General features: G+C 72.3%; 54 protein-coding genes, 1 tRNA gene, 1 pseudogene and 1 riboswitch (1 of these 57 cut by a window edge). Of the genes and pseudogenes, 22 read left to right on the top strand and 34 right to left on the bottom strand.

Annotation, left to right across the window (positions count from 1 at the left end):
- A protein-coding gene (locus tag ACZ7GJ_RS02470) for a LysR family transcriptional regulator ArgP (protein WP_470748594.1) crosses the window boundary here: on the bottom strand, positions 1-448 show its 5' portion. It extends 449 nt beyond the left edge of the window; the window shows 448 of its 897 coding nt (coding positions 1-448); its start codon is at positions 446-448; its stop codon lies beyond the left edge, outside the window.
- 69 nt (positions 449-517) lie between these two features.
- On the opposite strand from ACZ7GJ_RS02470, the gene ACZ7GJ_RS02465 reads away from it, so the two are divergent.
- Positions 518-1,141 carry a LysE/ArgO family amino acid transporter gene (locus tag ACZ7GJ_RS02465; protein ID WP_470748592.1) on the top strand — a complete coding sequence of 208 codons (624 nt, stop codon included), beginning with the start codon at positions 518-520 and terminating at the stop codon, positions 1,139-1,141.
- 77 nt (positions 1,142-1,218) lie between these two features.
- A complete protein-coding gene (locus ACZ7GJ_RS02460; RefSeq protein WP_470748591.1) occupies positions 1,219-2,265 on the top strand; it encodes an NUDIX domain-containing protein in 1,047 nt (348 codons plus the stop codon).
- 79 nt (positions 2,266-2,344) lie between these two features.
- On the opposite strand, the gene ACZ7GJ_RS02455 is transcribed toward ACZ7GJ_RS02460, so the two are convergent.
- Positions 2,345-3,790 (bottom strand): glyceraldehyde-3-phosphate dehydrogenase, encoded by a 1,446-nt coding sequence (locus ACZ7GJ_RS02455; protein ID WP_470748589.1) that lies wholly within the window; start codon positions 3,788-3,790, stop codon positions 2,345-2,347.
- Between the two features lie 166 nt (positions 3,791-3,956).
- On the opposite strand from ACZ7GJ_RS02455, the gene ACZ7GJ_RS02450 reads away from it, so the two are divergent.
- On the top strand, positions 3,957-4,292 hold the full coding sequence (locus ACZ7GJ_RS02450) for an ArsR/SmtB family transcription factor (protein WP_470748587.1): 336 nt from the start codon (positions 3,957-3,959) through the stop codon (positions 4,290-4,292).
- 184 nt (positions 4,293-4,476) lie between these two features.
- Here ACZ7GJ_RS02450 and ACZ7GJ_RS02445 read toward each other — a convergent pair whose 3' ends face one another.
- From ACZ7GJ_RS02445 to ACZ7GJ_RS02435, 3 genes are all read right to left on the bottom strand, one after another.
- On the bottom strand, positions 4,477-4,836 hold the full coding sequence (locus tag ACZ7GJ_RS02445; RefSeq protein ID WP_470748585.1) for a zinc ribbon domain-containing protein YjdM: 360 nt from the start codon (positions 4,834-4,836) through the stop codon (positions 4,477-4,479).
- 284 nt (positions 4,837-5,120) lie between these two features.
- Entirely contained in the window at positions 5,121-5,933 is an 813-nt protein-coding gene (locus ACZ7GJ_RS02440; RefSeq protein ID WP_470748583.1) for an aquaporin, read from the bottom strand.
- A 46-nt stretch (positions 5,934-5,979) separates the two neighbouring features.
- Positions 5,980-6,294 carry an ArsR/SmtB family transcription factor gene (locus tag ACZ7GJ_RS02435; protein WP_470748581.1) on the bottom strand — a complete coding sequence of 105 codons (315 nt, stop codon included), beginning with the start codon at positions 6,292-6,294 and terminating at the stop codon, positions 5,980-5,982.
- Between the two features lie 83 nt (positions 6,295-6,377).
- On the opposite strand from ACZ7GJ_RS02435, the gene ACZ7GJ_RS02430 reads away from it, so the two are divergent.
- From ACZ7GJ_RS02430 to ACZ7GJ_RS02390, 9 genes are all read left to right on the top strand, one after another.
- A complete protein-coding gene (locus tag ACZ7GJ_RS02430) occupies positions 6,378-6,779 on the top strand; it encodes an arsenate reductase ArsC (RefSeq protein WP_470748579.1) in 402 nt (133 codons plus the stop codon).
- Positions 6,780-6,857: 78 nt separating this feature from the next.
- Complete coding sequence (gene rpmF / locus ACZ7GJ_RS02425; protein WP_470748577.1) at positions 6,858-7,028, top strand: 50S ribosomal protein L32; 171 nt, start codon at positions 6,858-6,860, stop codon at positions 7,026-7,028.
- Positions 7,029-7,035: 7 nt separating this feature from the next.
- The gene (locus tag ACZ7GJ_RS02420) at positions 7,036-8,217 is read left to right on the top strand and encodes a GTP-binding protein (RefSeq protein WP_470748576.1); all 1,182 of its coding nucleotides are present in this window, start codon (positions 7,036-7,038) and stop codon (positions 8,215-8,217) included.
- A gap of 176 nt (positions 8,218-8,393) precedes the next feature.
- Positions 8,394-9,683, top strand: coding sequence for a molybdopterin-dependent oxidoreductase (locus ACZ7GJ_RS02415; RefSeq protein WP_470748574.1), 1,290 nt, complete (start codon positions 8,394-8,396; stop codon positions 9,681-9,683).
- Complete coding sequence (locus ACZ7GJ_RS02410; RefSeq protein ID WP_470748572.1) at positions 9,680-10,195, top strand: hypothetical protein; 516 nt, start codon at positions 9,680-9,682, stop codon at positions 10,193-10,195. The genes ACZ7GJ_RS02415 and ACZ7GJ_RS02410 overlap by 4 nt, the downstream gene beginning before the upstream one ends.
- 90 nt (positions 10,196-10,285) lie before the next feature.
- Positions 10,286-11,350 carry an NAD-dependent epimerase/dehydratase family protein gene (locus ACZ7GJ_RS02405; RefSeq protein WP_470748570.1) on the top strand — a complete coding sequence of 355 codons (1,065 nt, stop codon included), beginning with the start codon at positions 10,286-10,288 and terminating at the stop codon, positions 11,348-11,350.
- A gap of 91 nt (positions 11,351-11,441) precedes the next feature.
- Complete coding sequence (locus ACZ7GJ_RS02400; protein WP_470748568.1) at positions 11,442-12,158, top strand: glycosyltransferase family 2 protein; 717 nt, start codon at positions 11,442-11,444, stop codon at positions 12,156-12,158.
- Positions 12,155-12,775, top strand: coding sequence for a TIGR04282 family arsenosugar biosynthesis glycosyltransferase (locus tag ACZ7GJ_RS02395; RefSeq protein ID WP_470748567.1), 621 nt, complete (start codon positions 12,155-12,157; stop codon positions 12,773-12,775). Before ACZ7GJ_RS02400 ends, ACZ7GJ_RS02395 begins: the two co-directional genes overlap by 4 nt.
- Positions 12,776-12,890: 115 nt before the next feature.
- Positions 12,891-14,276, top strand: a complete 1,386-nt coding sequence (locus ACZ7GJ_RS02390; protein WP_470748565.1) for a glycosyltransferase 87 family protein — start codon at positions 12,891-12,893, stop codon at positions 14,274-14,276.
- Positions 14,277-14,450: 174 nt separating this feature from the next.
- Here the strand turns inward: ACZ7GJ_RS02390 and ACZ7GJ_RS02385 are convergent, their stop codons facing one another.
- Positions 14,451-15,296, bottom strand: a complete 846-nt coding sequence (locus tag ACZ7GJ_RS02385) for a class I SAM-dependent methyltransferase (RefSeq protein ID WP_470748563.1) — start codon at positions 15,294-15,296, stop codon at positions 14,451-14,453.
- A 108-nt stretch (positions 15,297-15,404) separates the two neighbouring features.
- Between ACZ7GJ_RS02385 and ACZ7GJ_RS02380 the strand changes: the two genes are divergently transcribed.
- Complete coding sequence (locus tag ACZ7GJ_RS02380) at positions 15,405-15,995, top strand: TetR family transcriptional regulator (protein WP_470748561.1); 591 nt, start codon at positions 15,405-15,407, stop codon at positions 15,993-15,995.
- 193 nt (positions 15,996-16,188) lie between these two features.
- Here the strand turns inward: ACZ7GJ_RS02380 and ACZ7GJ_RS02375 are convergent, their stop codons facing one another.
- The 3 genes from ACZ7GJ_RS02375 to ACZ7GJ_RS02365 form a co-directional block, all read right to left on the bottom strand.
- A complete protein-coding gene (locus ACZ7GJ_RS02375) occupies positions 16,189-16,413 on the bottom strand; it encodes a response regulator transcription factor (RefSeq protein ID WP_470748745.1) in 225 nt (74 codons plus the stop codon).
- An 88-nt stretch (positions 16,414-16,501) separates the two neighbouring features.
- The gene (locus ACZ7GJ_RS02370; protein WP_470748560.1) at positions 16,502-17,224 is read right to left on the bottom strand and encodes a class I SAM-dependent methyltransferase; all 723 of its coding nucleotides are present in this window, start codon (positions 17,222-17,224) and stop codon (positions 16,502-16,504) included.
- A 697-nt stretch (positions 17,225-17,921) separates the two neighbouring features.
- A tRNA-Pro gene (locus ACZ7GJ_RS02365) sits at positions 17,922-17,995 on the bottom strand.
- A gap of 126 nt (positions 17,996-18,121) precedes the next feature.
- Between ACZ7GJ_RS02365 and ACZ7GJ_RS02360 the strand changes: the two genes are divergently transcribed.
- Together ACZ7GJ_RS02360 and ACZ7GJ_RS02355 are read left to right on the top strand one after the other, a co-directional pair.
- Entirely contained in the window at positions 18,122-18,823 is a 702-nt protein-coding gene (locus ACZ7GJ_RS02360; RefSeq protein ID WP_470748558.1) for a transketolase, read from the top strand.
- Positions 18,824-18,839: 16 nt separating this feature from the next.
- Positions 18,840-19,748, top strand: a complete 909-nt coding sequence (locus tag ACZ7GJ_RS02355; RefSeq protein ID WP_470748557.1) for a transketolase family protein — start codon at positions 18,840-18,842, stop codon at positions 19,746-19,748.
- 55 nt (positions 19,749-19,803) lie between these two features.
- Here the strand turns inward: ACZ7GJ_RS02355 and ACZ7GJ_RS02350 are convergent, their stop codons facing one another.
- From ACZ7GJ_RS02350 to ACZ7GJ_RS02325, 6 genes are all read right to left on the bottom strand, one after another.
- Positions 19,804-20,175: an MmcQ/YjbR family DNA-binding protein gene (locus ACZ7GJ_RS02350; protein ID WP_470748555.1), complete on the bottom strand. Its 372-nt coding sequence runs from the start codon at positions 20,173-20,175 to the stop codon at positions 19,804-19,806.
- Between the two features lie 84 nt (positions 20,176-20,259).
- On the bottom strand, positions 20,260-20,805 hold the full coding sequence (locus tag ACZ7GJ_RS02345; protein WP_470748553.1) for a GAF domain-containing protein: 546 nt from the start codon (positions 20,803-20,805) through the stop codon (positions 20,260-20,262).
- Positions 20,802-21,416 carry a GTP-binding protein gene (locus tag ACZ7GJ_RS02340; RefSeq protein WP_470748551.1) on the bottom strand — a complete coding sequence of 205 codons (615 nt, stop codon included), beginning with the start codon at positions 21,414-21,416 and terminating at the stop codon, positions 20,802-20,804. The genes ACZ7GJ_RS02345 and ACZ7GJ_RS02340 overlap by 4 nt, the downstream gene beginning before the upstream one ends.
- Positions 21,394-21,747 (bottom strand): DUF742 domain-containing protein, encoded by a 354-nt coding sequence (locus ACZ7GJ_RS02335; RefSeq protein WP_470748550.1) that lies wholly within the window; start codon positions 21,745-21,747, stop codon positions 21,394-21,396. The genes ACZ7GJ_RS02340 and ACZ7GJ_RS02335 overlap by 23 nt, the downstream gene beginning before the upstream one ends.
- 71 nt (positions 21,748-21,818) lie before the next feature.
- On the bottom strand, positions 21,819-22,250 hold the full coding sequence (locus ACZ7GJ_RS02330; RefSeq protein WP_365919224.1) for a roadblock/LC7 domain-containing protein: 432 nt from the start codon (positions 22,248-22,250) through the stop codon (positions 21,819-21,821).
- Between the two features lie 62 nt (positions 22,251-22,312).
- Positions 22,313-24,034 carry a sensor histidine kinase gene (locus tag ACZ7GJ_RS02325; protein ID WP_470748548.1) on the bottom strand — a complete coding sequence of 574 codons (1,722 nt, stop codon included), beginning with the start codon at positions 24,032-24,034 and terminating at the stop codon, positions 22,313-22,315.
- A gap of 505 nt (positions 24,035-24,539) precedes the next feature.
- Here ACZ7GJ_RS02325 and ACZ7GJ_RS02320 point away from each other — a divergent pair.
- The 3 genes from ACZ7GJ_RS02320 (at position 24,540) to ACZ7GJ_RS02310 (ending at position 29,962) form a co-directional block, all read left to right on the top strand.
- Entirely contained in the window at positions 24,540-28,454 is a 3,915-nt protein-coding gene (locus ACZ7GJ_RS02320; protein WP_470748546.1) for a polymorphic toxin-type HINT domain-containing protein, read from the top strand.
- 3 nt (positions 28,455-28,457) lie between these two features.
- Positions 28,458-28,715 carry a hypothetical protein gene (locus ACZ7GJ_RS02315; RefSeq protein WP_470748544.1) on the top strand — a complete coding sequence of 86 codons (258 nt, stop codon included), beginning with the start codon at positions 28,458-28,460 and terminating at the stop codon, positions 28,713-28,715.
- A 611-nt stretch (positions 28,716-29,326) separates the two neighbouring features.
- Complete coding sequence (locus tag ACZ7GJ_RS02310; protein WP_470748542.1) at positions 29,327-29,962, top strand: hypothetical protein; 636 nt, start codon at positions 29,327-29,329, stop codon at positions 29,960-29,962.
- A 149-nt stretch (positions 29,963-30,111) separates the two neighbouring features.
- On the opposite strand, the gene ACZ7GJ_RS02305 is transcribed toward ACZ7GJ_RS02310, so the two are convergent.
- The 3 genes from ACZ7GJ_RS02305 to ACZ7GJ_RS02295 form a co-directional block, all read right to left on the bottom strand.
- Positions 30,112-31,347: an MBL fold metallo-hydrolase gene (locus ACZ7GJ_RS02305; protein WP_470748540.1), complete on the bottom strand. Its 1,236-nt coding sequence runs from the start codon at positions 31,345-31,347 to the stop codon at positions 30,112-30,114.
- 115 nt (positions 31,348-31,462) lie between these two features.
- Positions 31,463-32,245 (bottom strand): SGNH/GDSL hydrolase family protein, encoded by a 783-nt coding sequence (locus tag ACZ7GJ_RS02300; protein ID WP_470748538.1) that lies wholly within the window; start codon positions 32,243-32,245, stop codon positions 31,463-31,465.
- A 174-nt stretch (positions 32,246-32,419) separates the two neighbouring features.
- Positions 32,420-33,427: a LysM peptidoglycan-binding domain-containing M23 family metallopeptidase gene (locus ACZ7GJ_RS02295; protein ID WP_470748536.1), complete on the bottom strand. Its 1,008-nt coding sequence runs from the start codon at positions 33,425-33,427 to the stop codon at positions 32,420-32,422.
- A gap of 2 nt (positions 33,428-33,429) precedes the next feature.
- A riboswitch (cyclic di-AMP (ydaO/yuaA leader) is annotated at positions 33,430-33,606 on the bottom strand.
- Positions 33,607-33,917: 311 nt separating this feature from the next.
- Between ACZ7GJ_RS02295 and ACZ7GJ_RS02290 the strand changes: the two genes are divergently transcribed.
- The gene (locus ACZ7GJ_RS02290) at positions 33,918-34,724 is read left to right on the top strand and encodes a tyrosine-protein phosphatase (protein ID WP_470748534.1); all 807 of its coding nucleotides are present in this window, start codon (positions 33,918-33,920) and stop codon (positions 34,722-34,724) included.
- A gap of 70 nt (positions 34,725-34,794) precedes the next feature.
- On the opposite strand, the gene ACZ7GJ_RS02285 is transcribed toward ACZ7GJ_RS02290, so the two are convergent.
- The 15 genes and pseudogenes from ACZ7GJ_RS02285 to ACZ7GJ_RS02215 form a co-directional block, all read right to left on the bottom strand.
- Positions 34,795-36,198, bottom strand: coding sequence for an aspartate aminotransferase family protein (locus tag ACZ7GJ_RS02285; protein ID WP_470748532.1), 1,404 nt, complete (start codon positions 36,196-36,198; stop codon positions 34,795-34,797).
- Entirely contained in the window at positions 36,195-37,226 is a 1,032-nt protein-coding gene (gene hpnH / locus ACZ7GJ_RS02280; protein WP_470748530.1) for an adenosyl-hopene transferase HpnH, read from the bottom strand. The genes ACZ7GJ_RS02285 and hpnH overlap by 4 nt, the downstream gene beginning before the upstream one ends.
- 5 nt (positions 37,227-37,231) lie before the next feature.
- The gene (locus tag ACZ7GJ_RS02275) at positions 37,232-37,912 is read right to left on the bottom strand and encodes a phosphorylase family protein (protein ID WP_470748528.1); all 681 of its coding nucleotides are present in this window, start codon (positions 37,910-37,912) and stop codon (positions 37,232-37,234) included.
- Positions 37,912-40,047, bottom strand: coding sequence for a squalene--hopene cyclase (shc, locus tag ACZ7GJ_RS02270; RefSeq protein ID WP_470748526.1), 2,136 nt, complete (start codon positions 40,045-40,047; stop codon positions 37,912-37,914). The genes ACZ7GJ_RS02275 and shc overlap by 1 nt, the downstream gene beginning before the upstream one ends.
- 118 nt (positions 40,048-40,165) lie before the next feature.
- Positions 40,166-41,266, bottom strand: a complete 1,101-nt coding sequence (locus tag ACZ7GJ_RS02265) for a polyprenyl synthetase family protein (RefSeq protein WP_470748524.1) — start codon at positions 41,264-41,266, stop codon at positions 40,166-40,168.
- Positions 41,267-41,337: 71 nt separating this feature from the next.
- Positions 41,338-42,780 (bottom strand): annotated as a pseudogene (gene hpnE, locus ACZ7GJ_RS02260) (hydroxysqualene dehydroxylase HpnE); the annotation flags it as partial.
- A 7-nt stretch (positions 42,781-42,787) separates the two neighbouring features.
- Positions 42,788-43,768 carry a presqualene diphosphate synthase HpnD gene (hpnD, locus tag ACZ7GJ_RS02255; RefSeq protein ID WP_470748522.1) on the bottom strand — a complete coding sequence of 327 codons (981 nt, stop codon included), beginning with the start codon at positions 43,766-43,768 and terminating at the stop codon, positions 42,788-42,790.
- Complete coding sequence (gene hpnC, locus ACZ7GJ_RS02250) at positions 43,765-44,694, bottom strand: squalene synthase HpnC (RefSeq protein WP_470748520.1); 930 nt, start codon at positions 44,692-44,694, stop codon at positions 43,765-43,767. Before hpnC ends, hpnD begins: the two co-directional genes overlap by 4 nt.
- A 394-nt stretch (positions 44,695-45,088) precedes the next feature.
- Positions 45,089-45,871: an ABC transporter ATP-binding protein gene (locus tag ACZ7GJ_RS02245; RefSeq protein WP_365919130.1), complete on the bottom strand. Its 783-nt coding sequence runs from the start codon at positions 45,869-45,871 to the stop codon at positions 45,089-45,091.
- Positions 45,864-46,793, bottom strand: a complete 930-nt coding sequence (locus tag ACZ7GJ_RS02240) for an ABC transporter permease (RefSeq protein ID WP_470748518.1) — start codon at positions 46,791-46,793, stop codon at positions 45,864-45,866. Before ACZ7GJ_RS02240 ends, ACZ7GJ_RS02245 begins: the two co-directional genes overlap by 8 nt.
- Positions 46,794-46,888: 95 nt before the next feature.
- Positions 46,889-47,770, bottom strand: coding sequence for a glycosyltransferase family 2 protein (locus ACZ7GJ_RS02235; RefSeq protein ID WP_470748743.1), 882 nt, complete (start codon positions 47,768-47,770; stop codon positions 46,889-46,891).
- Positions 47,771-47,778: 8 nt separating this feature from the next.
- Positions 47,779-48,558: a CDP-alcohol phosphatidyltransferase family protein gene (locus tag ACZ7GJ_RS02230; RefSeq protein WP_365919124.1), complete on the bottom strand. Its 780-nt coding sequence runs from the start codon at positions 48,556-48,558 to the stop codon at positions 47,779-47,781.
- The gene (locus tag ACZ7GJ_RS02225) at positions 48,536-49,597 is read right to left on the bottom strand and encodes an iron-containing alcohol dehydrogenase family protein (RefSeq protein WP_470748515.1); all 1,062 of its coding nucleotides are present in this window, start codon (positions 49,595-49,597) and stop codon (positions 48,536-48,538) included. Before ACZ7GJ_RS02225 ends, ACZ7GJ_RS02230 begins: the two co-directional genes overlap by 23 nt.
- On the bottom strand, positions 49,585-50,337 hold the full coding sequence (locus tag ACZ7GJ_RS02220) for a phosphocholine cytidylyltransferase family protein (RefSeq protein WP_470748514.1): 753 nt from the start codon (positions 50,335-50,337) through the stop codon (positions 49,585-49,587). Before ACZ7GJ_RS02220 ends, ACZ7GJ_RS02225 begins: the two co-directional genes overlap by 13 nt.
- On the bottom strand, positions 50,334-51,971 hold the full coding sequence (locus tag ACZ7GJ_RS02215; protein ID WP_470748512.1) for a DUF5941 domain-containing protein: 1,638 nt from the start codon (positions 51,969-51,971) through the stop codon (positions 50,334-50,336). Before ACZ7GJ_RS02215 ends, ACZ7GJ_RS02220 begins: the two co-directional genes overlap by 4 nt.
- Between ACZ7GJ_RS02215 and ACZ7GJ_RS02210 the strand changes: the two genes are divergently transcribed.
- From ACZ7GJ_RS02210 to idi, 3 genes are all read left to right on the top strand, one after another.
- Entirely contained in the window at positions 51,948-52,085 is a 138-nt protein-coding gene (locus ACZ7GJ_RS02210; protein WP_470748510.1) for a hypothetical protein, read from the top strand. The two genes, ACZ7GJ_RS02215 and ACZ7GJ_RS02210, sit on opposite strands and share 24 nt — an antisense overlap.
- Before the next feature lie 445 nt (positions 52,086-52,530).
- Positions 52,531-53,787 (top strand): GNAT family N-acetyltransferase, encoded by a 1,257-nt coding sequence (locus ACZ7GJ_RS02205; protein WP_470748741.1) that lies wholly within the window; start codon positions 52,531-52,533, stop codon positions 53,785-53,787.
- A 135-nt stretch (positions 53,788-53,922) separates the two neighbouring features.
- Complete coding sequence (idi, locus tag ACZ7GJ_RS02200; RefSeq protein WP_470748508.1) at positions 53,923-54,522, top strand: isopentenyl-diphosphate Delta-isomerase; 600 nt, start codon at positions 53,923-53,925, stop codon at positions 54,520-54,522.
- A gap of 77 nt (positions 54,523-54,599) precedes the next feature.
- Here the strand turns inward: idi and ACZ7GJ_RS02195 are convergent, their stop codons facing one another.
- On the bottom strand, positions 54,600-55,094 hold the full coding sequence (locus tag ACZ7GJ_RS02195) for an ATP-binding protein (protein WP_470748739.1): 495 nt from the start codon (positions 55,092-55,094) through the stop codon (positions 54,600-54,602).
- Between the last annotated feature and the right edge of the window lie 18 nt (positions 55,095-55,112).

Raw genomic sequence — 55,112 nt, 5'->3', positions numbered from 1 at the left:
GCTGGGAGGTCACCGCGGCCATCACCTGGCCCTCCCGCAGCAGGGCCGTCGTGTGCCCCTCGTCCTCTCGGTGCAGTTCGAAGCAGATCGGCGGGTCCTGCGGCACCCGGCTCAGCGCGGGCAGGAACCAGGTGGCCAGGGAGTCCGCGTTCACCGCCATCGGCAGCCGTACCGGCCCGAGGCCCGCCGCCATCCCCAGCTCTTCCCGCGCGTCGCGCTCCAGCCGGGCCAGTTGCCGCGCGAACCTGATGACGACCTCGCCCGACTCGGTCGCCCGTACCGGCTTCGTACGCATCAGCAGCACCCGCCCGGTGCGCTGCTCCAGGGCCTTGACCCGCTGGCTGACCGCCGACGGCGTCACGTGCAGGGCGGCGGCCGCCGCGTCGAAGGTGCCCTCGTCGACCACGGCCAGCAGGGTCCGCACCTGCTCCAGGGGTAGCTCATCCATCACGAGCGCTAATGCTACGTAAAAATCTTTAGCTGTACTGCTGACACGCTGGTCCTTACGGTCGGAGACATGACACACGGCATCATCACGGCGGGCCTCGCCGGCTTCGGAACCGGACTTTCCCTCATCGTCGCCATCGGCGCTCAGAACGCGTTCGTGCTGCGCCAGGGCGCCCGCCGCCACTCGGTGCTCGCCGTGGTCGCCATCTGCGCGCTCTCCGACGCCCTGCTCATCGCCCTCGGCGTGGCCGGGGTCGGCGCCTTCGTCACGGCCTGGCCGCCCGCCCTGACCCTCGTCGGGCTCCTCGGCGGCGGGTTCCTGATCTGCTACGGGGTCCTCGCCGCCCGCCGGGTGCTGCGGCCCGCGCCCGGTGCCGCCCTCAGCAGCCGGGGCGCGGACGCCGGGTCCGCCCGCCGGGCCGTGCTGACCTGCCTGGCCATGACCTGGCTCAACCCGCACGTCTACTTGGACACCGTGCTGCTCCTCGGCTCCCTGGCCGCCGACCGGGGCGACCTGCGCTGGGCCTTCGGCGTCGGGGCGGGGCTGGCCAGCCTGACCTGGTTCAGCAGCCTCGGCTACGGTGCCCGCCTGCTCAGCGGACTGCTCGCGCGCCCCTCGGCCTGGCGGGTGCTCGACGGCTTCGTGGCGGCGACCATGGTCACGATGGGCGGGCTGCTCCTCGTACGGGCGTGACGCCTGCCGAGGAGCGACCCGCGGGGTAAGGATCCCCCTCACCCCAGGTCGTGTTGTCGAAGCCCCAGGAGCCGCACGTGCCCGAGCGCCCCACTCCCGAAGCGGAGCGCGCGTACTACGCCGCCCGCCCGGCCCCGCTCGTCGCGGCCACCGGAGTCGTCCTGGACTGCCGCGGGCGGATCCTCGTACTGACCCCTTCGTACAAGGACGGCCTGGAGCTGCCGGGCGGCAGCGTCGAGGACACCGAGACCCCGGAGGAGGGCCTGGCCCGGGAGCTGAAGGAGGAGCTGGACCTGAGCGTGCCGGTCGGCCGGCTGCTCGCCGTCGACTCCCGGCCGCCGGGCTCCCTCGGCCGGTCCCTCGTCGCCCACGTGCACCTGGTCGGCCCCCTCACCCCCGAGCAGGCCGCCGCGATCTCCTTCGCGGACGGCGAGGTCGCCGAGGCCCGCTGGCTCGCCCCGGAGGAGGCCTGCGCGGTCCTGCCCGACCGTATCGCGCCCCGGCTGCGCGCCGCCCTGGCCGCGCTGTACGCCGGCTCCCTCGCCCACCTGGTCGACGGCGTACCCCAGCCCGGCTCCCCCGCCGGACTCGACCCGGTCCGCCGTACGGCCCTGGAGCACGCGGGCGCCTACGGCTCCGCCGATCACCGGGCCGCCCGCCCCAAGGCGCTCACCGCGGCGAGCGTGGTGTTCACCGACGCCGCGGGCGCGGTGCTGCTGGTCCAGCCGGGGTACGGGAACCCGGCCCGCTGGCACCTGCCGGGCGGCGGCATCGACAGCGACCTGGGCGAGACCCCGCGCGCCGCCGCCCGCCGGGAGGTCCTGGAGGAACTGGGCCTCGACCTGGCGCCGGGCCGCCTGCTCGCCGTCAACTGGTCGCACCGCAGCGGCCGTCCGGCGCGCGTCCGCTTCCTCTACGACGGCGGCACCCTCGACGCGTCCGCCCTGGCCCGGATCCGCCTGCCCGCCTCGGAGCTCCTCCAGTGGCGGGCGGTGCCCCGGGCCGACCTGGCCGGCGTCACCAAGCCGGCCCTGCGCCGCCAGATCAAGGCCTGCCTCACCGCGCGCGCCACCGGCGCGGGACCCCTCGAACTGCACGCCGGCCGCCCGGTCCCGAGCCCGTAGCGCGCGGCAGGTCCGGGACGCGCGAAAGGCCGTCCTCCCCCGGAGGGGAGGACGGCCTTTCAGCTGCCGGGTACGGGGATCAGACCGCCGGCACCGGGTAGGTGGGGTACTCGACCCCGGACACGTGCTGGACCACGCGGATGACCTGGCACGAGTAGCCGAACTCGTTGTCGTACCAGAGGTAGAGGATCGCGTTGTCGCCGTCGACCTTGGTGGCGCCCGCGTCCACGATCGAGGAGTGGCGGGATCCGACGAAGTCCATGGAGACGGCGTCGGGCGCGGTCGTGAAGTCGATCTGGCGCTTGAGCGGCGAGTGCAGCGAGACGTCGCGGAGGTAGTCCAGGACTTCCTCGCGGGTGGTCTCGCGGCCCAGGCGCAGGCTCAGGATGGCGATCGAGACGTCCGGGACGGGGACGCGGATCGAGCTGCCGGTGATCGGCGCCTTCAGGTCGGGCAGCGCCTTGGCGACGGCCGAGGCGGCGCCGGTCTCGGTGATGACCATGTTGAGCGGCGCGGAGCGGCCGCGACGGTCGGCCTTGTGGTAGTTGTCCAGAAGGTTCTGGTCGTTCGTGAACGAGTGGACCGTCTCCACGTGGCCGCGCAGCACGCCGTACTCGTCGTCCATGGCCTTCAGCGGCGGGACGATCGCGTTGGTGGTGCAGGACGCGCAGGACAGGATCTGCTCGTCGGGCTTGATCGTGTCGTGGTTGACGCCGTGCACGATGTTCGGGACGTCGCCCTTGCCCGGAGCGGTCAGGACGACCTTGTCGATGCCGGGGCGCAGGTGCTTGGAGAGGCCCTCGCGGTCGCGCCACTTGCCCGTGTTGTCGATGAGGATGGCGTCCTTGATGCCGTACGCCGTGTAGTCGACCTCGGACGGGTCGTTCGCGTAGATCACCTTGATGGTGTTGCCGTTGGCGACGATCGTGTTGGTCGCCTCGTCCACGGTGATGGTGCCCTGGAACTGGCCGTGGATGGAGTCGCGGCGCAGCAGCGAGGCGCGCTTGACGATGTCCTGGTCGCCGCCCTGGCGGACGACGATGGCACGCAGGCGCAGGCCGTTGCCGGAGCCGGCCTTCTCGATCAGCAGACGGGCGACGAGGCGGCCGATGCGGCCGAAGCCGTAGAGGACGACGTCGCGGCCGTCGCTGCGCTCGATCTTGTTCTCGCCCGTGGCGCCGGAGACGGCCTGGGCGGTGAACTCCTCCACCGAGAGACCGCGGTCGTCGCTCTTGTACGTCGCGGCGAGCATGCCGATGTCGATCTGGGAGGGACCGAGGTCGAGCGCGGTGAGAGCCTGCAGGAACGGCAGGGTCTCGGTGACCGAGAGCTCCTCGCCGTCGATCTGCCGGGCGAATCGGTGGGTCTTGAGGATGCTGACCACCGACTTGTTCACCAAGGAGCGGCTGTGGAGCAGGATCGTGACGTCCCGCTCCCGGTGCATCTTCCCGATGATCGGGATCATCGACTCCGCGATCTCCTCGCGGTTTTTCCAGTTGGTGAACGAGTCCTCGTTGACAGTCACAGGTTTATCTTTCGAGCTAGGCGGCGCTCATATGCTAACCCCACCCCGCTCCGGGCACTCAAGCGCCCCACCCGGGAGTTGCAGGGATCTGCAATTGTGGAGGTCACGAGGCGTGAGAGGGGCGAAGTGGATGGATGACATGGGCAGTCAAGGCAGGGGTAGCCAGGTGAGCACACCGCTGTACCAGCTCAAGGCGGAGTTCTTCAAAACGCTGGGCCACCCGGTCCGCATCCGCGTCCTGGAGCTCCTGTCGGTGCGCGAGCACGCCGTCGCCGAGATGCTGCCCGAGGTCGGGGTGGAGGCCGCGAGCCTCTCCCAGCAGCTCGCCGTCCTGCGCAAGGCCAACCTCGTGGTCACCCGCCGCGAAGGCTCCAACGTCCACTACAGCCTCACCCACCCCCAGATCGCCGAGCTCCTGCGGGTCGCCCGGGGCATTCTCTCCGGCGTCCTGGAATGCCAGGCCGAACTCCTGGCGGACCTCCGCGCCACCAGCCGGCCGTAGGGGGTGTCTGGCGGATGTCCGCGGCGTCGCGACGCCCGGCACGCACTCTCGCCGCACCGGCCGAAAGCCCGAGTACGTCCAGCACGCGGACTTCCGGCCGGCACACCGAGAGCACGCACCGGACGCCGCTCCTTCCCCACGGACACCCACCAGACACCCCCTAGCCGCGGCGGCCCGCGACGGGTCAGGCCTTCTTGACCACGCTCGACTTGAGCTGCATGGCGCCGAAGCCGTCGATCTTGCAGTCGATGTCGTGGCCGTCGACCCCGTCGACCAGGCGGATGTTGCGCACCTTGGTGCCCGCCTTGATCCCCGACGGGCTGCCCTTGACCTTGAGGGCCTTGACCACGGTCACGGTGTCGCCGTCGTTCAGCACGTTCCCGACGGCGTCCTTGACCACCCGCTCACCGGAGCCACCCGCGTCCTCGGCCCCGGCCGCGGCGGGAACCCACTCGTGGGCGCACTCCGGGCAGACCATCAGGGCGTTCATCTCGTAGGTGTACTCGCTGGAGCACTTCGGGCACGGGGGCAGGCTCGCCGTCATCTGTTCTGTCCTAGCTCGGTGCGTACGCGCAGGGCCCTGGAGGCACCGACGCGATGGGCCGATCAGGATATCCGAGTTGCAAACTTCTGTAATTCCCTACATCGCGAGTGCTCCTTGCCAGGTGAGGCCTTCGGTGCTCGCCGCCATGGGACGGCTGCCGGCCCGAGCGGCCGCCGCATGAGCACAAGGATCGAGCCGCGCGTACGCGGGCGTGGTGGAGCACTCCCTCTACGTCGATCCCGCCACCCGCGGCCGGGGCATGCTGGAACGCCGAAGCCCGAAGATCAGCTGACTCCGTTCCCCCCGTCGACGTCCGCGGCGTTCTTGCCGCGCATGAAGATGAGCGCCACGAGCGCCAGGCCCACGACCACGCCGACCAGCTGCATGCCGATGAAGCCGGCGACGGAGGACGGGGCGATGCCCGCGAAGGTGTCGGTGAAGGCGCGCCCGATGGTCACGGCCGGGTTGGCGAAGGACGTGGAGGAGGTGAACCAGTACGCGGAGCCGATGTACGAGGCCACCGCGACCGGGGCGAAGCGCAGGCGGTCCGTGCGCGCGAGGCCGAAGATCAGCAGGATCAGGCCCGCGGTGGCGACGACTTCACCGAGGAGGAGGCTCCCGGCGGAGCGGTCGTGCTGGGACCACTTCACCAGCGGCTCACCGAACATCGCGTCCGCCAGGATCGCGCCCGCGATCGCTCCGGCGATCTGCGAGGGGACGTACACGGCCAGCTCGCGGGCGTTCGCGCCCGGGCCGCCGCGCCGGGCGGTCCACCACTCGGCCAGGGTGACGGCGGGGTTGAAATGGGCGCCGGAGACCGGGCCGAGGAGGGTGATCAGCACGCCGAGACCGAACACCGTGGCGGTGGAGTTGGCCAGCAGCTGGAGGGCGACGTCCTGGGTCAGCTCGGTGGCCTGGATGCCGGAGCCGACCACGACGGCCACCAGGGCGGCGGTGCCCACCAGCTCGGCGGCGGCCCGGGCGATCAGCGGGGTACGGGGCGGGGTCGCACCGGGCGCGGGCCGGGGCGCATCGGCGACTGGGGCGGACTCCGCCGCGGGGGCGGGGACTGCGGCGACGGGCTCGGTGACGGACAACGGTTCTCCTCGGGCAGGTGAGGCAGGGCGGACGGGGCCGCGAAGGCTACGGGCAGGACCGCTTGAGGTTCGCTTCGGCGGTGGCCCGCGCGGTCCGGGCGAGGTCGGCGAAGTGGCCGGCCAGGGCTTCGACGACGTCCGGACGCAGGCGGTAGTACGTGAACCTCCCGCACGGCTCCGTATCCACGACCCCCGCCTCCCGCAGCACCTTCAGGTGGTTGGAGAGGTTCGTCTGCTTGGCGCCCGTCTCCTCCACGAGGTGGGTGGTGCACAGCGTCTCGCGGGCGAGCAGGGTCACGATCCGGAGCCTGAGCGGGTCGGCCAGAACCCGGATCAAATCAGTGTCGACTGACGTCATCATGGGCTGATACTGTCACATCAGTGGTGACTGACTCCACCCGGCGCTGATGCGTGCCGCGCTTCCGTCCCGAGAAGAGACCCGCCGTGCCCGACAAGCCTTCCGTGCTGTTCGTCTGCGTCCACAACGCCGGCCGCTCCCAGATGGCCGCCGCCTGGCTGTCCCACCTCGCCGGCGACCGCGTCGAGGTCCGCTCGGCCGGCTCCGCTCCCGCCGACTCGGTCAACCCGGCCGCCGTCGAGGCCATGCGCGAGGTCGGCATCGACATGTCCGCCGAGACCCCGAAGATCCTCACCATCGACGCGGTCAAGGCCTCCGACGTGTGCATCACCATGGGGTGCGGCGACACCTGCCCCGTCTTCCCGGGCAAGCGCTACCTGGACTGGAAGCTCGAGGACCCGGCGGGCCAGGGCGTCGAGGCCGTACGCCCGATCCGCGACGAGATCAAGGAGCTCGTCGAGGGCCTGATCGCGGAGATCGCCCCGTAGCCCGGGACGCTATTGGTAATGGATTCCATTTCCATATAGTGTCTGCGGTGACGCCCCGACGCACCCAAGGAGGCCCCCATGGCTGTCCCCAAGCGGAAGATGTCCCGCAGCAACACCCGTCACCGCCGCGCCCAGTGGAAGGCCGCCACGCCGCAGCTCGTCCCGGTCACGGTCGACGGCTCCGTGTACCAGGTGCCGCAGCGCCTGGTGAAGGCGTACGAGCGCGGCCTGCTCCGCCCCGAGGGCTGAGCAGCACATGAAGACGACGTACGACCGACTGCCCGTGACCGTCCTGTCCGGGTTCCTCGGCGCCGGGAAGACCACCCTGCTCAACCACGTCCTCGGCAACCGCGAGGGGCTGAGGGTCGCGGTCATCGTCAACGACATGAGCGAGGTCAACATCGACGCCGCGCTCGTCCGCGGCGGCGAGGCCGCCCTGTCGCGCACCGAGGAACGCCTGGTCGAGATGACCAACGGCTGCATCTGCTGCACCCTGCGCGACGACCTGCTGGAGGAGGTCGACCGCCTCGCCCGCGAGGGGCGCTTCGACTACCTGCTCATCGAGTCCAGCGGCATCTCCGAGCCCATGCCCGTCGCCGCCACCTTCTCCTTCCCCCGCGACGACGGCGCCACCCTCGGTGACCTCGCCCGGCTCGACACCATGGTCACCGTCGTCGACGCGGCGAACTTCCTGCCGGAACTCGCCGGCGGCGACGAGCTCGCCGCACGCGGCCTGGACCAGTACGAGGGCGACGAACGCACCGTCAGCGACCTCCTGGTGGACCAGATCGAGTTCGCGGACGTCATCGTCCTCAACAAGCTCGACCTGGTCGGACCGGAACAGGCCGCCCGGCTGCGCGCCACGCTCAGCCGCCTCAACCCCGAGGCCCGGATCGTGCCGGCCGTACGCGGGCACGTGGCCCTCGAACAGGTGCTGGGCACCGGCCTGTTCGACCTCGAACGGGCCCAGCAGGCCCCCGGCTGGGTCAAGGAGATCAACGGGGACCACGTCCCGGAAACGGAGGAGTACGGCATCTCCTCCCTCGTCTTCCGCTCCGACCGCCCCTTCCACCCCGACCGCCTGTGGGCCTTCGTCACCGGGGGCCTCGACAGCGGCGCCTTCGGACAGATCCTGCGCTCCAAGGGCTTCTTCCGGCTCGCCAGCCGCCCCCGGATCACCGGCCTGTGGTCACAAGCCGGAGCTGTGGCCCGGTTCGAACCCTCCGGCGCCCTCGGCCCTGACGGCACCCAGGGCCAGGAACTCGTCTTCATCGGCACCGGCCTGCGCCCCGACGCCCTTCGGGCAGCGCTCGAAGCCTGCCTGCTCGACCCCGGCGAGCGCGTACCCGCCGAGGACGACTTCCCGGCGTGGGAGACGTACGGCATGGACGACGCCTGCGAGCACGAGCAGCCGCACCCGGTCTCCGAGGCGGCCTGAGACTCCGGGCCGGGCGGTGGTCGCAGCCACGGCACCGCCCGGCCCGGTAGGCCCGGTAGGCCCGCCACGCCCGAATGCGCAGGGCGGTGCCCGTCTGGCGTGTCACCGGACCGGTCGCATCCGGGGTGCGGCATGTTCTCTCCAACGGCCGGTATCCCGCGACGTGGAGGTCTCCGATGGGTACGAGCGGTGTCGGACCGAAGCGGCCGGACCTCGTGCCGGGGCCGGGGCCGGGGCCGGCGCGCCCGGAGTTCTGGCGCAGTCCCCTGCGCGGTCCGTGGCTGACCGCGGTGTTCGGACTCGTCCTGCTGTGCGGGATCACGGTGCTGTTCGTCACCGGCCTGCTGTCGTACGCGGCGTACAACCCCGATCTCGCGGCGGTCAACGACCAGACCCCGGACAAGGGGTGGCTCGGCTTCTACCTGTTCTCCTGGCCGACTTCCCCGTACTGGCTCTACCGGCTGACCCAGGGCGTCCACGTGACGCTGGGGGTCGTGCTCGTGCCCGTGCTGCTGGCGAAGTTGTGGTCGGTCATTCCGAAGCTGTTCGAGTGGCCGCCGATCCGCTCGCTGAGTCATGCCCTCGACCGGCTCTCCCTGCTCCTCCTGGTCGGCGGCGCCGGATTCGAGTTCGTCACCGGGATCCTCAACGTCCAGTTGCACTACGTCTTCCCCGGCTCCTTCTACGCCCTGCACTTCTACGGGGCCTGGGTGTTCATCGGCGCCTTCGTGGTGCACGTGGCCTTCAGGCTGCCCCGAGCCCTGCGGGCCGTCCGCCGCCGGCTCGGGGAACCCTCCGCGGGTACCGAGGAGGCGGCCGGGCTGGTCTCCCCGCGGCCCGCGGCGCCGACCATCTCGCGCCGGGGCGCCCTGGCCATGGTCGGCCTCGGCTCGGCGGCACTGCTGGTGGTCACGGCGGGGCAGAGCATCGGCGGGTGGTGGCGGCGGACCGCACTGCTCGCGCCGCACGGCCGGGACCCGGGCTCGGGCCCGAACGGCTTCCAGATCAACAAGACCGCCGCCTCCGTCGGCATCCGGCCCAGTGACACGGGCCCCGCCTGGCGGCTGACCGTACGCGGCGCCGGCCGACAGGTCGACCTGACCTACGAGCAGCTGCTGGCCATGCCGCAGCGTGAGGCGGCCCTGCCGATCGCCTGCGTGGAGGGCTGGTCCACCACCGACCAGCAGTGGAGCGGAGTCCGGCTCACCGAACTGGCCGCACTCGTCGGGCTCGGCGTGCACACCCCCGAAGTCCTGGTGGAGTCGGTCCAGCGCGGCGGATCGTTCCGCTCCGCCGTACTGAGCGACGACCAGGCCCGTGACCGACGCTCGCTCCTCGCGGTCCGGGTCAACGGCGCGTACCTCTCCCCCGACCACGGCCATCCGGCGCGCGTCATCGTCCCCGGGGCACCCGGCGTGTACAACACCAAGTGGGTCACCCGGCTGACCTTCGGAGGGCCGGCATGAACGCTCGGACCGCTTTCCGCCGCCGCTACGGCGCCTCCCCGCTGCACCTGCTGCTCGTCCTGGCCTCCTTCGCCCTCGCGCTGTACGCCGGTCTGCGCCTGTTCGAGGGGGACACCGTCGGCGTGGCCGTGTGGTTCGTCGGTGCGGCCCTCCTGCACGACCTCGTACTGCTCCCCCTGTACGCGGTGACCGACCGCGCGATGCAGGTCCCGTTCGCCGGGGACCGGAACGACGAGCGGCCGACGCCGCGGGTGAGCGTGAACCACGTCCGCGTGCCCGCCTTCGTCTCCGGTGTCCTGCTGCTGGTCTGGTGGCCGCTGATCCTGGGTCAGGTGGGCCAATACACCGCCGCGACCGCCCTCTCCGCGGACGGCTTCCTGCCGCGGTGGCTGCTCATCACGGCCGCGCTCTTCGCCGCCTCCGCAGCGGTACTCATCGCTCGGACGTGGAACCGGAACCGGGGGCGGAGGCGGAGCCGGGCCCGGCGGCAGGCACGCGGCGCGACGAAGTGACGGCCTCCGGACGCCGCACCGCGTGACGGAAGTCTTACGTGCACGCGTGGCAGACTCCGCCGACGCTGCCTGCTGCGTAGCGTCGCCGTCATGCGTGTACTCGTCACCGGAGGAGCCGGGTTCATCGGCTCCCACATCGTCTCCGCCCTCAAGGACCGCGGCCACGACCCCGTCGTGCTCGACGCCCTGCTGCCGGCAGCCCACCCGGACACGCCGCCCCTGCCGGACGCGGAGTTCCTGCGCGCGGACGTACGGGACGCCGACTCCGTGCGCGCCGCGCTGCGGGGGGTGGACGCGGTGTGCCACCAGGCGGCCATGGTCGGCCTCGGCAAGGACTTCGCGGACGCTCCCGAGTACGTCGGCTGCAACGACCTCGGGACGGCGGTACTGCTGGCGGAGATGGCGGCCGCCGGAGTACGGGAACTCGTCCTCGCCGGGTCGATGGTGGTCTACGGGGAGGGCCGGTACACGTGCGAACGGCACGGCACGGTGCGCCCGGGGCCACGTCGGACCGAGGACCTGACGGCGGGCCGGTTCGAGCCGCTCTGTCCCGACTGCGGGGCCGAGCTCGCCCCGGGTCTGGTCGGCGAGGACGCCCCGACGGATCCCCGGAACGTGTACGCGACGACGAAGCTGGCCCAGGAGCACCTGGCGGCCTCGTGGGCCCGGTGCACGGAGGGCCGCGCCGTGTCCCTGCGCTACCACAACGTGTACGGGCCGGGCATGCCGCGCGACACGCCCTACGCCGGGGTGGCCTCGTTCTTCCGGTCCGCGCTGGCCCGCGGTGGGGCCCCTCGGGTCTTCGAGGACGGCGCGCAGCGGCGGGACTTCGTCCATGTCGGAGACGTGGCCTCGGCGAACGCGGTGGCCCTGGAGGCCGTGGGCGGGCTGTCCGTCGGGACGCTGACCGCGTTCAACACGGGCAGCGGCGTTCCGCATACGGTCGGCGAGATGGCGTCCGCGCTGGCGGCGGCGTACGGGGGCCCGCGCCCGGTGGTCACGGGCGAGTTCCGCCTCGGCGACGTACGCCACATCACCGCCGACTCCACCCGGCTGCGCGAGGAATTGGGCTGGCGCCCGGAGGTCGGCTTCGCTCAGGGCATGACCGAGTTCGCCCGCGCGGGCCAGCGCGCGTCGGCGGGGGCCGTCGGCTGATCCGCCCTGCGGCTGCGGCCGCGCACGGTGTCCGCGTTTCGTAAGGTCTTCCGGCCACTTTCCGCGCCCGTCCGTTCCTACGGTGTGGAGGGTGACTTCCTCTGCTTGTCGTCCGCCTGTCGCGGACCTCGTACTGCCCTGCCTCGACGAGGCGGAGGCCCTGCCCTGGGTGCTGGCGCGGGTGCCGGCCGGGTGGCGGGCGATCGTCGTCGACAACGGCTCCACCGACGGCTCGGCGGACATCGCCCGCTCCCTCGGCGCCACCGTCGTGCACGAGAGCCGCCGCGGCTTCGGCGCCGCATGCCACGCCGGACTGCTCGCCGCCGGCGCCGAGTTCGTCTGCTTCTGCGACTGCGACGCCTCCATGGACCCCGGCCTGCTCGCCCCGATGGCCGCCCGGGTCGCCGCCGGCGAGGCGGACCTGCTGCTCGGCCGGCGCCGCCCGCAAACCCGCGGCGCCTGGCCCGCGCACGCACGCGCCGGAAACCTCGCCCTCGCCCGGATGCTGCGCCGCCGTACCGGCCTGCGCCTGCACGACCTCGGGCCGATGCGGGTGGCCCGCCGCGAGGCGCTGCTCGGCCTGGACCTGACCGACCGGCGCAGCGGCTACCCGCTCCAGATGGTCGTCCGCGCCGCCGACGCCGGCTGGCGCGTGGCCGAGACGGACGTCCCCTACCTGCCCCGCTCGGGCAAGTCCAAGGTCACCGGAACCTGGCGGGGTACCTGGCACGCGGTGCGGGACATGCGCCGGGTCCTGGCCGAGTCGCCGGGCGCCCGGACGGCACCGACCGAGGGGGCGTCCGCGTGAGCACCCTCCTCGTCATCGCCAAGGCCCCCGTCACCGGCCGCGTCAAAACCCGGCTGACCCCGCGGTTCACGCCCGAGCAGGCCGCCGACCTGGCCCGCGCCGCGCTCCAGGACACCCTCGCGGCGGTCCTCGCCACCCCTGCCCGGCGCCGCGTCCTGGTCCTGGACGGGCAGCCGGGGCCCTGGCTGCCGGACGCCATCGAGGTCGTCCCCCAGGGCACGGGCGGCCTGGACGCCCGGCTGGCCGCTGCCTTCGCCCTGGCCGACGGACCGGCCCTGCTCATCGGCATGGACACCCCGCAGGTCACCCCCGGCCTCCTCGCGCCCGGGCTCGACTTCACCGAGGCCGACGCCTGGTTCGGACCCGCCGACGACGGCGGCTTCTGGGCCCTGGGCCTGGCCGAACCCGACCCGGCCCTGCTGCTCGGCGTACCCATGTCCGTACCGGAGACGGGAGAGGTGCAGCGCCGCCGGCTGACCGACGCGGGGCTGGCCGTGCGCGATCTGCCCGAGCTGTGCGACGTGGACACCCCCGCCGACGCGGAACGCGTGGCGCGGGCGGCTCCGCGTACCCGCTTCGCCGCCGTGCACTGCGAGCTGTGCGCGGCGACCCGGTGACCGCCCAGCCCACGGAGCCGGTCAACCGAGCCCGGCACAGGCCGACCCCCTACGAATCACGGACATCCGCGGTGGCGCGGCCCACGGGAGGGCCGAGCCTGGAACGCTTCCGCAGGTGAAGCCCCTTGCCGCCCTCAGCCCGCGCGCCGCGCTCGTGACCACCGCACTCGCCCTCGCCGCACTCACGGCGGTGCTCGTCCCCACCCTCATGGACGAGGGTTACCCCAGCGACCCCGTCGGGCTGTTCTGCTGGTACGCGGCCTGCTGGGTTCTCTTCACCGCCGCTCTGCTCGCTCTGCGCCGGGTCCCGGCCCGCCACGTCGCGTGGCTGATCGCCGCGGGTGCCGTCGCCGTCACGGTGACCGGGCTGACGGGACCACCGCGGACCAGCACCGACTCCTACCGCTACGCCTGGGACGGCCGCGTCCAGTCCGCCGGCCTCTCCCCGTACGACCACACCCCGCAGGACCCGGCGCTCGCCCGGCTCCGCGACCCCTGGCTCTTCCCCACCGGCGCCGCCTGCGAGGGCCCCGACATGGCGCCGATCCCGCACCCGGGCGGCGCGGCCCACTGCACCCGCATCAACAGGCCCGCCGTCCACACCATCTACCCGCCCGTCGCTGAGGTGTACTTCCTGGCCGTCGAGCAGCTCTCCCCCGTCGGCACCCGGCACAAGCCGCTCCAGATCGGCGCCGCCCTGATCTCCCTCGGTGTCACAGGCACGCTGCTCCTGATCCTGCGACGGCGCGGCGAGGACCTCCGCAGGGCCGCGTACTGGGCCTGGTGCCCTGCCGTCCCCATCGAGGCCGTCAACAACGCGCACATCGACGTCCTGGGCGTGCTCCTCACGGTGACCGGACTCGGCCTCGTCGCCTCCCGGGCCCTGACCCGGCGGACGGCGGGCGGAGTGCTGATCGGCGCCGCCATCGCCGTGAAGCTGATGCCGGCCGTCGTTCTCCCCGGCGTACTGTCCGGGGTCCGCCGCGTCCGCGACGCGGCCGCCGTGCTGCTGCCCGCCGCGGTCTTCGTCGTACTCGCCTACCTCCCGTACGTCCTCCTCTCGCACGGCCCGGTCTTCGGCTACCTCGGCGGCTACGTCCAGGAAGAGGGCTACGACGACGCCTCGGCCGGGTCCCGCTATGCGCTCCTGCGCCTGGTGCTGCCGGATGCCTGGTCGTTGCCCGTACTGGTCGTCGTCATGGCGGGCGTGTCCCTGTACGTGATGTGGCGCGGGGACCCGCGACGCCCTTGGAGCGGCGCCCTCCTGGTCACCGGCTGCGCCTTCGCCCTCCTCACGCCCGGCTACTCCTGGTACGCGCTGCTCCTGGTCGCGCTCGTCGCTCTCGACGGACGGTGGGAGTGGCTGGGCATCGCGCCCGCGGGGGCCGCCGCGTACGTCCTCGGCCCGACCTTCCACAACCAGCCGGCGCTGAGCACCACCGCGTACGGCGTCGCGGTCGCCCTCGTCCTGTCCGCGACCTGGGCCCGTCGCCGAGCCTGACTCCGTGACTCCCGGCTACCGGCTACCGGCTACCGGCTACCGGCTACCGGCTACCGGGAAGGCGACGTCGGGCGGCCCCCACCTCAACGGCAGCTGCTCCGATGTCTGGGCGCTGTGCCTGAACGTCCGCCAGGGACACGCCCAGTAGGGGCTTGAAGCCGTGGCGGTCCGGGCTCAGGCTGCGAGGGTGGCGGTCAAGAGCCACCCGGTGCTGCGGAGCCGGACCGCGCCGGCGGTCTCGTGAGCGCCGAGGACTTCGGTGAGGCGGCGGCGCGCACGAGCCTGAGTGGCGGGATCGACCGTGCTCAGGAGGTGCCGGCCGGGGCCGGAGTCGAGGAGGAAGTCCGCGGCTTCCTGGGCGGTACGGCCCCAGCTCCCGTGCGCCTGGACGTGCTCGGCGTGCACGTTCTGGAGACCCGCCTTACGAAGTAGGCCGGTTGCGGTGTCGGGGTCGGCGAGGGAGAACATACCCGGTCCGCCAGGGGCTCCGAAGCCGCCGATCGGCAGGATCTCCTTGAGTGCGGTGAGCGCGGTCAGCCACTCGTTTCCTTCGGGTTCCGCCGCACTCAGGAAGGCGATGCGCCCACCCGGACGCAACGCAGAGGCGATGTTGGCGAACGCGGCGGCGGGGTCGGAGAAGAACATGATGCCGAAGCGGCTCATCGCGACGTCGAAGGCGGCACGGGGCAGGTCATGAACCTGGGCGTCGCCGTGCGTGAAGGAGATGTTGGTGATGCCTGCTTCGGCAGCGACGGTCCTGGCTCGCTCGATCATGGGGCCGGAGAGGTCGAGACCTGCCGCGGAGCCCTGCTCCGCGGCCCGAGCGGCCAGCCGCGTGGTCGCGCCCGCGCCGCAGCCGATGTCGAGTACGTCCTCCCCGGGGCGAATCGACGCGGCCGCCAGCAGCGGCTCGTTGAAGCCGGCGTTGACGGCGTTCCAGCGGTCGTGATGCGCGGCCCAGTGCGTGCCCTCGTAGCCGTTCCAGGCCTGCGCCTGGCCGGTGTTGGCGATCTGCTGCATGCGGAAGTGACCTCCGGACGAGTGGGAAGAGCCCCTAGAATGGGCGCACGCCCAAAGAGTATGGGCAGATGCCCATACTCGCAACGCCCCTGCCTCTGGAGGAAGTTGATGTCACCGCGCGGAGTCGCCATCGAAGGTCTGCGGGAGCGGCTGTTCGCGGCAGCGGAGCGCGTCCTGGCCCGGGACGGGGCCGCGGCACTGACGAGCCGGGCGGTCACCGAGGAGGCCGGGTGCGCCAAGGGCGTGCTGCACACACACTTCGCCGGTCTGGACGAGTTCGTCGCCGAACTGGTCCTGTACCGGTTCGGGGCGGCAGCAGCGCTGTCGGAGGACCTGCCCTCCAGAGCGGGCACTGGTTCGGTACCGGACAACCTCGCGGGTGTGGCCTCAGCCGTGCTGTCCCTGGATCCGGGGCTGGTCGGGCTGGCGGTGACGCGACCACTGGCAGCCCGGCGCGTCCGGGAGGCCTGGCAGGCCGGCGCCCCGGGGTTCACCGCGATCCAGGAGGCGGTCAGCGGCTACCTGCGCGCGGAGCAGGGTCTCGGGAGGGTCGCGGCGCCGATGGACGTGGAGTCGGTGGCGCTCGCACTCGTGGGCACGCTGCACCACCTCCTGATGACCGGCGGCCCGGCCGATGCCGCGCCGGATTCGCAGGCGCAGGTCGAGCGACTCATCCGCACGCTGACCCACCCGGCGTAACGCCCCTCGGGCGGCGCGGTCCGGCACATACGGGTCAATCCGAGGACGCGCAGCGTGCACATCCGTACGTGCTGTGCGCCTATCGACGTGGGCGCTGGTCCCCAACTGGTCCGCAGCGACAACGCCGTTGTTGTCGGGCGGGGCGTCTTCTCGGCTCGGCGTCGCGGGTCGAGGATGACCTCCGGCGACTCGATCACGGTGTCCGGGTCGACGGGGGCACGGCAGGCCGGCGAGCGGTCACGACGTTTCGCCGGGCGTATCGAGCGGCTTCCGACCGGTTCGCCACGCCGAGCTTGCGGAGCACGGCGGCGACGTGGTGCTCCACGGTGCGCCGCGACAGGAACAGCTCATCAGCGATCTCGGCATTGCGGAGTCCGTCGGCCAAGAGGGCGAGCACCTCCTGCTCGCGGGTGCTCAGTCCGGCGTACGACAGCGCGGCCCCGCCGAGAGGGGCGGCAGCTCGCGGGCGTCACCCGCCCGATGCCTGCGTGCGGCCGGCGAGGGGGCTATGGCCTGACTTCAGCGGTCGGACGTCTTCCCCGGCCGCTCCAGGCGCGTGCGGTGAGAGCGATCGAGCCGTCAGCCTCGGTGGGGACGTCGGCTCGCAGACGCTCACGCAACGCGTCCTGCCGCTTCCGCGGCAGTGAAGCGAGGTACGACGGGGCAGGCCCTTGCCCGCCCAGGAACGGGGCCCAGTAGTCGTCGAAATCCCTGAAGTGTGTCGGGATGTTGATCTCGTCGACCTCCACGTACGCCAGGCCGGCCGCTCGCAGCAGTCCGTCCAACGGGCCCGGCGCACACAGGGGGAACCGGAGGGCCTCGTCCAGCTCCCGGCTGCCCTCGTCCAGGGAGACGGCGGCTTTCCAAAAGTAGCGGATCAGTTCCATGCCCCCCTGGGTGTAGTCCCAGAGGTACGCGGCGACCGTGCCGCCGGGGCGAACGATGCGGGCCATCTCGGCGACCGCCCGCTCAGGAGCAGGGACGAAGTTGAGGACCAGGCCGCTGACCGCCACCGACGCCCGGCCATCCGGGAACGGCAGCCTCATCGCATCGCCGCGTACGAACTGGGCCCGGGAATCCGTGACGTGCTGCCGGGCGTACCGGACGTAGCCGTCCGACGGCTCGACTCCCACCACCCGCCTGGGACCGGCCACGTCCAGGACCGCCCGCGTGACGGCACCCGTCCCGCAGCCGATGTCCCGCCAGTCACTGCCCTCCGCAACGCCCAACCGGCGGACGCACTCCACCGCCACCTGCCGGCTCCACCGCCCGATGTACGGCTCGTATGCTTCCCCTTCGCCCCACACCGGCGTTCACCCTCATCCCGGACGGCCGGGGCCCGGCGGGCCCGGACACCAACCGCCTCGAACCAGCATGCCCGGGGCCCCACCCGCTCGCAGCTCGGCCGGGAGCACCAGTCAAGACGTGCGGGCCGCACATCCGCCGCGGACGGATCCCCCCTCAGCAGGGACGGATGTCACCCCAGCCCGAGAGGTTCCTCGCATGCGGAGGGCCAGGGCGGCGCCAGGGCAGTTCCGGTCCCGCTGGAGCACAACCGCTCCAATGCCTCGTAGATCGGGGAATCGGAAGCGCCATCCACCTCCGCGCCGGCCTGTGCGGAAACGGGTCGCGACTCCTCAGACCCGAGCCCTCGCTCCGAAAGCCTGCCATCGACCGCGCTCCGGCCGGGGTCGTGCCCGGTGCCACACGGTCGCAGCCCGCGCAGCGCGTCCGTGAAACCACATCCACCGGCTCCGCGCAGCCCTCCGCCGGCTCCGCTCCCCCGCAGTACCCGGCTCCAGCGTCGCGGCCAACCGGCCCGCAGAATGGACGTGCGACCACACTGCGACCACCATGGCTCCGGACGCACGAAAGGCCGCCCTCCCACGGATGAGAGAACGGCCTCCGACCTGCGTTTCCGCAAAGTCGGGACGACAGGATTTGAACCTGCGACCCCTTGACCCCCAGTCAAGTGCGCTACCAAGCTGCGCCACGTCCCGATGCCCGTTGACCTGGGGTTTCCCCTGGTTGAACGCGCAGGAGAACGATACCGCACTTCGCGGGGTGGTCGCGCGCACCTTTCTCGCGCTTGACCTCAAGCGCGCTTGAGGTTGCACGATCGGTGCATGACACAGGCAACCGCGGACACCGGGTTCCGCTACGAGGATCTGAGCCGCCTCATCGCGCTCATGACCGGGGCCGAGAAGCACGGCCCCGCCGCCACCTCCACGCTCGACGCGCTGTGGGTGCTCTACGACCGGGTCCTGCGCGTCGGCCCCGCGAGCGCCCAGGACACCGGGCGGGACAGGTTCTTGCTGTCCAAGGGGCACGGGCCGATGGCCTACTACGCCGTGCTCGCCGCCAAGGGCTTCTTCCCCGTCGACTGGCTGAGCGGATTCGGCTCGTACGACTCCCCCCTCGGGCACCACCCGGACCGCACCCTGATCCCGGGGGTGGAGATCGCCAGCGGCTCCCTCGGGCACGGGCTCCCGCTCGCCGTCGGCAGCGCGCTCGGGCTGCGCGCCCAGGGGCTGGACGACCCGGCGGTGTGGGTGCTGATCGGCGACGCCGAGCTGGACGAGGGCAGCAACCACGAGGCCATCGCGTACGCCGGCTCGGCCGGGCTGGAGCGGCTCCACACGATCGTGATCGACAACGACTCGGCCACCCACGGGTGGCACGGCGGGATCGCCTCCCGGTTCGAGGCGGCCGGCTGGTCCGCGGTGACGGTGGACGGGCACGACCACGCCGCGCTGCACGCCGCCTACACCGCACCGCATCCGGGCCGGCCGCACGCCGTCGTCGCCCGCGTCGAGAAGAAGCAGTAGGGAACAGGGGGAAGTCATGGACACCATGCGCGAACGGTTCGTCTCGGTCACATCGCGAGTGCTCGACGAGGACCCGCGGCTGGCACTCGTGCTCGCCGAGATCACCATGGACGGGTTCCGGCCCGCCCAGCACCGCCACCCGGACCGGGTGATCAACGTCGGCATCCGGGAGCAGCTCCTGGTCGGCGTCGGCGGCGGGCTGGCCCTCACCGGGCTGCGGCCCGTCGTGCACACCTTCGCCAGCTTCCTCGTCGAGCGGCCCTTCGAGCAGGTCAAGCTGGACTTCGGGCACCAGGGCACGGGCGGGGTCCTGGTCAGCGCGGGCGCCAGCTACGACTGGCCGGCCGGCGGGTTCACGCACATGTCACCGGGCGACGTGGCCCTGCTGGACACCCTCGACGGCTGGACGGTCCACGTCCCCGGGCACCCGGACGAGGCCGAGGCGCTGCTGCGCCACGCGTATGCGGCGGGCGACGACAAGGTGTACGTCCGGCTCTCCGGGCAGTCGAACGCCGAGCCCCGCCCCATGGCGGCCGACCTGGGCTTCCAGACCGTACGGGAGGGCAGCGCCGGCGTGGTCCTCGCGGTCGGGCCGCTGCTGGACAACGCACTGGCGGCGACGGAGGGCCTGGACGCGACGGTCCTGTACGCGCCCACGGTGCGGCCCTTCGACGACGCGGCGCTTCGCGCGGCCGTCGGACGCGCCACCGCCGACGTGGTCCTGGTCGAGCCCTACCTCGCCGGTACCTCCACGACCGCGGCCGCCCAGGCCCTCTCCGAAACCCCGCACCGCGTCCTCGGGCTCGGCGTCGGCCGCGCCGAGCTGCGCCGCTACGGCACGCTCGACGAGCACGTGGCCGCCCACGGCCTGGACCCGGCGTCCCTGCGCGCCCGCATCGACGCCTTTCTGCGGCCGCAGCGCTAGGGGGTGTCTGGGCCCGGCGTCGGCACGGTCGTCCGCGACCGCCCCGCCGCCGGGCTCAGTCCGTGGCGGGTGTCAGTTCGGGGTGCGCCGCGACCAGGCGCTTCGGGGCCGCCTGGAGCCAGGAGTCGACCAGGATCGAGCGCAGCTCGGCCACGTCCTCCACGGCCGCCAGACGCACCCGCAGCCAGGCGTAGTTGTCGTCGTGGCCCTCGCGTATGAAGAACTTCTCCGGCTCCGCCCCGATCAGCTCGGCCCGGTCCTCCTTGGGGCACTTCACGCCGATCGAGGTGTCGTCGTCGGCGAGCGAGACGAAGATCCTGCCGTTCTTGCCGCCCACGCGGAAGGTGGGCATCCCCCAGGCGAGCTTCTCGCTGCTGTCGGGGAGCGACAGTGCGATCTTCCTGACGTCCTGCGCCGTCGTGGCCATCCCCGCGACTCCTCTCCGGACACCGGTGAACCCTCGTCCGTCGACGGTAGCCCCCACCACTGACAACCGCCCCGGACCGCACCCTCAGCCGCGCCGGTCCTCCCGCTCGTGGACCAGGGCCACCAGTTCCGCCGCCAGCTCCTTCACGGTGGCCAGGCCGTCCGTCCCCCACCGCCGCGGCACCGTGTCCACCGCGCACACCGTCCCGAGTACGATCCCCCGCCGGTCCGTCAGCGGCGCGCCCACGTACGACCGCACCCCGCTCTCGTCCACGACGGCGTTGCCCGCGAAGCGCGCGAAGTCCCGTACGTCCTCCAGGACCAACGCCCGGCGCCGCACCACGACGTAGGGGCAGTACCCGTGGTCCCGGGCCAGTACCCGCGCCGGGTAGCCGCTCGCCGGGGCGTCGGCCGAGTGGTGCAGTCCGGCGAAGAACTGCCGTTCCTCGCCTATGAAGTTGACCCCGGCATAGGGCGCGGCCAGGGTGTCCGCGACCCGCCTGGCGAAGGCGTCGAGCTCCCCGTCCGGCCGCTCGCCCAGGCCGAGTTCACGCAGCCGGACGGCGCGCGCCGGCGCCTCCCGGTCCACCGGTGTCAGCAGCAGGTGCCCGGTCGATTCGTAGTACGTCATGGCGCTTCCCCCACATCCTGATACTTCCGCTGGTTCGCTGTGGACAGCAGGTGGTGGACGAGCGCGGCGAGCGCCCCCGTCCCGGACTTCGTCAGCCGCGCGTCGCACCGTACGACGGGCACGTCCGGCCCGAGCCCGACCGCTTCGCGGACCTCCTCGGCCGCGTAGCGGTGGCCGCCGTCGAACTCGTTGACGGCGACGATGAAGCCGATCCCGCGCCGCTCGAAGAAGTCCACGGCGGGGAAGCAGTCGGCGAGGCGGCGCGTGTCGGCCAGCACCACCGCTCCGAGCGCGCCGGCGCACAGTTCCTCCCACAGGAACCAGAAGCGCTGTTGCCCGGGCGTGCCGAAGAGGTACAGGACGTGGCGGGCGTCCAGGGTGATCCGGCCGAAGTCCAGCGCGACGGTCGTCGCCGTCTTCGCCTCGACCCCGTCCAGCGGGTCGGCGGCCTCGCTCAGCCCGCTCAGCAACTCCTCCGTGCTCAGCGGCTCGATCTCGCTGACCGAGCCCACGAAGGTGGTCTTGCCCGCCCCGAACCCGCCCGCGACCAGGATCTTCAGGGTCGCGGGCAGCTCGTGGGCGCGGCCCTCACAGTCGTTTGCGAAGGCCATCGAGCACCGCCTGGAGCAGGGACTGGTCGTCGGCCGCGAAAGCCGCGCCGCCGATGCCTCCGGGAAAGGGGAACCGCGGCGCCTGCACCGTCACCGCCCCGTGTTCCATCAGGTCGGACAGCAGCACCTTCACCACCACCGCCGGGAGCCGCAGTTGCCCGGCCACCTCGGCGACCGTGACGGCCGCCGCGCCGGCGCACAGCCGGAGCGCGAGGGTGTGTTCCGCGCCGAGCGGTGCGCGCGGGCGTACGCCGGTCGCCGTCACCAGGGACAGCAGGTCGAGCGCGACGGCCGACCGGGTCCGCCCGCCGCTCGCGGTGTAGGGCCGCATCACCCGGCCCGCAGAATCGTCCAGCCACGGCGTGTCACGCGGCGCCCCCGATGCCCCCCTGGCCCGGACCCTCATCGCTCCGGGTCGGCGACGGGCCGCCGCGGCGGGGCCGCCAGGTAGGGCCGTACGCTCTTGACCAGCATCGCCATCTCGTAGCCGAGCACGCCCGCGTCGGCCTCCCGGTCGGCGAGCACCGCCAGGCAGGTGCCCGATCCGGCCGCCGATACGAAGACCAGGGCCGTGTCGAGTTCGACCACCACCTGGCGGACCTCGGCGCCGTCCCCGAACCGGGATCCGGCGCTGCGCCCGAGCGAGTACAGCCCGGAGGCCAGCGCGGCCATGTGGTCGGCGCTGTCGGCGTCCATCCCGTGTACGCAGGTCACGAGCCCGTCCGCGGTCAGCAGCACCGCGCTGCGCGTGTACGGCACGCGCTGCACGAGGCCGCTGAGCAGCCAGTCGAGATCCGAGAGCCGGCCGGTCCTGGTCGCCACTTCGCCGCTCATGGGGGTGTGCTCCTCGATGCTGGGGAATTCCGGTACGGGTACGGGGGTCGGGGTGGTCCGGATCATGTCCGGTGCTCCGACTGGGCGAGGCCGAAGCCGCGCTGGAAGGCGGCCATCAGGCCGGGGTCGTGCACGGGCTGTTCGCCGTCGTCGGCCCGCCGGGGTGCGGGGGCGTCCCGCAGCTGGGGTACGAGGTGCTGCTGGGCCCGTCGTTTGGGCAGCGGCGGGCGGTCCTCGCCCACGCGGGCGGCCGGTACGGGCAGCAGCGGGCCCGCGACGGTGACGGCGGGCTCCGCGGGCTCCACCGCGGCCAGAGGTTCGGGCACGGCCGCGGGCTCCACGGCGTACACCGGGGGCATGGGGGCCATGGCGGGCATGGGGGCGGGCTCGGTTCGGGGCGCCGGACCCGGCACCTCGACGGCCCGGGCGGGCACCGCCGCCGGGGCCCCGGCCGGCTCCGGCCGGGCCGGTCCCACGCGTACGGGCTCCAGGGGCGGTACGGCGGCGCCGTCGGCCCACCCGGCCCCCTCCGCGGTCCCCCACGAGGTGGCCCGGGAGCCCCCCAGGGCATCGGCGGCGCCCGGCGCCTCCGCCCCCAGGAGGTCCTGCGGCAGCACCAGCACGGCGAGCACACCGCCGTAGATGTTGGACTTGAGCTCGACGGCCACCCCGTGCCGCCGGGCGAGCGCCGAGACGACGAACAGGCCGATCCGGCCGTCCGCCAGCAGGTGCCGGACGTTGATCTGGTCGGGGTCGCCGAGCAGGGCGTTCATCCGGTGCTGTTCCTCGGGCGGCATGCCGAGGCCCCGGTCCTCCACCTCGATCGCGATCCCGGCGGTGACCCGCTCGGCCCGCACCACGACATCGGTGTCGGGGGCGGAGAACACCGTGGCGTTCTCGACCAGTTCGGCCAGCAGGTGCACCACGTCGGCGACGGCGTGCCCACGGACGGTGCCGCCGGCCGGGGGCACCACCTTGACCCGGGTGTACTGCTCGACCTCCGCGACGGAGGAGCGCAGCACCTCGCTCAGGTCGATGGGCCGCGTCCACTGGCGCCGGGAGGCGGCGCCGCCGAGCACGGCGAGGTTCTCGGCGTGGCGGCGGATCCGGGTGGCCAGGTGGTCGACGTGGAAGAGCTCCTTGAGGAGGTCCGGGTCCTCGACCGTGTCCTCCAGGTCGTCCAGCAGCGAGATCTCGCGGTGCACGAGCGATTGCAGCCGGCGTGCCAGGTTGACGAAGACCTCGACCTTGCGGTCGCTGTCGGACGGGGTGACGGGTCCGCCCAGCCGGACCAGCGAGGCGTGCGCCTGTTCGCGGGCGCCGCGCAGTTCCTGCGAGAGCAGCCAGAACTCGTCCACGCCCGCCGGGTCGGTGCCGGGCGGTGGTCCGGTCGGCCCGCCGCGCACCGGGCGACCCGGGGCCTCGCCCCGTTCCAGCCGGTCCGCGGCGGTGCGCAGCTCCTGGCGGCCGCGCACGCTGGAGCGGCGCAGCGCCTCACAGCGGTCGCGTACGGTCTTGGCGGCGCGCTGGGCCCCGAGCAGGGCGGCCGCGAGGGCGCCGACGACGAGCAGGGCGCAGCCGGTGAGCACCGGCCACAGGCGGACGTCCCGGTCGCCCGCCCCGCCGCCGAGCTGGAGCGTGAAGATGACCGCGGCGGCGCCGCTGAGCCCGGCGGCGAGCGTGGGCAGTACGGCGGCGCGTACCAGCTGGGGCCGTATCTGCCGGCCGGGACCGGTGACGGCGTGTCTCGACGGGGCGTGGCGGGCGGCGCGGAGTCCGGACATCGGCGTCCTCGGTCAGTGGGGCCCGGAGCCCCCAGCGTTCCGGGGTCCGGTGTTGATCACCGGACACCCACGCTAGACCGCGCGCTGCCGCCCCGGACGCCCAGTTGGGGAACTTCGCCGGGGTGCTTCCCGCTCCCGATGGAGCGCTCGTACGGACGGCCGAATGCGCCGGGAGCGTGTACGCCCCGGCTGTCCGAGGGCGCGCGCCGCCCGGCCCGCTCACCTGTGCCCCGCGGCCCTCCACACACCCGCCCGCCCCGCGAACCCCGCGGGCACCCCGGACCCCACGGGCGCCACCAGGGCTCGCGCGGCGCGCCGCGGTCTCTTCACAGCGGCGGTTCCTCGCGTAATGCCAGTCAACCAAGGTTGATATTTGGTCAATTGTGGTTGAGTATCGCGGGGATCATGTAGGTGGAGAGCGCGAGGGGGAACCTGCCGGATGAAACGGCACATGTTCGATCGGGCCAAATGGTCCGCGGTCGGCCACCGCAGGGGTGGAAGCAGAGTGAGCCTGCGCATCCTCTGCGCAGGCGTGCTTCCCACGGCGCTGGCGGCAGGCCTGCTGGGCGCGTGGCCCGCTGCGGCCGTCGACGGGGCGGACACGTCAGAGCCCATGAACCGCGTCATGGCCGTCCGGCTCTGGCAGTCCGGCGGTGCGGGACTGCGCGAGGCCGCCGAGCGGGCACTGCTCGGCTCGGACGAGGACATCAGGAAGTTCCTCGACGAGAGCCTGCAGATCCAGTACGACGACGATTCCGTCACCGCGAGCCGCCTCATCAACGTGGGCGGCGTAGCAGTCCGGACGGCGACCAAGCAGGCGCTCAAGGGCACGCCCGCGCAGTTGGACACCTTCCTGAAGGACGGCTGGAAGGCTCCTCTCAACGAGGACCGCCAGGTCGAGGTCTCGCGGATCATCAACCTGGGCGGGACCGGGGTCAAGGAGGCCGGCAAGGCCGCCCTGAAGGGCACTCCGGAGGACATCGCCAAGTTCCTCGACGAGGGCCAGTACGCGGCGCGCGAGTCGGACAACGAGGTCGCGGTCTCCAAGCTGGCCGGCAGCGGCGGTCCGAACGTCAAGGCGGCCGCCAGGGTCGCCCTGCGCGGGACCCCGGACGACATGGTCGAGTTCCTGGAGATCGGGCAGTTCACGGCCCGTAACCGGGACCAGGAGTACGCCACCGTCGAGCAGTTGACGGCAGACGCCAAGCAGGCCGGTCTCCAGGCCGAGGACGCCATGAAGGCGGCCGAGCTCGCGTCGGCCGCCGCCATCGAGGCGGCGGCCAAGGCGAAGGAGGCCGCGCAGAAGGCCGCCCACGAGGCGGAGCTGGCCCGGAACGACGCCACGCGCGCCGCGGTGAAGGCCACGCAGGCCGCCAACGCGGCCCGCGCCGCAGCCGCTGCCGCCCAGCAGGCGATCAGCTCGGCGAACGCGGCCAGCCGTGCCGCGCGCGTCGCGGCCCTTGCGGCGGCCCAGACCGCGACCGCGGCCGCGAACGCCGCGAACGCCGCCAACGACGCGTACAACGCGGCCATCGCCGCCGGTAACGACGCCTCGCAGGCCGCTCGCGCGAAGACCCTCGCGGGCGTCGCCCGTATGGCGGCCAGTCTCGTCGAGACTTCGGCCCTCGCCTCCGACATGGCCGGAGCGGCTTCCCTGGCCGCCGGACTCGCGGCGAACGCCTCCAAGAGCGCGGGCGACAACGCCAACGCGGCAGCGGACGCGGCCGAGTCGGCCAACAACTACGCGGACGCGGCCGGGAACTCCTCGGCCGAGGCCCGCCAGGCCGCCGTCGAAGCCCGTCGTCACGCGAACGCCGCCAACCGCGCCGCCGACCAGGCGTCCGCGCTGGCCCGGCGTTCCGCGGCCGCGGCCTTCGAGTCCCGTGACGCGGCCCGTTCCGCTGCCAAGCACGCCCGTGCTGCCGCCGACGCGGCCGACGAGGCCGCAGCCCACGCCGGCGAGGCGGCGAACGCCGCTGCCCAGGCGACCAAGCACGCCGCGGCGGCCAAGACGGCGGCCGAGGCCGCCGATGCCGCGGTCGCCACGGCGAAGAACGTCGTCAAGATCGCGCGGGAGACCGAGGACGCGGACCTGGCGATGCGGACCGAGGCCGCCGTCGAGAAGGCCAAGTCCCGCAAGGCCCAGACCGACGCCTACATCTCCAAGGCCGCTTCCGAGCAGGCCGAGACCGTCAAGCTCGACGCCACTGCGGCCACGCTGGCCGCCGAGGCGGCCAAGCCTGACGTGGACGTCAAGGCCACCGCCGCCAAGGGCCGTGACCTGGCCATGAAGGCCATGAAGCTGCGCGGCCCCTGGAGCCAGGCGTCCGCGGCCATCGCGCTGGAAGGCACCGACGCCGAGGTCCTGGAGTACCTGCGCACGCGTTGGAAGCAGACCGGCCAGGACGAGATCCGCGAGCGGGTCTTCCAGCTCAGCGGACAGAGCCCCTACCTGTCGGTGCGCACCGCCGCCGCGAACGTGCTGAACGGCACGCCCGAGCAGGTCAGCGGCTTCTACACCGCCGGCCAGTACACGGCCGGTACGGACGACCTGGCGGTCGAGGTCTCGAAGTTCAACAACTTCGGCGGCCCGAGCGTCAAGGACGCCACCAAGAAGGCCCTCGCCGACGGCAGCGGCAAGGCCCTCGCCACCTTCCTCGCCGTCGACCAGTACTCGGCGCGCACCACCGACGAGCAGGTCATCGCCTCCAAGCTCGTCAACGACGGCGGCCCCGAGGTCAAGGCAGCCGCCAAGATCGCCCTGGCCGGCCCCGCCGACCTGCTGCACAACTTCGTGAGCGTCGGCCAGTTCATGGCCGATCGCAAGGACAAGCTGGCCGAGCACCACAAGAACCAGATCGACCGCCTGATCGCCGAGGCCTCCGGCATCGCCGCCAAGGCCAACGAGAACCGCTGGCGCGCGGCCGAGGCGGCCGCCAAGGCCAACGCGGCCAAGGCCGAGGCCGACGCCGCGGCCCTTGAGGCGAAGAAGTCCGCGGAATCCGCCGCCAAGTCCGCCGTGGACGCCAACAACTCCGCGACCGCCGCCGAGGCCAGTGCCACCGCGGCGAAGAACTCCGCGACGGCCGCGCGCAACGCGGCAGCCGCCGCCGGCCGCGACGCGGACGCCGCCGAGGAATCCGCCGCCCAGGCCGCCTTCTCCGCGAAGTACGCCCGTGACTCGGCGACGAAGGCGAACGAGTCCGCCGCTGCCGCCCGTGAGTCGGCCATCGCGGCGGGCAAGAGCAAGGACGAGGCCAACGCCCTCGCCTCCCAGGCGTGGAACGTGGTCAAGACCAAGCTCGAAGCCGAACAGGCCGCCGCACGCCAGGCGGCGGAAGAGGAGCGCAAGAAGCAGGCCGAGGCCGCGAAGCAGTCGAAGAAGAAGACCTGCTACGTCCCCGTCAACCGGGACAGCCTGCCCCCGTGCATGCTGGGCGCCGAGCCCGACGAGATCCTCTACGGGACCGTCGACCTCTCGGTGGCCAAGCTCGTGGGCAACGTCATCTGGGAGCTCTCTGGCGGCGCCGACATCCAGCGCTGCATCCAGGAGCCGTCCTGGGGCGGCTGCGCCATGGCCGTTGCCGGCGTCACGCCGTTTGGCAAGGCCCTCAAGGTCGTCAAGTGGGGCGAGAAGGGCGTCGAGGCCGCGATCGACGCGCGGAAGGTGGAGAAGGCCGTCGAGTGCGCCACCGACGTGGCGCGCAACAGCTTCCCCGCCGGCACGCGCGTCCTGATGGGCGACGGCTCGGCCCGACCCATCGAGCAGATCAGGATCGGCGACTCGGTTCTCGCAGCCGACCCGGTCTCGGGCGTCAGCGGGCCGCGCCGCGTCGAGGCGACCATCTACACCCCCGACGACCGTGACTTCACCGACGTCACCGTCAACGCCGCGAACGGCGGCGGAACCGTCACCGCCACGGACCACCACCCGTTCTGGTCCGAGACGTCGAAGACCTGGACCGACGCGGGCGACCTCACCACCGGTGACACCCTCCGGATGCCCGACGGGAACGCCGCGCAGATCGACGCGGTCCGCCACTGGAAGACGCTCCAGCCCGCGTACAACCTCACCGTCGACGACCTGCACACCTACCACGTGCTCGCAGGCACCACCCCGGTCCTGGTCCACAACGACACGCCGTGCCGGGTTCCCACGGTGCTGGACATCCGCAAGCTCCTCCCCGAAGGGGAGACGTTCAACTCCTACGGCAACAAGGTGTGGGGGGTCGGTCCCGACGACGCCGAGGCGGCCTTGGCGCACAGCGCTGAACACTGGAAGGAGCTGGGCGTGACCATGGAGCAGGCCCAAGCCTTCAAGCTGTTCTACGAGGACGCGGCCAGCAAGGGTCTGGGCGGGAAATCGGCCCCTCCGCGCGCGAGACTGATGGCTGACATCATCAAGAAGTTGGGCGGATAGCCAGTGGAGCAGGACAACCCGGCACAGACGATCACGTTGGTGCTGACCTGCCTGGACGGCCCCGAGTGCGTCGTGTCCTTCGAGCCGTGGGGCGCGCAGCACGTGCTGCGCCGTGAGGACCGGTTCACCGTCTCCGTGACGGCGCCCGCGCCCGTCGACTCCATCGAGGTGTCCTACGGCTCGGACGGCATCGTCGTCTGCCTCCTGATCGACGGCGAGATCACGGTGACCAACCGGGCGGGCGAGAACCTGCCGATGTAGTCACCACCACGCCCAGAAGCACTGCGGACGCCCGGCCGGACTTCGGCCGGGCGTCCTGCTTTTCCCCGTTCCGGCCCTTTGACCGTGGTCTGACCTCCTGGTCATGGACGCACGGGGGCCGGGGTGCCCTGGCACGAGCTCGAAGAGGTGCCCGCGGGGCGGGAGGAGGTGCCGGGTCCGCTGCGCGGGCTCGTGAGGCTGGGGAAGCGGCGGACGTCCTGGGCGCGGTTGGAGAAACGTCTCGGATGGTCGACGGGGCACCCCGTCTTCGCGCCGACGGCGGCCCGCCTGTTCGAACCGCTTCCCGGCCTCGACCCGAAACACCGGCGCAAGGTGCTCGTGTTCCTGGCGCAGCGCGCCCACCGCGGCGACATCGAGCCCGCCGGCGTCGAACGCCCGGCCTTCCTCGGGTTCGCGGCCAACCGGCACCGGGCCGTACCGCTGCTCGCCGACCGCGACGCCGGCGTGCGCACCGGTGCGGCCTGGGTGCTCCGGATGATCCCGGGCGACGGGCTGTCGCAGGCGCAGGAGCAGGAGCTGGCGGAGTTGCGCAGGCCGGCGGCCGTGGGGGCGACCGGACGGCGCTGGTCTCGCAACTGCTCGCGATCGGAGTGCTGTCGCGTCCCGGCGACGCGGCGGCCACGGTGGGGTGGCTCCGGCCCTGGCTGGATCACGACCGCGCGCATGTACGGCTGGCTGCCGCGCGGGCGACGCTGTCGACGGGCGCGCCCGACGGGGTGGCGGGGTTGGGCCACCGCGTGGCCCGGACGCTCGCCGAGATCGGCGGCGGGCTGCTGCCCGAGGTTCCCTGGTGGCCCGAGCGCCGCACGGTCGTGGGCCGCCTCGCGGACCGGCTGGCCGGTCATCCGCAGGAGGCGGCCGCACTGGTCCGCGGGCTGTCCGCGCACCGCAGCGCCGACCTGCGGTACGACGCCGTGGCGGCGGGCACGCACCTGCGCCACTGGCGGAGCCCGGAGCCAGGGGTGTGGGACACGGTCGCCGCCGGCCTGGACGACGAGAACTGGGTCGCCTCCGCGGCCCTGGACGTCATGGCCGGGGGAGGAGCGGCGGTGGCCCCGTACGCCGACCGCCTGGTCCGCTTCGCCGAGCAGGCCGGACCGGACACCTGGGAGACGCTGGGCGACAAGGCCTCACCGCCCGTGATCGCGGTCCGGGACGGCTCCGCACGGATGCCCGTACGCGGGGAATCCATGGACGACATGAACTGCCGGGACATCGGCCCGTAGAGCCGCAAGCCCTCTTCTGTGCCCCGCCGGGTGGCAGCCCGGCGGAGGACACCCCCGGGCCCATCAATGACACGTACGACCCGCTCGCGCTCCTCGTGGCTCAGCCGGGCCCCGTCAATGAGCTACCCGCCTCAGATCCGCATCTGGCGTCACCGCTCGCCCGCCAGGTCCAGATCACCGGCCCGAGACTCGCTCGGCTCCGGTTCCACCGGCTTCGGGCGACGCCACGGGTGGGCCAGCGGATGGGAGACCGGGCGCCACCAGGGGTCCACGGGCAGTGTTCCGGCAGGCTCGAAGGGCTCGCCCGGGCGCGGGAGCGCCACCGGCTGGCCAGCCTCCTCGGCAGCGTCGACCGTCCACTCCCCCGGCTCCGCCCAGGCATGGAGCGCTAGGTTGAAAGTGCCCCAGTGGATCGGGAGCATCACACCGTGCGGCTTGGATCCTTGCAGGTCAAGGTGGGCCTGGACGCCCTCCTGCGGGGTCATGTGGATGTCCGGCCAGCCCCCGGGCAGCGGGGTGTAGCCCGTGTAGTTCTCGGGCCAGTACTCCGAGTAGGCCCCGATCTGGATCATCGTGGCGTCGAAGGGGCCGTGCTCGGCGCCGATCTCCTTGAACCCGGGGAAGTACCCGGTGTCCCCGCTGTGGTAGATCCGGTGCTCGTCGCCCGCGACGACCCAGGAGGCCCACAGGGTGAACTGCTGGTTGCGCAGTCCGCGGCCGCAGAAGTGCCGGGCCGGGGTCGCGGTGAGCGAGAGGCCGGCGATCTTGGTGGTCTCGTTCCAGTCCAGCTCGCGCACCCGGTCGGCCGGGACGCCCCAGCGCTCCAGGTGCGCGCCGACGCCGAGCGGCACGGCGAAGACCGTGTCCGTACCGGCCAGCTGCTTGATCGTCGGGAGGTCGAGGTGGTCGTAGTGGTCGTGCGAGATCACCACGACGTCGACCGGGCCGAGCGAGGCCAGCGGCACCGGTACCGGGTGCAGCCGCTTGGGTCCGGCGAAGGGGAAGGGAGAGCACCGCTCACCCCACACCGGGTCGAACAGCACCCGCCGCCCGTCGATCTCCGCGAGCACGCTGGAGTGCCCCATCCAGGTCAGCCGCAAGCCGCTGACCGGCGGTTTCGCCAGATCTGCCAGGGTGGTCGGGTGGACCGGGACGGGCGCGTCGGGGTTGCGCCGGATCCGCTGCTCCTTGTGGAAGTAGATCTTGGCGAACTCCAGCATCGAACCGGAAGGCCTGATCCTGGCCCCGACCGGGTTCTGGAACACGCCGTCGGCGAAGTTCGGCGAGCGGTGGATCCGCTCCAGGCGAGCGCCGGACGGGTCCGCGCCGAAGGCTTCGGGCCGCATGGCGCGCAGCCGTGGACGCAGGGAACGGGAGCCGGTCAAGGCGCCTCCTGACGGAGTGGGGGCGGGACGGTCGGACGGCTTACGACCATCCCAACGCGTACCGGTCCCGAAGGATTCCGATCCGTACCCGCCATCATGCGCCGCTCCAGTCCCTCTAGAGCGGCAGCAGGTCCGGTCGCTTCGCCTCGACGTGGTCCCCGGAGGACTCCCCGCGCAGCCGGCGGCCGATCCACGGCACCAGGTACTCGCGGGCCCACTGGATGTTGTCGCGGGTCACGTCCACCGAGCCGCGCGGCTGCTGCGGCGGCCAGGGCTGGTCCGGATCCGCGGGCACCTCCAGGCCGAGCACCTGGGCGGCGCGCAGCGCGACCCGGGTGTGGCCCTCGGGCGAGAGGTGCAGCCGGTCCTCGTCCCAGGCCCGCCGGTCCTGTACGGACTTCAAGGACCAGAGGTCGAGCACCGGGCAGTCGTACCGGTCGGCGATCGCGCGCACGTGGGCGCTGTACGTCGCCACCTTGCCCCGCAGGTGCTTGAGGACCGGTACGCCGCGGGTGTCGAAGCCGGTGGTGATCATGACCTGGCCGACGGATCCGGTGAGGTCGGCGACGGCCGCCTCGAACCGCTCGGCCACGTCGTCCGGGTCGCTGCCGGGCCGGATGATGTCGTTGCCGCCCGCGCAGAAGGTCACCAGGTCGGGTGCGAGCTCCTTGGCCCGCGGGACCTGCTCCGCCACGATCTGGTCGAGGAGCCGCCCCCGGACGGCCAGGTTCGCGTACCGGAACCGGTCTTCTTCACGCCGATCGGCCAGGAGCACGGCCAGCCGGTCCGCCCAGCCGAGAAACGTTTCTCCGGGTCCCGGGTCCCCCACTCCCTCGGTGAAGCTGTCCCCGATCGCCGCGTACGAGCCGATGGTCTTGAGTGTCGTCGTCGCTGCCACGAGACCACATCCTTCACCCCGGCGCGTGACCTACGCCACCGTAGGCAGGGGTTGACGGACCGTGATTTATACCACCCGGCGGGTGAGGAATAACAGCGCGTGAGGCCGGGACCCCCCTCGGGTCCCGGCCTCACGCGGGTCAGGCTTCCGCCGGAGCGCCCGGCGGAGGGGCCGTCAGATGCTGACGCCCTTGGAGCGGAGGTAGGCCAGCGGGTCGATGTCGGAACCGTAGGACGGGCCGGTGCGGATCTCGAAGTGGAGGTGCGGGCCGGTCACGTTGCCGGTGGCGCCGGAGAGGCCGATGCTCTGCCCGGCGGTGACGCTCTGGCCGACCGAGACCGACAGCTGGGAGAGGTGGCCGTACTGGGAGTACTTGCCGTCGGCGTGCCGGATGACGACCTCGTTGCCGTACGCGCCGCCCCAGCCGGCGGAGACGACGGTGCCCGCGCCGACCGCCTTGATGGTGGTGCCGGTGCTCGCGATGAAGTCGACGCCCGTGTGGTAGCCGCTGGACCACATGGCGCCGGCGGTCTTGTAGGCGGTGGAGACGCCGCCGCCGACCGGGGAGACGAAACCGGAGGACGGCGCGGCCTGCTGCTCGGCGGGGGCGGCGGGCGCCGCCTGCGCCTCGTCCGCGGGGGCGCCGCCCTCGTCCGAGGGAGCACTGTCGAGCGCGGCCTGGTCGGCCCGGCCCTCGCCGGCGGAGGCCGGGTCGGCCGCATCGGCCGGGGATTCGGCGGAGGACTGCTCGACGGGGGCCGGAGCCTGCTTCGGGGCCGGAGCGGCGGTGGGAGCGGACTCCCCCTGGGCGCCGAGCGTCAGCTTCAGCCCGGGGTGGATCAGCGAGGGGTCGGCGCCGACGGCCGCGCGGTTGTCGGCGTACAGCTGCTGCCAGCCGCCGGTGAGGTGCTGCTGGGCGGCGATCTTGGAGAGATGGTCGCCCGGGACGACGGTGTACACGGACGGCGCGGCCGCCGCAGCGGCGGCGGGAGCGGCCTGCAGCGCCGCGGGAACCTGCGCGGCCACGACGGGCGCCGCGGCCGGGGCGGAGGCGGAGGCGGCCTGGGCGGAGGCGGCCCCGAACAGCGGGAGCACGAGGGCCGCGCCGCCGGTGCCTGCCATGGCGAAACCGCGGGATATCGAGGGGGACTTGGGACGGCGGTGCTTACCCTTTGCAGGCATGGTGAATTCCTCTCCGTCGCCTGCGAGGTGAGCTGTCGGGTTCGGACTGGAGATGTCCGGCCGTACATGAACAGCACATGTACGGCTTCACCCCGAGCCGTCCCGGTATAAAGATCCGGAACAGCGGCCTACCTGGTTCCCCCGCTCCTGCCGCGCGCGTGAATAGTCGGGTGCGGTTTCCGGATGGGGCAGGATTCGGCGGTCCATCCGGATCGAGAGCGAAGCTAATCGAGTTCGTCCACACGGAACAAGCCATGAATTTCCTGACGGAAACTCAAGGGTGATGATCCAGCGGAATTCCGGTCACCCTGCGTCCATTCCGCGGCGGCAACAGCCGCCCTGGGAAAGCAATTCGCCCATGATGATCAGGCACTCACGGTCACCGTATGATCTGGCTCACGGGGACGCGCCCGATCTCGCCTGCACTTATGGCAAGTTGCCGCCAAGTAGTGTAATTCGGACATCCCCTCAACCACCCGGAGGAGCCGCCGTGACCCAGCAGATACCCCAGAGCCCGTCCACCGAACCGGGGCTGGCCGGAGTGCGCAACTTCCGTGACGTGGGCGGCCTTCCGGCCGCCGACGGACGCAGGGTCAAGACGGGACGACTGTTCCGAAGCGGACATCTCGCGCATGCCACCGAAACCGACGCAGAGTTCCTCGCATCCCTCGGCCTGCACACCATCTTCGACTTCCGCAACGGCGCCGACCACGCGCTGGAAGGACGGGACGTGGAGCTGCCGGGCGTGCTCAACGTCAACATCCCGCTCTCGGACCCGGCGGACGGGCGGGAGTTCTGGAAGATGGTCCGCGACGGCGACCTCGACCAGCTCCGCTCGATCCTGGGCGACGGCAAGGCCGCGGATCGGATGGCGAACTCGTACCGCACGATCATCAAGAACCGCACCGCCGAGCACAGCCGGGTGGTGCACGCCCTGGCCGGGGACAGCGTCCCGGCCCTGATGCACTGCGCGGCCGGCAAGGACCGGGCCGGGCTGTCGATCGCCGTCACCCTGCTCGCACTGGGCGTCGGGCGCGAGGCGGTCGTGGCGGACTACTTGGAGTCGAACGCCCCGCACAACCGCTACCGGGTCCGCCGCGGCAGCCCGGCCCCCGAGGCCCGCTCCCCCGAGGTGATGGAGCTGCTCGCCCCGCTCTTCGACGCCCGCGCCGAGTACCTGGAGGCCGCCTTCGAGACCATCGACGGCCACTGGGGCGGCCTGGACCGCTACCTCGCCGAGGGCCTCGGACTCACGCCCGAGACCCTCGACCGGCTCCGCGACCGACTGCTCGACTGACCGCTCGACCGACTGCTCGACCGACCGCTCGGCCGACTGCTCAACCGAGATCGCCCGGCGGAGCAGGCCGTCAGCCGTTGCTGACGGCCTGCTTCACCAGCGTCCTGCCGAAGTCCCACATCAGCCCGCCGCCCCCGTGCGCCTCGTCCATGACCTCCCGGAAGGCCCTGACGAACCGGTCCACGTCCGCCTCGTCCACGACGAGCGGCGGGATGAGCTTGATCACTTCCAGGTGGTCCCCGGAGACCTGCGTGAGGATCCGGTGCTTCTGGAGCAGCGGCACCACGACCATCTGCGCGAAGAGCCCCTTGCGGGCCGCCTGCAGCATCGTCCACCGGCTGCGCAGCCCCAGCGAGGACGGGCGGCCGAACTCGATCCCGATCATCAGGCCGCGCCCCCGCACCTCGTGCAGCAGCTCGTACTCGTCCACCAGCGCGGCGAGCCGCCCCCGCAACAGGTCGCCCATGGCCCGGGCGTTGGCCACCACTTCCTCGTCCTCCATGACGGAGAGCACCGCCAGACCGGCCGCCATCGCCTGCGCGTTGGAGCCGAAGCTGGCGGAGTGCACGAGCACCCGGTCCATGGACGAGTAGACCTTCTTGAAGATCCAGTCCCTGCCCAGGGTCGCGCCGACGGGGACGTAGCCGCCCGACAGCGCCTTGGCCACGCAGACCAGGTCCGGCTCCACGCCCGGCTCGTGCTGGTACGCGTAGAAGTCGCCGGTACGTCCGAGGCCGGTCTGGACCTCGTCGGCGATCAGCAGCGCCTTGTGGCGGCGCAGCAGTTCCTGCGCGGCGGGCAGGAAGCCCGGCGGGGCCGCGAGTACGCCCTTGCCCTGGATCGGCTCGACGACGAAGGCGGCCACGTCGCCGCGCTTCAGCTCCCGCTCCAGGGCGGCCAGGTCCCCGAGCGCGATCTTCGTGTCGGGCAGCAGCGGCGCGAAGCCGTCCCGGAAGCCGCCCTCCCCGTTCACCGAGAGCGAGCCGGTGGTGAGCCCGTGGAAGGCGTGGTCGCAGTAGAGGATCCTGGGCCGCCCGGTGGCGTAGCGGGCGAACTTCAGGGCCGTCTCCACCGCCTCCGTGCCGCTGTTGCCGAAGAAGACCCGGTCCAGGTGCGGGCTGTAGGAGAGCAGCTTCTCGGCCAGCAGCCCCGGAAGCGGCTGGCAGTCGAAGCGGGTGAGGTCGGCGAGCTGCGCGTCCAGGACGTCGTGCAGGGCGCGCCGCACCACGGGGTGGTGCCGGCCCAGGCCCATGACTCCGAACCCGGCCAGCATGTCGAGGTAGTCGTTGCCCTCGGCGTCCCAGAAGTGGGCGCCCTCGGCCCGCTCGTAGACCTTGTCGAAGCCGATGGTGTGCAGCATCCGGGGCAGCTGGTGGTTGAGGTGGCGGGCGTGCAGCTCGTACCGCTCCCCGCCGCGCTCGGCCAGCAGGGCGCCGAGGTCGAAGCCCTTGCCCCCTCCGGTTGCGGGTGTCATGCCGACTTGTCCCGGTTGCTGCCGATCGTCTCCCGGGCCGCGCGCAGGGACTCCTTGAGCGAGCCCATGGTGGCCAGGACGGCGGTCGGCTCGTAGCCGCAGTGCGCCATGCAGTTCGCGCAGCGCGGGTCCTTGCCGCGGCCGTACTTGCTCCAGTCGGTGTCCTCGATCAGTTCCCGGTAGGTCGGCACGTACCCGTCGCTCATCAGATAGCAGGGGCGCTGCCAGCCGAAGAGCGAGTAATTCGGAATGGCCCAGGCGGTGCAGGGGAAATCGGCCTTGCCTTCCAGGAAGTCCAGGAAGAGCGGGGAGTGGTTGAGCCGCCAGCGCCGCCGGTTGCCGCCCGCGAAGGCCTTCTTGAAGAGTTCGCGGGTCTGTTCGACACCGAGGAAGTGTTCCTGATCGGGAGCCTTTTCGTACGCGTAGGCGGGTGAGATCATCATCTCGTCCACCTGGAGGTCGTCATTGAGGTAGTTGAGCACCTCGATGATGGTCTGCGGGGTGTCGGTGTTGAAGAAGGTGGAGTTCGTGGTCACCCGGAACCCGCGCTTCTTCGCCTCCTTGATGGCCGCGACCGCCTCGTCGAACACGCCTTCCTTGGCCACCGACTCGTCATGGCGTTCGCGCAGGCCGTCGATGTGCACGGCGAAGGCGAAGTACGGGGACGGGGTGAAGTTCTCGATCTTCTTGCGGAGCAGCATCGCATTGGTGCAAAGGAAGACATACTTCCGCTTCGCCACCAACTGGCGCACGATCTCGTGGATCTGCGGGTGCATCAAGGGCTCTCCGCCCGCGATGGAGACCATCGGGGCGCCGGACTCCAGTACGGCGCCGACCGCCTGGGCCACCGGCATTCGCTGCTTGAGCACGCCGGCCGGGTGCTGGATCTTTCCGCACCCCTCACAGGCGAGGTTGCACGCGTAGAGCGGTTCCAGCTCGACGATCAGCGGGAACTTCTCTCGCTTGCGGAGCTTCTGTTCGAGAAGATAGGTCCCGACCCTGACGGTCTGGCGCAGCGGCATGGCCATCTGGCTCACCTCCTGGGGAGCAGCAAAGAACGGTGCCAGTCGTAAAACGCGGGCAGTACGGCACGCAGTACGCGGAAGGCCGATATTCCACCGCGGACCGTGCCGATACGGACGAGCTCATGCTCCGGAGCGTCCACGATCACCCGTACGGCCGCAACCGGGCGCCCGGCGCCCGGCGCGAGGCCGCCGCCGCGGGTCGCGGCAGCGGTCCAGAGGGTGGCCGCCGACTCCATGTCGACCCCGATGGCGCCGGTGGCGCGCAGTTGCGCGCGCTCCTGGCCCCGTACGACGTGGTCGGATCCGGTCAGTGCGCCGATGTGCACGGTCCTGCCGGGTGCGGCCCGGGCCAGTGCCTCGGCGAGCAGGGCGGTACCGGCGCAGGCGACGGCGCCGCGCGGGTCCCGGGTCTCCTCGGCGACGATCAGGTCGCCGGGGTTCATGCCGGGCACCAGCCCGGCGCAGAATCCGGTGGCCAGGACGGCCGCGTCGCTCAGCCCCGGCTCGCCGAGCGCCCGCCCGACGGCCCGCTCGGCGGCGCGCGGGCCCATGCCGGTGCGCAGGACGGCGTACCCGGGCGGCGCGCCGCCGCGTGCGCCGCGGCCGCCGCTGCGCAGGGCCGCCTGCTCGATGCGCAGCGCGCAGGCGACCAGCAGCGGGGCGGCCGGTCCGCTCCCGGGCGTCCCCATCAGGCCTCCTCGGCCGGGGCGGAGGCGGCAGGGGCGGAGACGGCCTGGGCGGAGACGGCCTGGGCTGTCGCAGGGGCCTCGGCCCCCGCACCGACCGGGTCCGCGCCGTACCGGCCCTCGGGGCCGAACGGCTCCCCGTACAGGTAGCGGCCGAGGGCGGTGAGCGGGAACACCTGCCGGTACAGGTGGTAGTTGATGGAGAAGTCCCAGGGGAAGCCGGTGCCCGTGAAGTACGGCTCGTCCCAGGAGCCGTCCTCCCGCTGCGTCCCGACCAGGTAGGCGATCCCCCGCTCGACGGACGCGGCGTCGCGTTCGCCCGCGGACAGCAGGGCCATCAGCGCCCAGGCGGTCTGCGAGGCGGTGGAGGCGCCCTTCCCGGCCCAGGACGGGTCCTGGTAGGAGCGCTGGTCCTCCCCCCACCCGCCGTCCTCGTTCTGTACGGATTCCAGCCAGCCCACGGCCCGCCGGATCGCGGGGTGCGCCGGAGCGATGCCCGCGGCCGTCAGCGCCGGGACCACCGAGCCGGTCCCGTAGACGTAGTTGGTGCCCCAGCGGCCGAACCACGCGCCGCCCGCCTCCTGTTCGGCGAGCAGCCAGGCGATGCCGCGGCGGGTCCGCGCGTCGCCCGCCCGGCCCTCGACGGCGAGCATCTCCACCACGTGGGCGGTGACGTCGGCGGAGGGCGGGTCGATGACCTCGCCGAAGTCGCAGAAGGGCAGCCTGTTCGGGAAGGGGCTGGTGTTGTCGGCGTCGAAGGCGCCCCAGGCACCGTTCCTCGACTGCATCCCGAGGTTCCAGGACACCCCTCGGGCGATGGCCGCCTCGACGCGCGCCGGCTCGGGGTGCTTGATCCGGCGCAGCGCGAGGACCACCTCGGCGGTGTCGTCGATGTCGGGGTAGTTGTCGTTGTGGAACTCGAAGGCCCAGCCGCCGGGGGCCAGCCCCGGCCTGCGCACGGCCCAGTCGCCGCTGCGCACGATCTCCTCGCCGAGCATCCAGTCGGCGGCCTTCACCAGCGCCGGGTGGTCGGGGCGCACTCCCGCGTCGGCGAGCGCGATGGCCGCCAGGCAGGTGTCCCAGACCGGGGACTGGCAGGCCTCGATCATGCGGGCGCCGTCCTCGCGCCATACGGCGAAGCGGTCCAGGGATTCCAGTCCGGCCCGCATCACGGGGTGGCGCAGGTCGTAGCCGAGCAGGTGCAGGGCGATGACGGAGTACACGGCGGGGGGCTGGATCCCGCCCCAGCAGCCGTCGTTCTCCTGGCGCTCGACGATCCAGCGGGCCGCCGCCGCCATCGCGGCCTTGCGCAGCCGGCGCGGGGCGAACCGCCGGTACACGTGCAGGGCCTTGTCCATCCGCTGGAACGCGCCCTCCCAACTGGCCATCGGGGCGAGCGGTTTGACAGGGTTCGGCACCCGGGCGTCGGTGTGCAGCTCGTCCAGGGCGAAGGGCGCCGGGCGCACCGGACGCAGCGCGGAGACCACGGTGAGCGGGACGATGGTCTGGCGGGCCCAGCAGCCGAAGTCGTAGATGTTGAGCGGGACCCACGGCGGCAGGAAGACCAGCTCGGGCGGGAGTTCGGGCAGGTCGTCCCAGCTCCACCAGCCGAACAGCGCCAGCCAGATCCGGGTGAACACCCGGGCGGCGGCGATCCCCCCGCGGGATCTGATCCAGGCGGAGGCGCGCGCCATGTGCGGGGCGTCGGGGGCGTCACCGGCCAGGCGCAGGGCGACGTACGCCTCGATGGTGGCGGACAGGTCGGAGGGGCCCTGGTGGAAGGTGGCCCAGGTGCCGTCGTCCTGCTGCTCGCCGCGGATGAACTGCGCGGCGGCGCGGGTGGTGGCCTCGTCCCCGATCCCGAGGAACTGCCTCAGCAGCAGGTCCTCGGCGTCCATGGTGACGTTGGTCTCCAGGTCGCCCTTCCACCACCCGGCCGCGTCCTGCCGGGCGAGCAGGTGCCGCGTGGCCCGCGCGGCGGCCTCCAAGGCCCCCTGCGGCAGGCCGGGGGCCGGGGGCGCCCCGGCCGTGTCCCGGCCCGGCGGGCCCGGGGCCGTGTCCGCGGTCCGTACCGCGGTGTCATCCGAGCCGGCGTCGCGGGCACCCGCACCCGCGCCGCCGTCGGTCGTCGCTGTCATGGCTTCCCCTTTACCTGCAGTGTCCTCTGCTGTCCTGGGGTCTGCCGTCGGCCGGTGCCGCTGTCAGAGGGCGGCGCCGGCCGGCGACTCGCGAGTCATATACGGGCCCGGGTCGCGATCACCTCTTGCGCACGACGACGAAGTCGGCGAGGGCGACCAGCTGGTCGCGCACCCGCTGCGGCATGTTCACGTCGTCCAGTGCGCGGATCGCGATCGCGTGCTGGCGGCGCGCCTCGTCGGCGGTCCACTGGCGGCCGCCGGCCGCCTCGATGAGCGCGGCGCGGGCCGCGAACTCCTCCTCGGAGAAGTTCTCGAAGTCGTTGCTCTTGGCGTCTGCGGCCAGGAGCTCCCCGAGCTCCTCGCACGCGGGGCCGCCGGCCGCGAGGGCGGCGACGACCGGCAGGGACTTCTTGCGCTGGCGCAGGTCGCTCCAGGTCTGCTTGCCGGTGGACTCCGGGTCGCCCCAGATGCCGAGCAGGTCGTCCACGGCCTGGAAGGCGAGGCCGAGGTGGTAGCCGTACTCCTCCAGCTTGTCGGCCGTGCGGTCGTCCGCGCCGCCGAGCACGGCGCCGATGGAGACCGCGCAGGCGAGCAGGGCGCCGGTCTTGTTGCCCTCCATCTCCAGGCACTCCTCGACGCTGACGCGCTCGCGGTGCTCGTAGGAGATGTCCTGCGCCTGGCCGTCGATCAGCTTGCGGCTGGCGGTGGTGAGGCGGCGTGCCGCGCGACCCGCCTCGACCGTGCCGAGCTCCAGCAGCACCTCGTTGGCGAGGGCGAACAGCGCGTCGCCGACCAGGATCGCGAGGGCAGGTCCGTGGACCTTCCACACCGTGTCGCGGTGGCGGCGCTGCTCGTCGCCGTCCATCAGGTCGTCGTGGAGCAGCGAGAAGTTGTGCACGAGCTCGACCGCGACGGCCCCGGGGATGCCGACCTCGGCAGCGGCGCCCGCGGCCTCGGCGGAGAGCAGGGCGAGGGCGGGGCGGACGGCCTTGCCGCCGTCGCCGTCCGCCGGGTTGCCGTGGGCGTCGATCCAGCCGAAGTGGTAGGCGGCGACGGTGTCCATGGGCGCGGCGAGCCGGTCCACGGCGGCGCGGAGCACGGGCGTGGACAGCGTGCGGCCGCGCTCCAGGAGGGCGAGCGTGTCCGCCTTCTCCACGCCCCCTGCGGATGTGCCCACACTGGCATCCGAGTGCTCGACAGCCGGATTCCCCGGGTTCACTGGCTCTCCTCTGGTTCCTGTACGTGCTGCGGTGCGTGCTCCCGCAGTTGTGCCGGTGGTGCTGGTGGTGGTCATGCCGCCTCCTGCAGGGGGTTTTCGCGGGGACGGCCGAGCGCCGCGAGCGCTGCGTGCGCCGCGCTCAGTCCGCTGCGGACTGCGCTCTCCATGGTCGCGGGCCAACCGGTGGCGGTCCACGCACCGGCCAGGTAGAGCCCCGGCGTGTCGGTCCGCGCGCCGGGCCGGAGCCGGCCGACGCCGGGGGTGGGGGCGAAGGTCGCCGTGCGCTCCCGGGTGACGAAGAAGTCCCGTACCTTGGCGCCGCGGGCGGCGGGCAGCAGCCGCTCCAGCTCGGGCAGGTACTTGGCTCGCAGCACCGAGACGGGCTCGTCGATGTCGTCCTGGGCCACGGACTGGGACAGGGCCAGGTACTGGCCCCCGTCGGGCAGTCCGGAGGCCTCGGTACGGTCGAAGACCCACTGCACCGGTGAGCCGAGCGCGGCGAAGAAGGGCTGCTTGAGCACCTTGCGGTCGTAGACGACGTGGACGTTGAGGATCGGCGCGGTGCCGATGTCGAGGAGCTTGTCCGGGTCGGCGAGCGCCCCGGGCGGGAGCAGTCCGTGGGCCTCGCGCTGCGGGACGGCGAGGACGACCGTGTCGGCGTCCAGCGCCTCGCTCTCGGTGTCGACGCGCCAACTGCCCTCGTCCGTACGGGAGATGCAGGTGACTCGGGTGCGCAGCTCGGTCCGTACGCCGGCCGCGTCGAGGGCCTTGCGGGCGAGGGTGTCGTGCAGGTCGCCGAGCGGGACGCTGGCCCAGCCGATGTCGGCGGCGCCGTTCTCGGAGAGCAGGCCGGTCTTGAAGACCATGGCGGCCAGCCCCAGCGAGGACTGGTCGGCGGTGGCGTTGAGGGTGGCGATGCCGACGAGGTCCCACAGCGCCTCGATGGTGCGCGGGGACTGGCCGTAGCGGCCCAGCCAGGTGGCGAAGTCCAGGCCGTCGAGGGCCGGGTCGGCGGGGTCGAGCCGGCGCAGCGCGACGGCGGCGCGCCCGACGCTCACCCGTTCGGCGAGCGAGAGGTGCGGGTAGCGGGCCAGCGAGCCGGCCAGGTGCAGGGGAACGGGCAGGGCGCTGCGGCGCAGCCGTCCCAGGCGGGGGCCGCCGGGGTGGGCGACGTCGAGGACGGGTACGTCGAGCCGGTCCTGGAGGGGTGCGAGGTCGGCGCCGTCGACGCGGTCCAGGAACCACCGGTAGGCGGTGCAGCAGCGCAGGTACACGTGCTGGCCGTTGTCGATGGTCAGTTCGCCGCGCTTGAAGGAGAAGGCGAGGCCGCCGAGCCGCGGCCGCCCTTCGAGGAGGGTGACCCGCAGTCCGGCGTCGGCGAGTTCGAGTGCGGTGGTGACCCCGGCGAGGCCGCCGCCGACGACCACGGCCCGGTTGGCGGTCATGGCGGTCATTCGTCCTCCTCTGTCGCTGCCACAGACGCCGCGGCGCGGCGCGGGGTTGCCCGGAGCGGGCCCGCCATCAGGCCCGCCTCCTGTTGCTCTGGCGCGAGACGGTCCGCGCGTCGAGGCCGGAGAGGCCGCGGACGGCGACGTACGCCTTCTCGTGCGTCGGCAGCGAGACGCGTCCGCGGAGCACCGCCTCGGGGTCGCGCTCGATGCGGTCCAGCAGGCGCCGGTAGATGCCCGCCATGGCGGCGACGCAGGCGCCGCTGCGCCGGTCGAGCATCGGGAGCAGCCGGTAGCCCTCGGCGAACAGGGCGCGGGCGCGCCGGACTTCGTGGTGGACGAGTCCGGCGAAGTCGGCGCCGGCGGGCATCCGGTCGCTGTGGAAGCCGTCGGAGCAGCCGAACTTGGCGAGGTCCTCGGCGGGCAGGTAGGTGCGGCCGTTGCCCGCGTCCTCCCGTACGTCCCTGAGGATGTTGGTCAGTTGCAGGGCGAGGCCGAGGGTGTCGGCGTACTCGCCGGCACGGGCGGCGTCGGACGCGCCGGGGCCCGCGGTGCTCACCGTGCCGAACACCCCGAGCGAGAGCCGCCCGATGGCGCCGGCCACGCAGCGGCAGTAGGTCTTGAGGTCGTCCCAGGTCTCGTAGGTCTCGCCGCGCACGTCCATCAGGACGCCGTCGATGAGTTCGTCGAGCCCTTCGAGCGGGATCGGGAAGTGGTTCGCCGCGTGCGCGAGGGCGACGGCGACCGGGTCGGTGTCGTCCTCGTCGATCTCCTCGGCCCGGATCCGGCCGAGCAGGGCGCGGGTCTCCTCCAGCCGGGTCAGCTTCGCCTCGGAGGGCAGTGTGCCGTCGCCGATGTCGTCGACGCGCCGGGAGAAGGCGTACAGCGCCGACATCGCCTGCCGCTTGTCGGTGGGCAGCAGCCGGATGCCGTACGCGAAGTTGCGCGCCTGCGAGCCGGTGACGGCCTCGCAGTAGCTGTAGGCCGCCAGTACCGGGGCGGACGGCGCGGACGGTGAAGTCGCGTGGTTGGGGCCCTCCACGTTCGGGCTCACCCCTTTCTCGGCACGGTGCGAAGGACTGCGGCCACCTCGCGGACGAGTCCGCTCCTGGTGGGCTTGGGCGGGCCGGGAAGTACGTCGAAGCCGACTGCGGTGACGGCGCGCAGGGCGGCGCGCCCCCCTCCCACGAATCCCGCGAGCAGCAGCCGGAGCCTTCCGTGCACGCTGCCCACGAGCGGGGTGCCTTCGTCCAGGAGGTCCCGTGCGCGCTGCGTTTCGAACGCGACGAGAGAGCGTACGGATGCGCCGGCGCTCGGGGCCTTGAGGTCGGTCTCGGCCACGCGGAAGCGGCGCATGTCCTCGGCGGGGAGGTAGATCCGGTCCCGTCCGAGGTCCTCGGCGACGTCCTGGAGGTGTTCCGCGATCTGCAGCGCGGTGCAGACGGCGTCGGAGCGGCGGACGCGCTCGGGGGTGCTGGTGCCGGTGAGGGACAGCACGAGCCGGCCGACGGGGTTCGCGGAGAGCTCGCAGTAGCCGAGGAGGTCCCCGTACGTCTCGTAGCGCGCGACCCGCTGGTCCTGGCGGTTGGCCTCGATGAGGCCGAGGAAGGGCTCGGGGGTCAGCGCGTGGTCGCGCACGACGGGCTGGAGGGCCAGCAGGAGCGGGTGGCGCGGCGGGCCGTCCGTTCCGCCGAACACGCGCAGCAGGTCGGCCTCGAAGGCGTCGAGCATGGCGAGCCGGTCGTCCACGGCGGCGGGGTCGAGCCCGAGGAGTACGGCGTCGCGCCCGCCGGGGGCGAGGTCGCCGTCACCGATGTCGTCGACGAGGCGGGCGTACCCGTAGACGGCCATGAGGCCCGCGCGCCAGGCGCGGGGAAGGAAGGCGGGGGCGACGGGGAAGTTCTCCGACGCGGCCTTGTCCAGGGTGGCGCGTGCGTGGCCGGTGTCGGACCGGGGGCTGATGCCGTGCCCCGCGGTCACCGCCCGCCGCCCGGGGCGGGGACGGCCGTCGTGCTTGGGGGCCGGAGAATTCCCGTAGCCATTGCCGTCACATCTCCCGTTCTACACTGCCGACCCAATACATCCTATTTCGGACACGCCGCCGGACTTTCCCGGGGATACGCCAGGCCATTCACCTGTGGGGAATCGTCCCCTCTTGCCTCGATTCAGGACTCGCTCCAGCTTACGCTGTACAACGCCGGGGAGGCTCAACGGGTATTCGGTCGGCTACCTCATGTCGTGCGCTCGAATGTCGTGCGCTCGAATGTCGTGCGCTCGAACGGGGACACCGACGGCGACGCCCCCGGCCCTGCCTTTGCCCCCGCACGCCGAGGCCCCCGCCGCGCGGAGCGGCGGGGGCCTGCGGTCGGAGCGATCAGTGGCTGGTCGCCTTCTCGTATGCCGAGACGACTTCCTCCGTGGGGCCGTCCATGAGGAGTTCGCCCCGCTCCAGCCACAGCACCCGGCTACAGGTGTCGCGGATGGAGTTGTTGTTGTGGCTCACCAGGAAGACCGTGCCGGCCTTCTCCCGCAGTTCGCGGATGCGGTTCTCCGAGCGGACCTGGAACTTGCGGTCACCGGTGGCCAGCGCCTCGTCGATCATCAGGACGTCGTGGTCCTTGGCCGCCGCGATGGAGAAACGCAGACGCGCGGCCATACCGGAGGAGTAGGTGCGCATCGGGAGCGAGATGAAATCGCCCTTCTCGTTGATCCCCGAGAAGTCGACGATGTCCTCGTAGCGCTCCTTGATCTGCTCGCGGGTCATACCCATCGCGAGACCGCCGAGGACCACGTTGCGCTCACCGGTGAGGTCGTTCATCAGTGCGGCGTTGACGCCCAGCAGCGAGGGCTGGCCGTCGGTGTAGACCTTGCCGGACTCGCAGGGCAGCAGACCCGCGATGGCCCGCAGCAGGGTGGACTTGCCGGAGCCGTTGGAGCCGATGAGGCCGATGGCCTCGCCCCGGTACGCCGTGAAGGAGACGCCGCGCACGGCGTGGACCCGGCGGACGCCCGGCGCGTCGCCCTTGCCGCGGCGAAGTATCTTGCTCAGCGCCGCAGTGGCGCTGCCCTTGCCGGAGCTGCCGGTGTTGACGCGGTAGACGATGTGTACCTCGTCGGCGATGACGGTGGGGACGTTCCCCTTGACGATCTCAGCCACGGCCGTAACGCTCCTCAGCCTTCCAGAAGTACACGAATCCGCCGAAGCCGATCAGGACGGCCCAGCCGACCGCGAAGGCCCAGACGTGCGGCGGCAGGTTGTCGCGGCCGTAGTCGTCGATCAGGGCGAAGCGGACCAGGTCCATGTAGATCGCCGCGGGGTTCCACTGCAGGACGTCCGCGATCCACGTCGGCTTGTCCTTCAGCATCTCACTGATCGAGAACATGACGCCGGACGCGTACATCCACGTACGGGTCAGGAAGGGCATCAGCTGCGCGAGGTCGGGGGTCTTGGACCCCATGCGCGCGAAGACCAGGGCCAGGCCGGTGTTGAAGACGAACTGGAGCGCCAGGGTCGGGATGACCAGCAGCCACGACAGCCGCGGGTAGTTCCCGAACCCGACCGCGACGACCACCACGACGATCATCGAGTACAGCAGCTGCTGGAGCTGCTGCATCGAGAAGGAGATCGGCAGCGAGGCGCGCGGGAAGTGCAGCGCGCGGACCAGGCCGAGGTTGGTGGGGATGGCCCGGACGCCCGCCATCAGCGAGTTCTGGGTGAAGGTGAAGACGAAGATGCCCATCACCAGGAAGGGGATGTAGACCCCCTTCTCCATGCCCCGTCCCGCGTTCAGGATGAGGCCGAAGATCAGGTAGTAGACCAGCGCGTTCAGCAGGGGGGTCGCCACCTGCCAGATCTGGCCGAGCTTCGCCTGGCTGTACTGCGCGACCAGCTTGGCCCGGGAGAAGGCCATGATGAAGTGGCGCCGGCCCCACAGCTGCCGCACGTAGCCGCCGAGGCTGGGCCGCGCGCCGCTGACGGACAGGCCGTACTTCCTGGCGAGCTCAGCGGCGCTGAGCCCCGCGTCTTCGGACGGCGGCCTGCTCGTGGCAAGGGCGCCGTCGTGGGTTGTGTCACTCACAAGTTGAAACTTTCCGTCTTCAAGATGCGGCAGAAGGGGCATCGGGCCTGGGGCACGCGCCCGCGATCGGGCTCATGTTCCCAGACCCGAGCTTGTCAGATGACAGGTGGTCGGCCGAGCCGGGTCAGTCGCCAGACCGTACGCCACTTCATGGGGTGCCTCGGACCACAGGGGGTGGTCCAGCCCTCCTTGAACCCGCCGAACCACGCCTTGAGCGCGGGCGCCGAGGGCCGGCGCGCGAGCGTCAGCAGGAGCCATACGCCCACGTAGACCGGGACGAGCGGGGCGGGCAGGTTGCGGCGGGCGAGCCACACCCGGTTGCGGGCCACCATACGGTGGTACACCGCGTGCCGCGAAGGCGCGGTCGTGGGGTGCAGCAGGACCATGTCCGCCCGGTAGTCGATCAGCCAGCCGGCATCGAGCGCCCGCCAGGCCAGGTCGGTCTCCTCGTGGGCGTAGAAGAACTCGCCGGGCAGGCCTCCGACCTGCTCGAACACCTTCGTGCGGACGGCATTGGCGCCGCCCAGGAAGGTGGTCACGCGCGAGGAGCGCATCGGGTCGGAAGCGCGCAGCCGGGGCACGTGCCGGCGCTGGGTCTCGCCGGTGTCCGGATCGGCGATCCGGAAGCTGACGATCCCGAGCTCGGGGTCCTCGGTGAAGGCCTGCCGGCACAGCTCGGCGGTGTCGGTCCGCTCCAGCAGCCCGTCGTCGTCGAGGAAGAGCAGGGCGTCCACCTCGCGGCCGCCGGGTCCGAAGGCCTCGATGCCCACGTTGCGGCCACCGGGGATGCCCAGGTTCTCGGGGAGGTCGACCGTACGGACACCCGCGGGCAGGTCCGCCAGCCCGCTCACCCGCACGCCCTGGCCCACGACGACGACCTCGACCGGGTCGCCCTCCTGGCGGGCCACCGAGTCGAGCAGCGCCTTGAGCTCGTCGGGCCGGTTGCCCATGGTGATGATCACGGCGCCCAGCCGCATCGGCGAGGTCACTTGAGCCTGCTGGAGGCCAGGATCGACACCAGGTGCAGCAGCGTCTGGAGCAGCGCGATGCCGGCCAGTACGGCCACACCGAGGCGGGAGAAGTACAGGTCGCCCCGGACCTGGTCCAGGACGGCCAGCAGCAGGATGAGCAGGGAGGCCTCGATGCCGAGGACGAGGCGGTGGAACTTCAGCGCGGCGGCGGCCCTGCGGGCGAGCGCCATGCCGGACGAGCGCGGCTCGGCCGCCGCGTCCTTGACCACCGGCTTGCCGGCCTGGTGGCGGGCGACGCCGACCAGGTCCGTCTCGGCCTTGATCAGGATCGCGCCGAGGGCCGCGAGGGTGCCGAGGAAGGCCCACAGCCAGTCGACCCGCCCGCCGCCCCACAGGTCGGCGGCGCGCAGGCCGAAGCCGACCAGGACGGCCGCGTCGCACAGGTACGCGCCGACGCGGTCCAGGTACACGCCGGAGAGCGAGAACTGCTTCTTCCAGCGGGCGACCTCCCCGTCGACGCAGTCGAGCAGCAGGTACATCTGGACGGCCACCACGCCGAGGACGGCGCCCCAGACGCCCGGCACCAGCAGGGCCGGGAGGGCGAGGACGCCGGCGAGGGTCATCACGTAGGTCAGCTGGTTCGGCGTGACCTTGGTGGTGACCAGGAGGCGGGTGATGCGCAGGGAGATCTCGCGCATGTAGAGGCGCCCGCCCCAGTGCTCGCCGCTGACCCGGTCCTTCACGCCCGCAGGGTGAACGACGGGCCGGAGTTCAGCTACGGATGGTCTGGACATAGTCGGCGTAAGCGTCCCTGATCTCGGCTGCGGACAGGTTGAGGTGCTCCAGGATGGTGAAGCGTCCCGGACGGGTCTGGGGTGCGTACTCGACGGCCGCGACGAACTCGTCCACGCTGAACCCGATCTCCTCGGGCAGCACGGGCAGCCCGTGGCCGCGCAGCACCTGTACGAAGAGTCCGGACTGCTCGGCGGCTCCGCGCAGGTGCATCGCGAAGGCGGCGCCGATGCCGACCTGCTCGCCGTGGAGCGCGGAGCGCCCCGGGTAGAGCAGGTCGAAGGCGTGGCTGATCTCGTGGCAGGCGCCGGACGACGGGCGGGTGTCCCCGCTGATCGACATGGCGATGCCGGAGAGCACGAGCGCCTCGGAGAGCACGGTGAGGAACTCGTCGTCGCCGCAGCCACCGGGGTGGCGCAGCACCGACTCGCCAGCGGTACGGGCCATGGCGGCGGCCAGGCCGTCGACGGGCTCGCCGGTGAGGCGGTGCGAGAGCTCCCAGTCGGCGATGGCCGAGATGTTGGAGATCGCGTCGCCGATCCCGGCGCGGATGAACCGCACCGGGGCTTCCTTGATGACGTCGAGGTCGATCACCATGGCGATCGGCGTGGGGACACCGTAGGAGCCCCGGCCGTTGTCGTTGTCCAGGATGGACACCGGCGAGCAGATGCCGTCGTGGGAGAGGTTGGTGGCGACGGCCACCATGGGCAGCCCGACCCGCGCCGCGGCGTACTTCGCCACGTCGATGATCTTGCCGCCGCCCAGGCCCACCACGGCGTCGTAGCGGCGGCCCTTTATGTCGTCGGCCAGCTTGACCGCGGAGTCGATGGTGCCGTCGACGACCGGGTACCAGTCGGCGTGCGGCAGCACGGGCTCCAGCTTGGCGCGCAGCGCCACGCCGGAGCCGCCGCTGATCGCGATCGCGAGCTTGCCGGACGCGGAGATCCGCTGGTCGGCCAGGACGCCGGCCAGGTCGTCCATGGCGCCGCGACTGATGTCGACGACGACCGGCGAGGGGATGAGCCGCGTCAGTACTGGCATGCGATCGTCCGGCCCTTGGCGAGGTCGTCGTGGTTGTCGATCTCGACCCACTTGACGTCGCCGATGGGGGCCACGTCGACGGTGAAGCCGTCGTTGACGAGCTGCTGGTAGCCGTCCTCGTAGTAGAGGTCCGGGTCGCGCTCGAAGGTGGTCTTCAGGGCCTCGGCGAGCTCGACGGCCGCCTCGGCCTCGATGAGGGTGACGCCGATGTACTCGCCGGTGGCGGTGGCCGGGTCCATCAGCTTGGTGATCTTCTGGACGCCCTTGCCGTCGGCGGTGATGACCTTCATCTCCTCGTCGGCCAGGTGCTTGACCGTGTCGAGGGCGAGGATGATCTTCTGGCCGTTGCCGCGGGCGGCGAGCAGGGTCTCCTCGACGGACACCGGGTGGACGGTGTCGCCGTTGGCGAGGATCACTCCGCGCTTGAGGACCTCACGCGCGCACCACAGGGAGTAGGCGTTGTTCCACTCCTCGGCCTTGTCGTTGTCGATCAGCGTGATCTTGACGCCGTACTTGGCCTCCAGGGCCTCCCGGCGCTCGTAGACGGCTTCCTTGCGGTAGCCGACGACGATCGCGACCTCGGTGAGGCCGACGGCGGCGAAGTTGCCGAGCGTCAGGTCGAGGACCGTGATGCTCTCCTCGGCGCCTTCGGGGCCGACGGGCACGAGGGCCTTGGGCAGGGTGTCGGTGTAGGGACGCAGTCGGCGTCCGGCACCGGCAGCGAGTACAAGGCCGATCATGCTGGTTCTCCTTCGTCATGTACGGCGGGTGCTCCGGAGGAGACCCAGAAGCGGATGCTCTCCACGAGCACCACGAGTGCCACGAACACGGCCATGGCCGTGAGCGCGACGGGGAAGTCCGCTGCGCGCGTCGCGAGGACGGCGGCCAGGCCCACGGTCAGCAGGACCCGGCCCTCATGGCCGCCGATCGTCCGCACCAGCCAGTGCGGGGGCGCGCCGGTACCGCCACGGATGCGGTACACCGTGTCGTAGTGATGGTACGCAACCGCCGCTACCAGTCCGAATGCCGCCGGAAGGGCTCCGGGGACGTCCGCCTTGGCGGCCAGGATCAGCACGGTGCCGTACTCGGCGGCCCGGAACAGCGGGGGCAGCAGCCAGTCCAGCGGTGCCTTCAGCGGCTTCGCCACGGCGGCTCCGGCGGCCAGCACGTACACGCCGGCGAAGACGAGCAGCCACGGCGCGCCGAACGGCATCGCGTACGCGGCGGCGAGCAGCGCGACCACGGCGCCAGCCCCGCCCACCATGAACGCGGGCGCGGTGGAGGCGGGCAGCCTGCGCAGGGCCCCGGCGATCAGCTCGCCCAGCGGGCCGGTGTCGGCCAGGTCGGCGAGTGCGCGGGCGGCCCGGTCGGTACGGGCTGCCCGGCGGGTCAGCGAACGCAGGACCCGGCCGGCGGTGGTGTACAGGGCGCCGAAGGCGCAGCCGGCGAGCAGGGCGTAGAAGACGGTCCGCGGGGTGGTGACGGCGGTCAGCACCGCGATCATCGCCCAGCGCTCACCGATCGGGAGGATGATCATCCGGCGGACCCAGACCGTCCAGCCGACGCTGTCGAGCCGGTCGGAGAGGGCGGCGGTGGGGCTCGTGTTCGCCGTGGCGTCGTGGTTGGCCTCGTTGAAGGCGAAGTCGACGACGTGTCGGCAGGTCATCAGGACCATCGAGCCGAGCGCGAGGGCCCAGACGTCATCGCCGTTCCTGGCAGCGCCGAGAGCGAGTCCCGCGTAGAAGGAGTACTCCTTCGCGCGGTCGAAGGTCGCGTCGAGCCAGGCGCCCATCGTCGAGTACTGGAGCGAGTAGCGGGCGAGCTGCCCGTCGGTGCAGTCCAGGACGAAGGAGACGAGCAGGAGCACACCGGCCGCGACGTAGCCCCAGCGCTCGCCGGTGGCCGCGCAGCCGGCCGCGATCAGCGCGGTGAGCAGCGAGGCGGTGGTCACCTGGTTCGGGGTCAGGCCGCGGCGCGCGCACCAGCGGGCGATGTAGCGCGAGTACGGGCTGATGAAGAAGGTGGTGAAGAACCCGTCGCGGGACTTGACGGCGGTGCGCAGCCGGACGGCCTCGTCGTCGACGGCGGCGACGGCCGCGACGGCCTCCTCGCGCTCCGCGGCGGAGGCGGGTACGGCTGCGACGAGCGTGCCGAGCTCGGGGCGCTGGACGGCGGTCCCGGCGGCCTCGACGGCGGTGGCGAGCCGGTCCGCGTACGGGCCGGCGCCGCCGGGCGTGAGCGCGGCGGCCTTGTCGAGGGCCGCGCGGGCGCCCGGCTGGACGGCGAGGGCCCCGGTGACGGCGCAGGCGTCGAACCGCGGGTCGGTCAGCGCGAGCCGCAGCGCGTGCACGTGCCCGACGAACGCGCTGTCCACGACGGCCACCCGCTGATCGGCGGGTACGGCGGCCAGCGCGGCGGCGGTGTCATCGGGGGCGGTGGCGCTGCGGACGTCGAATCCGAGGGAGCGCAGCTCGTCGGCGAGCGGTGATCCGGGGACCGGCAGGCCGGTGAGGATGACGGTCGGCAGACGAACTCACTCCTTGTGACGAACACGGGACGGCCGCCTCTGGGGCGGCGGCTCGTCGGCAGAGGCTATCGGATGAACGGAAGCAGCCGTTCACCACCTGTTTACGCCCCGATAAGCCGAATATTCCGGGCCCCGGGCCAGGCCTGATCATCATTGACGATCACGGCGCAGTACCACAAACGGCCTGGATGTTACGGTGGACACGCCCCTGATCGTGTCGAGTGGAATGAGGTGGGTTGATGACCGTCGCAGTGGTCGCGGCCATGCGCAGCGAACTCCGGTGCATCTCCCATTCCTTCCGGGCGTCCGGCCAGGTCTGATCAGCGCGTCCGCGCGCCGAGACACCTCGTCGGCCGGAGCCCCCTTTCAAGGGTTCACGTTGACCGACTTCACCTTCAGTCCCTTCATGCAGGCCTTCTACGCGTTGCACCGCGGGCTTCCCCGACAGGCTCCCGGGTCCGACGCGAGCACCCGCCGCCTGCTGTCCCTGTGCGGACCGCTGCCCGAGCGGCCGCGCGTCCTCGACCTGGGCTGCGGTCCGGGCCGCAGTGCGCTGCTGCTCGCCGCCGAGGCGGGCGCGGGCGCGCACGTCACCGCCGTCGACGTCTACGACGGCTTCCTCGAGGAGCTCCGGGAAGCCGCCGACGCCCGCGGGCTCGGCGACCGCGTCCACGCCGTCAAGGCGGACATGGGCGCGCTCCCCTATGAGGATGGCTCCTTCGACCTGATCTGGGCCGAGGGCTCCGCCTACATCCTCGGCTTCGCCGCCGCGCTCGCGCGGTGGAAGCGGCTGCTCGCTCCCGGGGGCACGCTGGTGCTGACCGAGTGCGAGTGGACCGTGGACGAGCCGTCCGCCGGGGTCCGGGCCTTCTGGGACCCCCAGTGCCCGCTGCGTTCCACCGCCCGCAACCTCGCGGCCGCCCAGGCCGCCGGGTACCGGGTGCTGGGCGTGCACCACCTGCCCGACTCCGACTGGGGCGAGTACTACGGCCCGCTCTCCGAGCGGGTGGCCGGGGGCGCGGAGCCCGGCCCGGGCGCCGACCCGGCGGCGGCCGCCGCGCTGGCATCCGTACGCGAGGAGCTCGACGTACGGAGGCGGTACGGGCACGAGTACGGGTACACCGGCTTCGTCCTGCGCCCGGTCAGCGCCGGGGACGGGGACGCCTGGGCGGCCCGGCCGGAGACGGCGGCCGACGTCGCCGCGGTACGGGGCGTCAACCTGGCGGCCTTCGAGACCCCGCTGGAGGCGGATCTCGTGGACGCGCTGCGGACCGACGGGGCCTGGCTGCCGGGGCTGTCCTACGTGGCCGAGGGCCCGGACGGGTCGGTGGCGGCGCACGCCCTGCTGACCCGCTGCGAGGTCGACGGGGCGCCGGCGCTCGCGCTCGCTCCGGTGGCGGCCGATCCCGCGCACCAGCGCTCGGGCGCGGGCAGCGCCGTCGTACGGGCGCTGCTCGCGGCGGCCAAGGAGCGCGGGGAGTCGCTGGTCCTGGTGCTGGGGCACCCGGAGTACTACCCGCGGTTCGGGTTCGTACCGGCCTCGCGCTTCGGGATCCGCGCGCCCTTCGAGGTGCCCGACGAGGCGATGATGGCGCTGGTCCTGGACGATTCCGTGCCGGTCGCGGCGGGCACCATCAAGTATCCGGCCCCGTTCGGGATCTGATCGTGCCGTAGCCCGGCGGTCTGCCCCCCGTCGCCTATCACGCGACGGGGGGCAGACATGCGCGGATCACCGAAGTGGGGACAAGCCGCTTTTGTACGGCAGACTGAAGGTCGAAGTCCGAAGCGAAGGATGGGTATGCCGACCACACCAGCCACCGCCGCGAACAGCGCGTCCAACGGCACCGGCACTCAAGAAGCGATCATGCTCGAACTGGTCGACGAGTCCGGCAACACCATCGGCACGGCGGAGAAGCTCTCCGCCCATCAGGCGCCCGGTCTGCTGCACCGGGCGTTCTCCGTGTTCCTCTTCGACGAGCAGGGCCGTCTGCTGCTCCAGCAGCGGGCCCTCGGGAAGTACCACTCCCCCGGCGTCTGGTCGAACACCTGTTGCGGTCACCCCTACCCCGGGGAGTCTCCGTTCGCGGCCGCCGCCCGGCGGACCCACGAGGAGCTGGGGCTGTCGCCCTCACTGCTGGCCGAGGCCGGCACGGTCCGCTACAACCACCCGGACCCCGCGTCGGGTCTGGTCGAGCAGGAGTACAACCACCTGTTCGTGGGACTCGCGCAGGCGGCTCTGCGCCCGGATCCCGAGGAGGTCGGCGACACGGCGTTCGTCACCGCGGAGGAGCTGGCGAAGAGGCATGCCGAGGCGCCGTTCTCGGCCTGGTTCATGACCGTGCTGGACGCGGCCCGGCCCGCGATCCGTGAGCTGACCGGCGAGGCCGCGGGCTGGTAGGCCGTACGGGGACCGGCCGTACGCCGTCGTGCGCGGCCGGGCGGGGACCGGCCGTACGGTGATCCGCCGGCCGGTGCTCAGCTGGCCGGGGTCGGCGCGGCGAGCGGCAGGGCCGCCCAGATGACCTTGCCGCCCGTGGAGGTGTGCTCGACGTCGCAGACCCCGCCGGACTCCAGCGTGATCTCCCGGACCAAGAGCAGGCCCCGGCCGCCGGTCTGGCCGAAATCCGCCTCCAGCGCCTTGGGGCGGTACGGGTGGTTGTCCTCGACGGCCACCCGTACCCACTCCCGGCCGATGGCGACCTCGACGGCGACCTCCGGCGAGAGCAGGGCCGCGTGCCGGACGGAGTTCGTCACCAGTTCGGAGACGATCAGCAGCAGGGAGTACACCAGGTCCTGATGGGCCGGCACCCCCTGGCGCCCCAGCAGGTCGCGGACCGCACGGCGGGCCTGCGGAACGGATTCTTCTACCGCGGGAGCGGTGAACCGCCACACTCCCTCATAGGCGAGGGGGGCGGCCGGAGCGACCGGCCCGTCCCCCTCGGCTGGCGGGACACTCCCGCTGACGTCCATTTCCCGGCCCCCGTCTTC

This window comes from Streptomyces sp. NPDC037242, from assembly GCF_055604165.1.
Note: the sequence above shows the minus strand (reverse complement) of the source record. Positions and strands in the feature narration are given on the sequence as shown.

What these genes read in the sequence shown, in the direction of transcription:
- ACZ7GJ_RS02205 (WP_470748741.1), top strand. Translation starts at nt 52,531, where the DNA reads ATGCAGGCCTTCTACGCGTTGCACCGCGGGCTTCCCCGACAGGCTCCC.
- ACZ7GJ_RS02225 (WP_470748515.1), bottom strand. Translation starts at nt 49,597, where the DNA reads ATGCCAGTACTGACGCGGCTCATCCCCTCGCCGGTCGTCGTCGACATC.
- ACZ7GJ_RS02220 (WP_470748514.1), bottom strand. Translation starts at nt 50,337, where the DNA reads ATGATCGGCCTTGTACTCGCTGCCGGTGCCGGACGCCGACTGCGTCCC.
- ACZ7GJ_RS02295 (WP_470748536.1), bottom strand. Translation starts at nt 33,427, where the DNA reads ATGCCTGCAAAGGGTAAGCACCGCCGTCCCAAGTCCCCCTCGATATCC.
- ACZ7GJ_RS02285 (WP_470748532.1), bottom strand. Translation starts at nt 36,198, where the DNA reads ATGACACCCGCAACCGGAGGGGGCAAGGGCTTCGACCTCGGCGCCCTG.
- ACZ7GJ_RS02325 (WP_470748548.1), bottom strand. Translation starts at nt 24,034, where the DNA reads ATGTCCGGACTCCGCGCCGCCCGCCACGCCCCGTCGAGACACGCCGTC.
- ACZ7GJ_RS02360 (WP_470748558.1), top strand. Translation starts at nt 18,122, where the DNA reads ATGACACAGGCAACCGCGGACACCGGGTTCCGCTACGAGGATCTGAGC.
- ACZ7GJ_RS02445 (WP_470748585.1), bottom strand. Translation starts at nt 4,836, where the DNA reads ATGACGGCGAGCCTGCCCCCGTGCCCGAAGTGCTCCAGCGAGTACACC.
- shc (WP_470748526.1), bottom strand. Translation starts at nt 40,047, where the DNA reads ATGACAGCGACGACCGACGGCGGCGCGGGTGCGGGTGCCCGCGACGCC.
- ACZ7GJ_RS02415 (WP_470748574.1), top strand. Translation starts at nt 8,394, where the DNA reads ATGGGTACGAGCGGTGTCGGACCGAAGCGGCCGGACCTCGTGCCGGGG.
- ACZ7GJ_RS02195 (WP_470748739.1), bottom strand. Translation starts at nt 55,094, where the DNA reads ATGGACGTCAGCGGGAGTGTCCCGCCAGCCGAGGGGGACGGGCCGGTC.
- ACZ7GJ_RS02355 (WP_470748557.1), top strand. Translation starts at nt 18,840, where the DNA reads ATGGACACCATGCGCGAACGGTTCGTCTCGGTCACATCGCGAGTGCTC.
- hpnH (WP_470748530.1), bottom strand. Translation starts at nt 37,226, where the DNA reads ATGGCCATGCCGCTGCGCCAGACCGTCAGGGTCGGGACCTATCTTCTC.
- ACZ7GJ_RS02435 (WP_470748581.1), bottom strand. Translation starts at nt 6,294, where the DNA reads ATGATGACGTCAGTCGACACTGATTTGATCCGGGTTCTGGCCGACCCG.
- rpmF (WP_470748577.1), top strand. Translation starts at nt 6,858, where the DNA reads ATGGCTGTCCCCAAGCGGAAGATGTCCCGCAGCAACACCCGTCACCGC.
- ACZ7GJ_RS02405 (WP_470748570.1), top strand. Translation starts at nt 10,286, where the DNA reads ATGCGTGTACTCGTCACCGGAGGAGCCGGGTTCATCGGCTCCCACATC.
- ACZ7GJ_RS02330 (WP_365919224.1), bottom strand. Translation starts at nt 22,250, where the DNA reads ATGAGCGGCGAAGTGGCGACCAGGACCGGCCGGCTCTCGGATCTCGAC.
- ACZ7GJ_RS02465 (WP_470748592.1), top strand. Translation starts at nt 518, where the DNA reads ATGACACACGGCATCATCACGGCGGGCCTCGCCGGCTTCGGAACCGGA.
- ACZ7GJ_RS02350 (WP_470748555.1), bottom strand. Translation starts at nt 20,175, where the DNA reads ATGGCCACGACGGCGCAGGACGTCAGGAAGATCGCACTGTCGCTCCCC.
- ACZ7GJ_RS02345 (WP_470748553.1), bottom strand. Translation starts at nt 20,805, where the DNA reads ATGACGTACTACGAATCGACCGGGCACCTGCTGCTGACACCGGTGGAC.
- ACZ7GJ_RS02335 (WP_470748550.1), bottom strand. Translation starts at nt 21,747, where the DNA reads ATGCGGCCCTACACCGCGAGCGGCGGGCGGACCCGGTCGGCCGTCGCG.
- ACZ7GJ_RS02420 (WP_470748576.1), top strand. Translation starts at nt 7,036, where the DNA reads ATGAAGACGACGTACGACCGACTGCCCGTGACCGTCCTGTCCGGGTTC.
- idi (WP_470748508.1), top strand. Translation starts at nt 53,923, where the DNA reads ATGCCGACCACACCAGCCACCGCCGCGAACAGCGCGTCCAACGGCACC.
- ACZ7GJ_RS02235 (WP_470748743.1), bottom strand. Translation starts at nt 47,770, where the DNA reads ATGCGGCTGGGCGCCGTGATCATCACCATGGGCAACCGGCCCGACGAG.
- ACZ7GJ_RS02380 (WP_470748561.1), top strand. Translation starts at nt 15,405, where the DNA reads ATGTCACCGCGCGGAGTCGCCATCGAAGGTCTGCGGGAGCGGCTGTTC.
- ACZ7GJ_RS02340 (WP_470748551.1), bottom strand. Translation starts at nt 21,416, where the DNA reads ATGGCCTTCGCAAACGACTGTGAGGGCCGCGCCCACGAGCTGCCCGCG.
- ACZ7GJ_RS02275 (WP_470748528.1), bottom strand. Translation starts at nt 37,912, where the DNA reads ATGGGGACGCCCGGGAGCGGACCGGCCGCCCCGCTGCTGGTCGCCTGC.
- ACZ7GJ_RS02410 (WP_470748572.1), top strand. Translation starts at nt 9,680, where the DNA reads ATGAACGCTCGGACCGCTTTCCGCCGCCGCTACGGCGCCTCCCCGCTG.
- ACZ7GJ_RS02230 (WP_365919124.1), bottom strand. Translation starts at nt 48,558, where the DNA reads ATGTCCAGACCATCCGTAGCTGAACTCCGGCCCGTCGTTCACCCTGCG.
- ACZ7GJ_RS02385 (WP_470748563.1), bottom strand. Translation starts at nt 15,296, where the DNA reads ATGCAGCAGATCGCCAACACCGGCCAGGCGCAGGCCTGGAACGGCTAC.